The sequence below is a fragment of the Anabaena sp. CA = ATCC 33047 genome (assembly GCF_963870205.1).
In the GTDB taxonomy this organism is placed as follows: Bacteria; Cyanobacteriota; Cyanobacteriia; order Cyanobacteriales; family Nostocaceae; genus Trichormus.
Genome location: NZ_CAWMSA010000044.1, coordinates 328,453 through 381,267 on the forward strand (window position 1 = coordinate 328,453; position 52,815 = coordinate 381,267).

Consider the following 52,815-nt stretch of genomic DNA (forward strand, 5'->3'; position numbering starts at 1 on the left):
CATTATGGTGATTACAAAAAGTAGGCTTGTTTTGGGTGCTACGGCAGTGACACTCTCCACGATCGCAGTTACTAGCCTTGGCATTCACTCGCGCGGTCAGGCTTTGTTTAAAGCTAGTCCCAAGGAATTAGTAGATGAAGTTTGGCAAATCGTGCAGCGTCAATATGTTGACGGGACTTTTAATCAGGTTGACTGGGTAGCTGTGCGTAAGGAGTACCTCAACAAGTCTTACAGTAGTCAGGAAGATGCTTACAAGGCAATCCGGGAAATGCTCAAAAGGCTAGATGATCCTTATACCCGGTTTATGAACCCTGAAGAATTCAAAAATATGCAGGTGGATACTTCTGGGGAACTGACGGGTATTGGTATCACTATCAGCCAGGATGAAAAAACTAAGCAACTGGTAGTTATTGCGCCTATTGAAGATACGCCAGCTTTTAAGGCGGGAATTCTTTCTAAAGATGTCATCGTCAAGATAGATGGCAAAAGTACCAAGGGCATGGATACTAATGAAGCGGTATCTTTAATCCGAGGTGAACCTGGTTCTCAAGTAGTTTTGACTATTGAGCGTAACGGTCAACAAAAAGTATTTAACATCAAACGGGCGCGGATTGAAATCCATCCTGTGCGTTTCTCTCAACAGCAAACTCCTGTAGGCAAGGTTGGCTACATCCGTTTAAATCAATTTAGTGCCAATGCTGCTAAAGAAATGCAGCAAGCTATTAGAAATTTAGAAAAACAACAGGTAGATGGCTATGTGATGGATTTGCGCGGTAATCCTGGCGGTTTGTTATACGCTAGTGTGGAAATTGCGCGAATGTGGCTAGATAAAGGTACAATTGTTTCTACTATTGACCGTCAAGGCGAACAAGAGCGAGAAGTAGCTAGAGGGCGGGCTTTGACGAATAAACCATTAGTTGTCTTGGTAGATAAAGGTTCAGCGAGTGCTAGTGAAATTCTCTCTGGGGCATTGCAAGATAATAAGCGGGCTGTTTTAGTCGGGACTCAAACCTTTGGTAAGGGCTTGGTGCAGTCTGTACGCCCACTAGAAGACGGTTCAGGTTTGGCTGTGACAATTGCTAAGTATCATACCCCCAGTGGTAAAGATATTAATAAGCATGGCATTAACCCAGATATCAAGGTAGAGTTGACTGATGCCCAGCGTCAAGATTTGTGGCTACGTGAACGCGACAAAATCGGCACATTAGCAGACTTGCAATATGCAAAAGCCTTGGAAATCTTGGGTAAAGAAATTGCTGCCAAGAGAACACCAACGGCAGAAAGAAGCCAAAATAATCAATTGTAAATTTATTGGGGTTGGCACTTGCCAGCCCGAATTAATCCCACACGGCGAGCGATCGCTTCCTCTGGTGAATTAAAAGGCCCCCACTTTTCTGTAATATCTCCACTATTGTCCTCAACTTGCTGGCTGGGGACAATTTCACAATTTCCGGTATTGCGCTTGACAATATACCAATTTTGTGCATTAGTCATACAATCAACAGATTGCTAGGATGAGCCTTAAGCACTCTATCATAAGTAGTCATTAGTCATTAGTCATTAGTTATTAGTTATTAGTTATTAGTTATTAGTCATTGGTCATTAGTTTTTCTCCTTCGCTCCTCTGCTATACTGCTAAGTTTCAAAATCAAAGCAGATCAGAATTGTTGTACATTGCCATCAAGAGCAGTTAATGACTAATGGCAATATATGAACTTTCGTGAAGAGTTTAAACTACTGCTACGCGCTCGCTACCCATTGATTTATATTCCCACATACGAAGAGGAACGGGTAGAAGCAGCAATTCGAGAAGAAGCAGCAAATCAAGGGAATCGCCCTGTATATACTTGGGATTTTGTGGATGGTTATCAGGGAAACCCGAATGATCAGGGTTTTGGGCGGCGCAACCCTCTGCAAGCTTTGGAATTTGTGGAAAAATTACCAGCCTCAGCCCCAGCCGTGTTAATTTTACGAGATTATCATCGGTTTTTAGAGGATGTGGCGATCGCTCGCAAACTCCGCAACTTAGCCAGACTCCTCAAGTCACAACCGAAAAATATTGTCTTGTTATCGCCACGGATTGCGATTCCTGATGATTTAACCGAAGTCTTAACGGTTGTGGAGTTTCCTTTACCCGCCGCTAATGAAATTAAAACCGAGGTAGAACGCTTACTGCAAGCCACTGGTAACTCCCTGTCTGGGAAAGTTTTAGATGATTTGGTGCGGTCTTGTCAAGGGCTATCAATGGAAAGGATACGCCGAGTTTTAGCGAGAGCGATCGCTACCCACGGCGAATTACAACCAGAAGACGTAGATTTAGTCTTAGAAGAAAAACGCCAAACTATCCGCCAAACCCAAATCCTCGACTTTTACCCTGCGACTGAGCAAATTTCTGATATTGGCGGACTAGATAACCTCAAAGATTGGCTATTGCGCCGGGGTGGTTCATTTACTGAACGGGCGCGTCAGTATGGTTTACCCCATCCCAGAGGCTTATTGTTAGTAGGGATTCAGGGAACAGGTAAATCATTAACCGCCAAAGCGATCGCCCATCATTGGCATTTACCACTACTGCGTCTAGATGTGGGACGATTATTTGGGGGGTTAGTTGGTGAATCAGAATCCCGTACTCGCCAAATGATTCAAGTAGCAGAAGCCCTAGCCCCTTGTGTATTGTGGATTGATGAAATCGATAAAGCCTTTTCGGGACTTGGTAGCAAAGGCGATGCAGGAACAACTAGCCGAGTATTTGGGACATTTATCACCTGGTTAGCCGAAAAAACCTCACCTGTATTTGTGGTGGCTACCGCTAATGATATCCAAGCCTTACCCCCCGAAATGCTTCGCAAAGGTAGGTTTGATGAAATTTTCTTCGTCGGCTTACCCACCCAAGAAGAAAGAAAAGCAATTTTTAATGTCCATTTATCCCGACTGCGCCCCCACAATTTGAAAAATTATGACATTGATCGGTTAGCTTATGAAACACCAGATTTTTCAGGAGCCGAAATTGAGCAAACGCTAATTGAAGCAATGCACCTGGGATTTAGTCAAAACCGAGATTTTACCACTGACGATATTCTCGAATCTGCCAGTCAGATTATACCCTTAGCCAGAACTGCCGTTGAGCAAATTCAAAAACTGCAAGAATGGGCTGCTGCGGGGAGAGCGCGTTTAGCGTCTAAACAAAGCTCTTTAAGTGACACCTTCGGTAAATTACGCTAATAAGACTTAAGCAAGTGTCACACTAAATATCTATCTGTAGGGTGCGTCAGCCGGTATAAATTCTGCAAGTAAACTGATGTTTGGCATCTGAAGCACCCTACCAATGTACTACCAATGTACCAGTTGCGTAAGTTCTGGCGAAAACATCGTTAGCCAGTTGGTGAATTAACAGTCAATAGTCCATAATTCAAAGTTAATCATGAATTAATATGGACTATTGGCTATTAAGGGAGCGGAGGAAGCGGAGGAAGCGGAGGAGAGAAACTAAACTAAGGACGAATGACTAATGACTAATGACTAATGACTAATGACTAATGACTATTAACAAGGAATTAACTATGTTTTCTGGATTACTTAAATTTATATTGGGATTTTTATTAGCGATCGCTGTTTTAGTAGGTAGCGGTGTTGCTGTCGCCCTCTATTTTATTAATAGAACAGCTATACCCCCTGCTAGACCGATTTTTGCCAATGATAGCCCCTCCGTAAAAAACTCAGACTCTCCCAACTCTGATGTAAAAAATACACCCACCTCTACACCTACAACTTCACCTACTCCCACCGCTTCCCCTTCCCCTTCTCCCTCTCCCACATCAGAAGAATTACCACCAGGAGCTTACCGAGGAACTGTCACTTGGGCTGAAGGTGTCAGATTGCGGGGTGAAGCAAACCAAGATGCCCAAACTGTTGGCGGTGTCGGTTTTAACGAAAAAATTATTGTTTTAGAAGAAAGCCAAGATAAAAACTGGGTAAAAATTCGCTCTGAAGCTAGCCAACAAGAAGGTTGGATCAAAGTAGGTAATATTAAACGCGATGAATAACTGTCTCTACTCAGCACTTATCAAGTTAATAACATTACTTGGGAACCCTGTTGAGTTTTATTTACCTCGATTCTCGCTTGAAAGGCTTCTTTGAGGTGGGGTATATGGGTAACAGTCAGGATACAAGCGAAATCATGGGCGATCGCATTAATCGCCGCAATCAGGCGATCGCATCCTTCCGTGTCCTGCGTCCCAAACCCTTCATCTACAATCAATAATTGTAAAGCTGCTCCGGCTCTTTGCGCTAATAATTTTGCCAAAGCTAACCGAATTGCAAAGTTAATTCTAAACGCCTCTCCCCCAGAATAAGTTTCATAGGCGCGTGTACCTCTGGCATCGGCGATTAAAATATCTAAGGTGTCAATTAATTTAGCATTTTTCCGCGTTGATTTACCAGACCGCCCAGATTTCTGTGTAATAAATTGTACGTGTAGCTGATTGGCACTCAACCGTGATAATAATTGATTTGTCTCAGCTTCTAATTGCGGTAACACATTCTCAATCATCAAAGCTTGGATACCATTTTTACCAAACGCTTGCGTTAATTCCTGATATACCCGTTGTTGTTGCTTGCATGATTGCAGTTGTTGCTGTTGTTCCTTATACTGAGTTTGCAGAGTTTCCAATTGCATCGCCAACTGTTCTAAACGTCCCAACTGAGTGATACATTCATCAAGCTGCCGTCTGCGGCTGGTTATTTGCTGCTCTAAAGCTTGAATCTGTTGCATGGGATTGGCAGATTCGGTTAACTGCTGCTCAATGCTAGTGATTTGAGTAGCTAATTGCTGTCTCTCCTCCAATCTAGCTGTGATAGACGCTTCTAAATCTTGTAACCTTGTCTGAAGTTGGGGATATTGTTGTTGTGCTGCTAACAACTGCTGATAGCATAAATGCCAAGATTGGGCTTGACGTAGACTAGCGCGCAGGTTGTGGTGCTGTTCGGCACTATAGGCAATTTCTTTAATTTGCTGCTCTAAAGCAGCAATTTGTTTAGCACAATCCGAATTTATCTGCTCTTGCTGGATTCTCGTTTGTAAATCGGCAATTTGGGCTTGTAATTCTGGTTTCCGGGCTGCTAGCTGGGCTTGACGTTTCGTAGCGTCTTTGATTTGTCCTTGCCTAATTTCTGCCCACCGCCAGCGTTCTACTTCGCTCCGTGCCAAAGCATGGTCTTGCTCATTATAATTGAGTTGTTGCAGATATTGGTCTAATTGTTGCAACTCCGCTTGTTGCACAGAAGCATAATCACCAACTTGCAGCGATCGCTCTAAATGTTCCTTTTCCGCCGCTAGTTGCTGTAACTGTTGTTCTGCATCGCTGGTAGATTGTAACTGAGCGGCTAATTGTCCTCTTTGCTCCCGTAAAGCGTCATAAGCTTGCAACTTCTGGTTTATTTCCCGGTATTCCTGCCTTAATAATTGAATTTCTCTATCTGACACCGCCATTTGTTCCCGGAACACCCACAATTGTCCTTCCGTCTCTTGGTACTCCTCTCTAGTTTTATCAACCACCCGATTCCAATGATGTTCATCTAAAGGACGTTCACATAATGGACAAATAGCATCGGGATGACGCAACATTTGTAACTTCTGCTCTAATTCTCCCAATAATCTCTCATATTCTCGATGTTGCGTTTGCAGACGTTCAATAAAATGCCTTCTTTCGTGGCCTTTTTCCTGAACTCGTTGCAGATAAACCCGATCTTTCTCCATTTGCTCAATCTGTGTTCCCACCTCCATCACCGCTTGTTGCAGTTGGGGTTGGCGTTGCGAAGCGCGTTTGAGTTGGTTTTCTGTCGCGTGTAGCTGTTCTAGCCGTGCTACCAAACCAGCCTGAACCCGATCTAAATGACTTTGTAAATTTTGACGCTGCTGTAATAAAGGCGCGACTTGCATCTGTAATTCATCTAAATGAGTTAGATGACGACGGGCGGCGGCAAGTTGAGCTAATGCAGCTTCAATTTCCCCGGATTTTGACAGAGTTTGCTGAATTTCTTGCTCTTGTTGTTGTAAAGCTGCTAATTGTCCTTGGGCTTGTTGTAATTGTCTTTCTAATTCGTGAATTTGTTGTGTTAATTGTTGCTGTTTTTGTTGACGCAGTGTAGTAGCTTGAGTGTGTTGAGCAAATTTATGGGCGTAGGCTTCTTCTTGAGTTTGCAGAGTTTGATAATGAGCGTAACCGTTTTTAATCTCTGTTTCTTGACTCAGCAGGGCTGTTAACTGAGCCATTTGACTTTCTACTGCTGCTTGCTCTTGTTGTAGGCGATCGCCATCTTGAGTTAAATTCTGATATTGTTGCCTGACAAAATGCAGTTGTTGTTCCCAATTACTGCGTTGATGTTGGACAACTTGCAAACTTTGTAATTGAATATTTTCAAAAGCTTGTACTTGTTGTAATTGATTAATTTTAGCTTCTAATTCTGCCCGTTGCTCTGCCGTTGTCTGACGCTGTTGTAACTGCGTTTTAATCGACTCCAAAGAACGCTCTAGTTCTTCGGCTCTACCTTTAAAATGCCGAGATAATTCTTTAGCTCTATCCTCTAATTCATCATATTGATTCAGCTTGAGTAACTCCGCCAAAATCTCTTTACGTTCACTCGGACGTTTGAGCATGAATTCATCTGCACGCCCTTGACGCAGATAGGCAGAATTAATAAAAGTATCATAATCAAGCTTAATATATTCTAGAATTAACTCCTGTGTAGCCCGGATGCCTTTCCCACTCAAAGGACGAAACCCAGACGGTGTTTCAATTTGAAATTCTAGAATCCCAGCCTCACCCCTAACTCTACTGCGGATGATACGATAGGTTTCTTGATTATTGAGAAAAGTGAAATCAACCCTCACTTCCTTAGCACCAGCATGAATCACATCATCTTCAGCAGCAGCCCGGCTTTCACCCCAAACCGCCCACGTAATCGCTTCCAGAAGTGAAGATTTACCTGCTCCATTAGCACCACAAATACAAGCCGTATGCAAACCCCGAAAATCTAAAGTTGCATCACGGTAACTAAGAAAATTTTTCAGAATAAGTTGTACTGGGATCATTGAGGCTATAGTGCCACATCTACATTTAATTAACTAGCAGTACAGATGCACTCTTTGATAGTTTAGCTAGCTGTGGATCAGGTTTCTAGTCTTCAAGTCCCCAGCTTTACAAAAATTTACACTACGATGAGTGAACTTTTATTGTCTAATCAATCATGATAATAAATGATTTATTAGTCATTAGTCATTCATTGGTCATTAGTCATTAGTCATTAGTCATTAGTTTCTCTCCTCCCCTTCCTCCGCTTCCTCCCCTTCCTCCGCTACCCTGCTTCTTCCCACTCCCCACTCTCTAGTTTCGTGAATATGCCGAAGCACAGGTTTGAAAGCTTTCAGAAACAATCTCAGTAAGTCCTCGTCATCAGAAATATCACAGTCAACATCCCATCACTATTAATGAACTTATGAACTACCAGAATTATTGTAAATCTGGAGCCTTAGCACTCATGGCGATTACAGTGACTACAGGTGTTGTAACTCCCATGATTTCCTTTGCTCCTGCTGCTCATGCTCAATACAATATTGGACAAAGTAGAACAATTGCCATACCTGCGGGCGTGAATTTTCCTGTGAGATATGAGAAAGACAAAGTAATTGTTAGTCGTGGAGAAACAATACCACTCACGTTGGAAATTGCTAACGATATAATTGACAGAAATAGAAATGTGTTAATTCCTGCTGGTACTGAAGTCGTAGGACAAATAGAACCAGTCTATTTTGACGGACGTTTCTCTACAGACAGAAACGATAGAAATAATGTCAGAGGTGCGCGGTTTGTTGCTAGAGAATTAGTTTATGCTTCTGGCAGACGGCAAACAATTAACGCTAATTCTCAGACAGTCACTAAAATTGAGAAAATTAGCAAAAATGATTCCAGCCAAATATTAACAGATGCCGCAATTGGTGCTGGTGCTGCCACTGCAATCTCATTAATTACAGGTAATCGCCGAGTTGAGATTTTAGAACCTTTAGGTGGTGCGGCTGCTGGTGCTTTAACTAGCATTCTCCTGCGGAAGAAAGAAGCTGAAGTCTTCGTCATTAGACCAGAACAGGACTTAAGGCTAACACTCAGTTCTAATTTGAATGTAGAATTACTTCGCTATTAAGCATTACTAAATTTTAGCCGTGACATTCATTGAACGCTTAATCTTTGCTAAATCCAGCATTGCTCACACATAAATCCCCGATTTCCGCAAGAAGTTGGGGGTTTTAATATTATAGCCTTATGGGAATTAATCGTAAGAATATCTATGACTTATTAGGAACTTTGAATGATATTAATATTCATTTTATTTACACAAGCAAGCTCAAAAAAATTTCTAAAAATAGCGTCGAACAAGAAACTTTTTATTTTACAATTTGGTCTAGTGATTTAACAATAAAACAAATAAATGTGTGGAGCAATAAAGTATATGTTTAATTTAAATCGTTGGCAATCTGGCACAGCTGCACTCATGGCTTTAAGTATTACTACAGGTACTGTAGCACCTTTTGTTGTAGCGGCTCCATCTTTTGCTCAAACTACTTTTACTGATGTTTCATCTAACTATTGGGCGACACCGTTTATTAGAGAATTATCACAAAGGGGTGTGATTGCTGGTTTTCCTGACGGTAGCTTCCGCCCAGAAGAGCCAGTTACTCGCGCTCAATTCGCCGCCATGGTAAATAAAGCTTTCCAAAAAGCACCACAACGGCAAGCCATTAGATTTGTAGACGTACCTAGCAACTATTGGGCATCTAACGCGATTCAGCAAGCCTATACCATCGGGTTCTTATCTGGATATCCCGGCAACCGTTTTGAGCCAAATCAAGCCATTCCCCGCCAGCAAGTTTTAGTTGCCCTCGCTAACGGACTTGATTATGCTCCCACTGGTAACTTTGAAAACACTCTGCAATATTTCAACGATGCTTTTAACATAGCTGGCTATGCCCGTAGCCCTATTGCTGCCGCCACAGAGCAAAATATTGTAGTTAACTATCCCAATGTCAGGTTTTTAAATCCCACCGCCACCTCTACCCGCGCCCAAGTTGCAGCTTTTATCTACCAAGCATTAGTTAGTAACAATCAAGCCTCAGCTATTAATTCGCCTTATATTGTGTCTCTTCAACCGACAACTCCCACACCTGTAGCGGTGACAATTCCTCAAGGAACGGTTATCCCTGTGAAGTACGATAAAGCCGAAAAAATCCTAGTAACTAAGGATGAAACAGTACCATTGACACTGACAATCGGACAAAATGTAGTTACCCAAGAAGGTACTGTAGTAGTTCCGGCTGGTAGTCAGGTAGTTGGTGAACTCAAACCTGCTCAGGGTGGTTCTCAATTCGTTGCCGAAAAACTGGTTTTAACCACAGGTCAAGAGTACAATATTAGCGCGGCTTCTGAAGTGATTACCAAAACAGAAACCGTCAAAAAGGGTACTAGCACCGGCACAATTCTCAAGAATACTGTTTTAGGTGCTGGTGCGGCGGCGGCGGTATCTGCGGTAACAGGCGATCGCGCCATTGCCACAGAAGAAGTCTTAGGCGGTGCTGCCATTGGTGGCTTGATTGGTTTATTCTTCGGTAGAAACAGTGTTGACTTAATCGCCATTGATCCAGACACTGATTTACAAATGACTATTAATCAAAATTTCCAAGTTTCTCTGAGATAGTTAAACATCTGTGCGCTATTAATTCAAAATTCCAACTTCAAGACAATCAGTAGCGGATTCAATCCCCTACTGAAGTCTGTTGTTTGTTGATTAATAACTAATGACTAATAACTAATGACTAATAACTAATAACTAATTGGCAACCAAATTATAAATGTAGTTCCCGGTGCATCGGGGGAAGCGATCGCCCGATGAATCGCCGGGCTGAAAACTTCGATTTTCCCTTGCATTTGCTCAATTAATTGTTTGGCGATCGCCAGTCCTAAACCAGTGCCGGGAATTTCTGTTTTTGCTTGTACTCCCCGGTAATGTCTTTCGCCTAGATGGGCTAAATCTTCAGGGGGAATACCGGGGCCAGTATCACTAATCGCAATGCCTTGTAAATTTTCTTTTTCTAGCCCTAATTCCATATAAATCTTACCACCTGAAGGAGTGTATTTGAGGGCGTTATCAATAATGTTACTCAATACTTCTTGTAAGGCTTTAATATTCGCTTTTACTAACGGTAAATTGGGGGGAATGTCTGCAAGTAATTGCAAATTTCTTTCCTGGGCGATTGCTTGAGCAGACACTAATAATGGTGTTAATAAATCCGCCAAAGAGCAATCTATTTCTTGCTCTCCCGTGCCGGGTAATAATAATGCTGGTTGCGCTGATTTGTGGACAGTTGCTTCCACAAATATTTCTGATTCTGGCAGTGACAGTAGTTCTAAATCTGCATCTGTCCAGTCGATGACTTGATCAAATTTTTGGAGCAATTCTGTGAGGCGATCGCTTTCCCTGACAATATTGTCGCCCACATCGCGATTCGGATCTCCGGGGCGCAATCGCTTTAATAATAGCTTGCCAAAGGTGCGTAAGGCCGTTAACGGGTTACGAAACTGATGTAATAAGTTATCTAATAAATCTCGCTGCTGTGCTTGCAAAATTTGTTGTTGACGTAGTTGATGCTGTAACCAGGCACGACGTTGATCTAAAATACAAGCGATCGCCAGAGTTTGCCCAACTTTTTGAATTTGGCTTTGTTCCTGCTCATTCCACGGGCGATCGTCTCTACCTGTCACCAATAGTCCCAACATCACATCCTCATGCAGCAAAGGACAGACAAATTGGTGTCCATTGAGTAAAAATTCTGCTTGCAACTCCGGTTGTTCTGGTTGTGGTGTCTCCGTTGTTGGTGCTGGTGTCAATAACCTTCCTTGCTGCTGAGGTAACATCAACACATTCCCTAAGTGTAGTTGCTTTTGCGCTGTCGCCTCAAGCATCTCATCCCCAGGCATGATTACTGCTGCCTCTGGGTAAACCACCACGGGAACCAACTTGGACTCACCCGTGGGAGAATCCACCAATTCTTCAGTTAAATAAACCACACTTAAAGATGCTCCCAGCCCTTGGGTGAGTAGCGCGATTTGCTCGCGACACAGAGCAACAAAATCTGAACTAGCAGACATTAACATTTTTTGGCTCTTGCTCAGGATCACGGAATTGGAGAAAAGATTCCAAAAGTTACTGTATTTTCCCCACTTATTGAATAAAGTTTAACTAAATCTATTTAATAATGCTTTTCACCAACGAATTATTTATTGCTTCACTTTTGATTCATCTACTGTCAATTTTAGTATTTTCGTTGTATCAAAAGTTAAAAAACTATTGATTTTTTGAACTAGAACTTATATAATGACGACGGATTTTGTAGCCATAACTACAATCTATAGCTTGAAAGAGGAGGAAAATAGGTTGGCAAGGAGACGTAAAAGGAAAAGTCGTCGTCGCCAAGAAGGACGACGGATTTTAGAACATGTGCCTCAATATAGCATCGAAAGCGGCGAAGAAAAACCTGTGACAGCAGCCAGAAAATTCATTCAAGCTGAAGGTATTTTGCCACCAGCGTTGCTACTCGTAAAGCGCAACGAACACACCACAGACCGTTATTTCTGGGCAGAGAAAGGGCTGTTTGGTGCTCAGTACGTGGAAGAAAACCATTTCTTGTTTCCGAGCCTGCGGACACTCGAATCTCCCGCAGGTTCGGAACCAGTGGCTGTAGGCAGTCGCTGAGTCACAAGTGGATATCTTACCGTGTTGAGTGCAACTTCTGACAACCATTTAACTGGCAAAAATGCTCAGTCGATGCAAAGTTTCCATTTTTTTTAAGTTTGTCACTGATTTGCCAGTAGAGGTAGCGCGAGTAATGAGACAATCAACTTCCAGCCAGCGACATGTAGTTTGTCTGGGTTGATTTTAGTCTGAATCATGCACAAGGGAGTCAGGATACAGCTAAAAGCGTCCAGAAACGAGAGTTACGTTGTGCTTTCATCCTATGGATTGCTCAGCAAGCTCTCTCAACACATCAAGCTTTTCCCTACGGCACACAGTCGTAGGGAAAAGAAATATTGAATCACCTAATCTCTCTTTACGCAGCTTCCATCAAAAATCCGCATATTTGTCAACGAGATTCTCAAAATCATCAAAAATCAATCACTCAGTTTGAGTTGGAGTGCGTTCTGTAACTCAATAATTTCATCCCGATGGGCAGTCACAGTAATTTTACTAGATGGCTGCTTTTGACTGAAGTTGGGTTCTAGCTTCAGCAGAACCTTTTCCAGCCTGCCAGCTTTCTGCCAATAAAAAAAACCACTCAAAGGCGACAGTAGCAACAGCCCCCAAACAAAAATGTTTAACTGAGGCACAAGCAACGATAAAACTAAAGATAGACAAACCAAGCCAACAGCAGCCAATAACGATAAAAACACAGCTAGAAATCTGCTAGGTTTGACAAACCCTTCAAAGGTTACTTGGTTGCTTTCTTTGTCTATCCCTACCACGCGGTAAGACCGAGAGCGAAAATAATCTTGCAATTTAGGCATAAAGACAGCTTCATCTTGCTCGGATATCAGTTGTGCTGTTTGTGTGCGGTCTTTAGTCGAGGCACGAATAAAGAAAAACAGCCCAACCGATAGCAACAAGGTTAGCAGTAGGGTGGATGGCAAAATCGCGGTATCCATAGCTAATTGTTACAGGTTAACTGGAGGTGATTTATTCATTCTTAATTATTGGTTACTTTGTCCTCCGATTGATGTAGTTTTGCCAAAGCCTGGCTAAATCCTGGGCTTGAGCTTGCCATTCGGGAGAAATTTGATACATCCGCCTAGGACGACCCCGCCCTTCGAGTTTCTTCCAATACCCAGTGATGGCATTGTGGTCTTCGAGAAATTTGATGGCACTGTAAAGTACAGTATCTGAAAGGCGATAGGTGGGATATTCGGTGTCTAGTTGCTGAATTAACTCAGTGCCGTAGGATTCACCTTGGAGCAAAACATCCAGGATATAACAAATTGCTAGCTCCTGGCAGAGATAAGTTGGCGGAGGATTCTCAAAGAATTGATATATATCCTCAAGTTTCATAGTAAGTGATGGCTAAAATGATCCCTTATCGTGAAATCTACATTTTTGTAGCTAGTATATAATGCTACTCCAATTTGATTATGTGGCAACTGTTACTTAAGCACATTCACTTAAGTAACAGATGAGCAAATTTCCCAAGGTTTTAAGTCGTGAGAAAAGTGTAAAAGTCTTAGGAACGCCAAATACTACGCCCCTAACCTAGATTTAATGAGTGTGGTGAGGAGCAATCAAGACAGTAGTTTTGCCACTCTCTTGGTGTCAAGTAATGCCAAGCTGTTTATAACTGCTTAAACGTAAGATGCCATCGAAAAAATTTTACAAGTAAAATGCCATTTTGTCTGTAAATCTGTAAAAGTTAATCAAGACTTTGTTTAATCGTGAATATCCTTGTCAAATCCTCAAAAATTCAGACACGTAAGATGTTAGTGTCATAACCTGTAGATAAATTTGGCGGAACTTACGCAAGAATATTTTTTATGGAGGTAGGATTGAGAAATATCAAGTAATCAGGCTTTTGCTTGGTAACACTTCTCACCCCACCCTGAATTGCCCTTACCCATCTCTAAATTTTGATAAAACTAGCAAGTGCCTAGCACGTTGGTGATCAGTATGTCACAAAACCGTGATGCTCCCTCGTCTTCCTCGAATCTTCGGACAATTGCCGAAACCTTTCGCCTCACAGGCTGGATTAGCTTTTGGATTCAGTTAGTGCTAGGTGTAGTTTCTGGAATTATTGTGCTGCTATTCGCCATTTTTAGCCAAAGAACAGGTAGTCCTAGTAATAATCCTGGGACTGGGTTTGGTGTGTTTTTAGCAGTTTGTGGACTGCTAATTTTAGGCGGGGGTATTTATCTGGGGTTTAGATACACCCGAATTGGCAATCAACTCATGTCATCCAACCCCAGTAACCGCCCTCGCAAAGCCGAGACATTACAGGTATTACGTTTGGGGCTGTGGGTAAACTTAATCGGGACGTTAGTTACACTTTTGGGAGCGCAGGCGATCGTTGGTACACTGGTAGCTAGGTCAATATCTCCTCAAGCTGTCACTACCCAATTATTCGACCCTAACCGGATTATTAGCGGTTTGGATATGTTGGTAGTTCAAGCCAACATCAACACTGTTTCAGCACACTTTGCTGGGCTAGTAAGCTCACTCTGGTTGCTTGCTCGCATCAATCGTTCATCATAGCCTACAGAAGTCAGGCTATTTTTCTCCTGCTCCCCACTCCCTTGGCTAATATTTGCTTTTCCTGTCATCGCAAGTCAAAATCAGTATTGTAAAACTTCGCCCAATTTATCAACACATATAGTCAGATACAGTCATTGCTCACAGAGAAGTCAGCGAAAATTACCTATACAGGCTTTCTCTAGTAAAGGGAACTGAGCGAGAATGTTGTTGGATACGAGTAGGAACATAAGTTAGTATATACTAACTAACATCCACAGAAAGTAGCTAGTGTATGCAAGTAGTCGAGCGGCATATCATTCAAAGAAATCATCCCCATCATCAGGAGATTGAGCAATTATGTTTTGCTGCTAAAAACCTCTACAATTATGCTAACTTTCACATTCGCCAAAGCTTTATTTTTGCTCAAAAGTATCTCGATTACAATTGTTTAGCAAAACAATTAAAATCAACCGAACCATACCAAGCCTTACCAGCTAAAGTTGCCCAACAAGTATTATTAGGACTACATCGCAACTGGTTAAGTTTTTTTGCAGCAATTAAAGCTTATGGAGCAGATAAATCCAAATTTTTAGGTAGACCCAAATTACCGAAATATAAACATAAAGAAAAAGGCAGACACTTATTAGTTTACACAGCCCAGGCAGTGAGTAAACCGAAAATGAAAGTCGGTTTGATTCATCTGTCACAAACACAGATTCATCTGACTACAAAAGTAGACTATGTACATCTGAATCAAGTGAGGATTGTCCCAAAAATAGACCATTATGTCGTAGAAGTTGTGTATGAAAAGTCGGAAATAGATTATGGTTTAGACAGTAATGCCATAGCAGCGATTGATTTAGGAATAGATAACCTAGCAACCTTAACATCAAACCAGCCGGGATTTATACCAGTTCTGGTTTCGGGGCGGATTATTAAATCAATTAATCGTTACTACAATCAAAAAAAAGCCAATTTACAATCTTTACTACCTGGACATCAAAAGACATCTAAACAACTACAAAGTTTAACGAAAAAACGCAATTTTCGCGTAGATGATTATCTGCATAAAGCCAGTCGTTTAATTATTGACCATTTAGTGAACTGTGGCATTGGCACTTTAGTAATAGGTCAAAATTCCTTGTGGAAACAGAATGCTAATTTAGGCAGCATCAATAATCAAAACTTTGTTTGTATTCCTCATAACCGATTTGTACAGCAGTTGAGTTATAAAGCGAAATTAGTGGGGATAAATGTATTGGTTTCGGAAGAATCTTATACCAGTGTAGCTTCTTTTTTAGACCAAGATACTCTTCCCACTTACGGAGAAAGTGACTTCAAAGAAGTTAAATTTAGTGGTCGCCGAATCAAAACTAAACTCTATAGAGCGGGTAATGGTTTATTGATTCATGCTGATGTCAATGGTAGTTTAAATATTTTACGTAAAGTAGTCCCGACAGCGTTTAGTCTAGGGATAGGGGGCGTTGTAGTTCGCCCCGTCGGGGTTATTCCCGGCAAACGAAAGCCATGAGATATTTGTCTATGTTTTTTGGAACTATATGCTCATCTGTTGACAGGACGTAGGCAAGAAACTGAGAAAAATCTGTGCTGGATATTAAGCAAATACGGGAAAATCCCCAACTAATTCAGGAACGGTTGAATAGTCGTAGTGGTAAATACGACATAGAACCGATATTACAGTTAGATCGGCAGCAACGAGACATAGAAGTAACTCGTAGTCAACTGCAAGCTAGAAGTAATGAAATTGGTAAACTTGTCGGGCAGAAGATTAAATCTGGTGTCAACCCTCAAGACCCAGAAATTCAAGGTCTGCGGGATGAGGGGAACGCCATTAAAGCCCAATTGAGTGAACTAGAACCCAAAGAAAAGGAACTCAAGGCGGAAATAGAACAACTAATCTTAGCAATTCCCAACTTACCCAGTGATGCTACGCCTGTGGGTAAAAGTGAGGAAGATAATGTAGAAGTTCGCCGTTGGGGTGATGAGTATATACCTCAGAATCCCAATATTCTGCCGCATTGGGAAATTGGCGAAAAGCTAGGTATTCTCAATGTAGAGCGAGCTGTGAAAGTTGCCCAAAGTCGCTTTATCAACTTAATTGGGGCTGGTGCTGCCCTAGAACGGGCATTAATTCAATTTATGCTGACTATGCAAACCCAAGCTGGGTATGTAGAAGTCAGTCCGCCGCTTTTAGTAAATACTGATTCTTTGACGGCGACAGGTCAATTACCCAAGTTTGCGGAAGAAAGCTTTAAATGTGCTGATGATGATTTATGGCTAATTCCCACGGCGGAAGTACCTGTGACTAACCTCTACCGGGGTGAGATTCTCCCGGCGGAAAGTTTACCTATTTACCACTGTGCTTATACGCCTTGTTTTCGTCGGGAAGCGGGAAGCTATGGGCGTGATATGCGGGGGTTAATTCGCTTGCACCAATTCAATAAAGTGGAGTTGGTGAAATTTGTGCATCCTGGCACCTCTTTTGATGAGTTGGAAAAATTGGTGGGAAATGCAGAAGCAATTCTACAGGCGTTAAAGTTGCCTTATCGAGTCATCAATTTATGTAGTGGAGATTTGGGCTTTTCTTCGACTAAAACCTATGATTTAGAAGTTTGGCTACCTTCTTCTGGGAAGTATCGGGAGATTTCTAGCTGTTCTAATTTTGTAGACTTCCAGGCGCGACGGGCTGATATTCGGTTTAAGGAAGCCGGGAAGAAGGGGACTCAGTTTGTGCATACGCTGAACGGTTCTGGTTTGGCTGTGGGGCGGACAATGGCGGCTATTTTGGAAAATTATCAGCAGCCGGATGGGACGGTGTTGATACCAGAAGTGTTGCGTCCGTATCTTGGCAACCAAGAAACGTTGACATCCTCCATACCGAAAAATTCATGAGTTCTGACCAAAGCTTGAGTTAAACACAGAGTAACCCAACATGGAAGAGATTGTTGGGTTTCCTCAGTTCAATTCAATCTACACTTGAAAAGGATGGCTGATGATGATTCCAATTAATGAAGCTCACTTGGTACCAGAAGATCAACCAATCCGTGGTAGTGTACAAACTTCTGTCCAAAATGCTCAGGCTCTTGTCAGAAAATATATTCCTGCTAGTAGAGAACTTTCACAAGAGTTGATGCAGGAGCGAAGATTGGAGGCTTTGAGCGAGTATTGCAGGTTGGGTTGAGCGACGGCGCAACCCAACAAATTCCTGATGTTGAGCCAAGCATTACCTGATATTGCCAGAGGGTTTAAGTCTTTGCGCCCTTTCACCAACTACTACAATAAAAGTATATATCCGAGTATTTTGATTAATTTGCTTTATGTCAGTTTTAGCAGCGATCGCAGTCTTGGCGGTATTAATCTTGGTACATGAACTGGGGCATTTTATTGCAGCCCGTTCTCAAGGTATCCATGTCAACCGTTTTTCTTTAGGATTTGGCCCTGTTCTGTGGAAGTACCAAGGCCCAGAAACCGAATATGCTATCCGGGCGTTTCCTTTAGGTGGCTTCGTCGGGTTTCCTGATGATGATCCAGATAGTGATATTCCTCCCAATGACCCGAATTTGCTGCGTAATCGCCCAATTTTAGACCGGGCGATCGTCATTAGTGCTGGCGTGATTGCCAATTTAATTTTTGCCTATATGCTATTGGTAGCCCAAGTCAGTTTTATTGGCATTGGGCAGACTACCCAACCAGGGGTACTCATTCAACAGCTAGCACCAGAAGTCAGTGATGTCGCCAGCAAAGCTGGACTACAAGCCGGAGATGTCATCATCGCAGCTGGTGGACAAAAATTTGGCACTTCGCTGCAATCTATCGATAGTTTAAGAGACATCATTAAAAGTAGCCCCAATCAGCCAATTACACTAGAAATTGCCCGTGGCGACCAACAGCTATCTGTGAATGTCATTCCTGAAGCTAAACCTACAGGCGGTAGTATTGGTATTGGGCTTGCACCTAACGGCAAAGTTGAACGCCGTCCTGTGTCTAATCCAGTCACAGCTTTTAGCGTTGGTGCGGCTGAATTTCAGCGCATCGTCACCATGACATTTAAAGGATTTGGACAGCTAATTACTAACTTTGGTGAAACTGCTGGACAAGTCGCTGGCCCTATCAAAATTGTGGAAATCGGCGCGAACATCGCCCAAAACGATACAGGTAGTTTATTCTTTTTTGCGGCTTTAATTAGCATCAACTTGGCAGTAATTAATATTTTGCCTCTCCCAGCTTTAGATGGTGGACAATTAGCATTTTTACTGATTGAAGGTTTGCGTGGTAAGCCCTTGCCGAATCGGATTCAAGAAGGTGTCATGCAAACAGGTTTAATGCTACTCTTAGGTTTGGGCATTTTTCTGATTGTGAAAGAAACTACCCAGTTAACTACACAGTTGGAGTGGGTACAAAAATTATTCCAGTGAGTACCAAGCGCAAATCATTATCTAAGAAGCAACGAGCAGTAGAAATACTGACTCGATTGCATCAAATGTATCCAGATGCGACCTGCTCTTTAACTTATTCAACTCCAGTGCAACTGCTGGTGGCGACTATTCTCTCTGCTCAGTGTACTGATGAGCGCGTGAATCAAGTTACACCAGCTTTATTTAGTCGCTTTCCTGATGCTGCTAGTTTGGCGAATGCTGACTTGGCAGAGTTAGAAACTTTGGTGCGTTCGACAGGGTTTTATCGCAATAAGGCGAAAAATATTCAAGCCGCTTGTCGGATGATTGTTACTGAGTTTAATTCTGTAGTTCCTAATACAATGGAACAGTTGTTAAAACTGCCTGGGGTAGCCCGCAAGACGGCAAATGTGGTTTTAGCTCATGCTTACGGAATTAATGCAGGGGTAACAGTTGATACCCACGTAAAGCGGTTAAGTCAGCGTTTGGGTTTAACTAAGTATGCCGATCCGATTCACATTGAAAAAGATTTGATGCAGTTATTACCGCAGCCAGATTGGGAAAATTGGTCAATTCGGCTGATTTATCACGGTCGGGCTGTGTGTAAAGCCCGTTCTCCAGCTTGTGAGGCTTGTAACCTGGCTGATTTATGTCCTGCTGCTCATCAACAAATTTCCGTAGGCTAAATAAAAGAAAATAGAGGCAATCAGCCTTTCCTAAAGGTAGAATGGAAAATGCTGTCTTTACATCTGTAAGATAATTCATGGCAAAGAAGAGTATGATTGAGCGCGAGAAAAAACGCGCTAAGTTGGCTGAAAAATACGCTGCAAAACGCGAAGCTTTGTTAGAAGAGTTCAGAACAACTGAGTCTCCCCTAGATAAGCTAGAAATTCACCGCAAAATTCAACAGTTACCCCGTAACAGTGCGCCCTCTCGTCGTCGTAACCGTTGCTGGTTAACTGGTCGTCCCAGAGGTGTGTACCGTGATTTTGGTCTGTCTCGGAACGTTTTACGGGAATGGGCGCACCAAGGTCTTTTACCTGGAGTCGTTAAGTCTAGCTGGTAGTCATTAGTCATTAGTCATTAGTCATTAGTCATTAGTCATTAGTCATTAGTCATTGGGTATGGCTGTGAACTTTAGACTTTCGACTGTGGACTTTTGACTATAGACTTGATTTTATTGACCACAACAACGCTCGATACCCAGACTTTCTAAGAGTAGATCGCTGACGGCGTTAGCGATCGCAAACTCTCCATAAAAACTTTTGGAAAAATCAAACGCTTGCATTTCGGTGACAATGGCAATGACTAGAGAACCTAAATCGTTCTCTCCTTCCATTCGTTGGCGGACAAAAATTTGTGTTGCTCGTTGAGCAATCTTCTGATTAATTGCTTCGGGGATAAATTCTGCATCCAGCCACCGCAGCAAACGCTCTTGTAACCATTCACCTTCGAGTTGGGGATTTTCAGATGTTGGGAGAGTGATAGGTGGTATTGCTTGTGTCATACTGTGTTAACCGCAGAGGAATTACCAGGAAGATGTAGAGGAGCGCAGAGGATAATAGATTCTCATAGCGTTCCTCTGATATTTTTTATTTTTAGTTTGATCTATGCAATATGATATTGCCGCTATTATACAGGGTTATGCTCAAGGCTATTTTCTCATGGCTGATGAAGATGACGGCCTGGGATGGTACAGTAGTCGCGATCGCACTTTGATTCCTTTAGATGAGCGATTCCGTTACCCCAAGTCTTTACAGCGTATTTTGAACCAAGAACGCTTTAGTGTGGCGGTTAACCGTGATTTTGCGGCTGTAGTTGCAGGTTGCGCTAACCGAGAATCTACATGGATTTCTGAAGAATTAAAACAGATTTACTGGCAATTATACCAAGCAGGTTTCGCTTATAGTTTTGAAACTTGGCAAGATGACAAACTAGCTGGGGGAATTTTAGGACTTGTCATCGGTGGTGCTTTCATTGGTGAATCGATGTTTTACCACATTCCTGAAGGTTCTAAAGTAGCGATGGTTAAGTTGGTAGAAAGGTTGCGTCAGCAAAAATTTGTCCTGTTTGACGCTCAAATGATGAATCCCCATTTAGAACGATTTGGTGCTTATCGCGTTCATGATGAAGAATATCACACTCTACTTCACCAGGCATTAATGACACGTTGCACTCTTGTCTAGTTTAGTTGGAATTAGGGAGTGGGGATTTTCGGATTAAGGACTAAAGTCCTTACTACCAACCTTTAATTATTTATGCTGTTCTAGTTAGCCAAGATTCAACAGATAGATTTCTTACTTGTTGCATTCGTTGAAAGTCGCTATCAGCCGATACTATGGTGAGATGATTTTGAATGGCAATAGCTGCTATCCACAGGTCATTTTCGCCAAAACCTAAATCAGTAATTTTGGTTTTTCTTCGCTTGTTTTTTTCTTTTGATGCAAATTGATTAAATCAAGCTGCTTTTAATTCACCGTAGATGATAGCAGTCTCTTCCGTTACTAAATAAATACGAATATCCTCTAAAAATTCTGTCAAGTGACCAAGATTAACATCCTTTCGTTGGGATTTTTCCATCATGTATCTTAGTTCACCCTGGACAATTACACAAGTGGAAATATTATTTTCTCCAACTTCAATAATATGACGGATAATATTTAGCTCACCTAAAATAATGGCACTACAATGATTTGTATCCAATAAATACATTATTCAAATGGGTTGTATTCATAATCAAATTTAGCTTTTTCACGGTTATCATATACTGATTGTAAGCATTCCTCAAAATCATCACCTTCCCACGTACCAGCGTGTCTCAGAATGGAATGTCCAGAAGTAGGGCGGTATGTTAATTGCTTTGTATCATCAGAAGTTTTTGTAGCTTCTGATAAGACGCTAGGTTGTTGCTGATCTGTTTCTAAATCCTTGTTTGTGTGAGTAAGTTTAATAGAACGAATTAATAACAATGCTTCTGTAAGTAATTCTGGTGGTAGAGTTTCTATTTCTTGAAGCAATAGTTCTTTGGTAGTCATATTTAATATCTAATTATTTTACTTTCTTTGTATCGCTAATTCAGATATTGCTACGACAAGTTTATCCATCATAATTGTTTCTAATGGAAAACCCAGTCATTATAGAACTGGGTTGTAAAAATGAAAGATGATTTATAGCAATTCCCATTCAAGTGAGGTGCAGTCAGTCATAATTAAACGCAGATAAACACAGAGAAACACAGATAAATATGTAACTTATTAGACTAGAAATCGCTATCTTAATGTTATTTATAACTAAACATCTCCACAATATTTAGTAGCAATCAAGCGATTATTTTTATAAACTAAAACTCTGCCGTAACCTTCATCTTTAACCGCAGCATAGAGATAATTACCGTTTCTAAATCTGTAAACTAAATCTCCATTTTTATCACGTCTGACTGTACCATTGTTCAGCAGGAGATCAGGACGTTGTAGGGTAGTTGGTATATTGTAGGCTGCATAGCGTAGTTTACCATTGCTGAGGCGGGAAACTTCTACATATACACCTTCTGCGCTACAGCTAAATTCTGTTGTCGAAGCTAGTGCTGATGTAGGTATTGCTAAGGTAGCGGTTAATACGGAAGCTGCACCTGTAAATGTAGCTAAAATTTTCCAGAGAGATTTTGTAGACATATTATTAATTCCTAAAGGCTTGTATGATTCAGCTACAAAGTCAGCTTGCTACTTTTCGGATTTTTCTGCCAATAAAGTTAATCAGTTTTGACTCGCTGTTCTGTAACTAAAGTTAAACTTACCCATTCACCTTTATCGTTATAACTGCGTAGTATGCGTTGGCGCAAGTTTGGTTGAATTAACCAACCCATCTCTAAGATAAAAGCTTGACGTAGCTGAACTTTCAGAGTAAAAGTAGCAGACGCACCGTTAGGTAATAACAAAACTTGTATTTGCTTTTGAGGATTTTGATCAAAGATGATGCGAGAACCGTTGATGCTAGCAGTGGATGTAATTGTGCATCCAGGATAATTGATAGTTTGAGTTAATTGTTGACTATTATTAAGTTGTATTTTGAGATTTGTAGAGATAGTTTCAGGGGAACTCCAGTCAGGATATATGGTTGTAGCTTCACCTTGCCATTCTCCCAGCAAGTCATCTATTTGTAAGGGTGGGTTTTCTACTGGTTCAGTACCCGCTAAATGTTCACGAATCAGAGTGAGTTTATCTATTTGACCATTTTTATCGAATAATTGAACTAGGCGTAAGCGGCGATTTTCGTGAATTAATCCTAATTCTGCACCAAACTCAGTAAAAGGTGCTAGCTGAATAGAACCTTGGGAAAATGCACCATTAGGGAAAAATAGTGTATTCCGGGACAAGGAACTGTATTCTAAAACTAAATCGGCTTGTCCTTGACGGCGAACAACCTGATGTATAGTTTGGTTATTGTTCAATCCTTCTAAAGAGACTACACTGTTGATATCTTCTAACAGTTCACCTTGGGGTGAAAAACGTGTGAATGAACCTCGCCATTCACCGAGATTTTTTAGTAAATATTGCCATTGAGAAGTCATATTTTAGTTATTAGTCATTAGTCATTAGTTATTAGTTATTAGTCATTTTCCGCAGTAGCTCTTAACTTTTAGCAAAACGTCTGACAGCAAATAAGCTTCCTATTAATCCTACAGCTGCACCAAAGCTTAAAAGAATGATGGGTAAGAGTAGAATTTGTATAGGAGTGAGTTGGATACCATTGCTAAGAAATTGCAAAAATTCTGGTTGATTGCTGAGTAACTTACTGATGAACTGCTGAATGACTGAAATAAAACTCCAGGCGATCGCACCACCCAATAAACCAAAGGCAACTCCTTGTAAAATGAACGGTAGATAAATCCACGCCTTTGTTGCGCCGACTAGCTGCATAATTTCAATTTCCTGACGACGGGCTAAAACTATCAGCCTAATGGTAGTCGTAGTAACTGCGATCGCAGTTAATGTCAAAATAATTGTAATCGTTAAAGTCACCCAGTTAAGACCTCTGTGCAACTGGGCAATGCGTTTTACCGCCTCATCAATATATTGAACCGTTTCCACACCCTGCAACTTAGCTAGTTGAGTAGCTAAATTCGGCACAACTTGAGGGTTACGAGCTTTCACCTTAATTTCATCAACCAAAGGATTTTCGCCTAACTGTTGCGTCGCACCCTCAATATCAGAAATTCCCATTTCCTTAACTAACTTACTCCAAGCTTCCTCTTTAGGAATAGTCTGCACACTGACAACATCTGGAAATTGTACCACCAATGTTTCTATAGTCTGGGCGCGCGTACCAGAATCAAGATAAACTGATAACTCTAACTGACTACCAAATTGATTAACAAGTTTTTCCACCTGCCAAGAAGTTTGCAAACTCAAACCAAATAAAAACAGTAACACCGTCACCGTACTCACAGCTGCCCAATTCATCCAACCACCACGCAGCAAACCCAGAAAAGTTTCCTTCAGCAAGTAGTCAAGTTTCGTCAGAAATTTCAACACACATCACCCCAAGAGAAAATTCAAAATAGCCTACGGAAACCACTACCTTTATACACCCAAGCCAAATCTTTCGGTAAACTCTGCGTACCTCCGCGTTGACTCCGCGTGCCTCCGCGTTTAATAATCACCACGAACGACAAACGACATTGATAGAATGAGGGTAGTAGGAATTTTCACAAATTAGCCATCGAGAGTCATGCCTTCTGAAATTGCTGTTGAGAAGAAAAAGTTAAAAAATCCGCCATTACAACTACACTATCTAGGCGATCGCGCTTTGCGTCAACCAGCCAAACGCATCACCAAAGTAGACGATGAAATTCGTCAACTCATACGCGAGATGCTACAAACTATGTACAGCAATGATGGCATAGGTTTGGCTGCACCCCAAGTTGGAATTCATAAACAACTAATTGTGATTGACTGCGAACCCGATAACCCTGCTAACCCACCACTGGTATTAATTAACCCCACCATTAAACAAGTTAGCCGTGACATTTGTGTGGCGCAAGAAGGATGTTTGAGTATTCCTGGCGTATATATGGATGTGAAGCGTCCCACAGTTGTGGAAGTATCTTATAAAGATGAAAATGGCCGTCCCCAAACGCTGAAAGCGACTGACTTACTCGCACGCTGCATACAGCATGAAATGGATCACCTGAATGGTGTTGTGTTTGTAGATCGTGTAGACAACTCCTTGACTTTGGCGCAGGAGTTATCTAAAAATGGCTTCTCGTATCAAGCAGTTAAACCAGTAGCATAGGGTGGCTAGTAGTGTATTTAACTCCAAAAAGCGGTTTTTTTCTGGGAAGTTCTTGTATAACAGCGATCGCTGCTGTTGGTTCTGTGTTTGAATTAACTTCAGGACAGCCAGATTTAGGTGTGCAGTTAACTTCTATTATCTTAGGGTTGAGTATTCCTCTGACGGGTTTATTTTTTATTGCCGCAGTTAGGGACGCAAGGGCTAACATTAAATAAGCATCAGGTACATAAAAAGGGGAAGGGATGAAGTCCACACGTTAGATTCATTCTTTTCCCTTTTCTCATGGAGGGTGGGGATTTAAACGCAGAGGCGCGCGGAGGTAACGCGGAGGTACGCAGAGTTGTGGATTTTAGGGTGATCGCTTCTACAATGGGAGTATGCTGATATCTTCTACGCCTGTATTACGATTGTCTCAAGGACATCTCAATTTATTAGAGAGTTGTCCCCGCAAATTCCAGCACACTTATTTAGAACAGCTTAATTCACCTGTAGAACAGCTTAATTCACCCGCAAATCGTGAATATGAGGAGGAATCACAAAAATATGAGGAGAAATCACAAAGTTTAGGTAGTCACTTTCACTTGCTCATGCAGCAACGGGAAATGGGTTTACCAATTGATAGTCTTCTAGCAGCAAATACCAAGTTGCAAAGTTTGATGTCAGCTTTTGCTGAAGCTGCTCCAGAGGTTTTGAACAATAAAACAGATAATGCAATTTTCCGGGAAAGTGAACATTACCGCACTCTGCAAGTTCAAGACTATTTGCTGACTGTTATTTATGATTTATTAATTGCTGATGCTCAACAGGCTCAAATTCTCGACTGGAAAACAACAAAGAAACGACCCAATAAACGCACATTAGCGCAAAACTGGCAAACTCTCCTTTATATGTATGTTTTAGCTGAAACTAGCTCATACTTGCCAGAAAATATTTCTATGACTTACTGGTTTGTCCAATCTGAAGGCGCACCGCAAAATATCACATTTACTTATAGCCAGAGACAACATCAACAAACAGCAAAAAAACTTAATCAATTGTTAAGTCAATTAACTACTTGGTTAGCAGATTATCAACAAAATAAACCTTTTCCGCAAGTAGGGACGGGTAGCAAAGCCTGTGATTATTGTCATTTTACCAGACGGTGCGATCGCATTCCCGCCACTGAACCTGTAAAAGCTCAAAATTCTTTACCAGATATCGCTAATATTCAAGAAGTCACAATTTAATCGAGAATGGGGACAAATCAATTCAAAATTCAAAAACTCTTAGGTAAACATTTCCTCATATCTCCTACACCCCTAAAGATTTATGACAAACTTTGAGCAAATTGACGCTATATATGTGCGTGAATTAGGAATTGATGATATTGCTCCCGTTTATCATTTGGGAGAAGAATTATTTACTAGCGATTTATACCCTTACCTTTACCGTACTTGGGACGAATGGGAAGTAATTGGACTTTATAATACAGACCCAGAATATTGTTTAGTTGCTGAAACAGATGGAGACTTAGCCGGATTTATTTTAGGGACTATCATTACCAAAGCATCATGGACTTATGGTTACATTTTATGGTTAGGAGTAAGTCCTAAATTTCAACGTCAGGGAGTAGCAGACAAATTAGTTGATAAAGTCGTCGCTCGGATGATTGAAGATGGAGCAAGATTTATGTTAGTAGATACTGATCCGACTAATATACCAGCCGTGAAGTTTTTCAACCGCAAAGGTTTTGGTAATATTCGTCAGCATATTTTCTTGTCAATGAATTTAAGCAAGCATCCACATTATGGCAGATTAATTGACTATGAACATCAAAAAGCAGAAAGAGCAGGTTATAGACGTTCTCGCCCTGCTATTCGCGCCCGCAAACCTGAAGGTTTAGCTGGTGAATTAGCTTTAAATCCTCTAGTTAATGAATCTACAAATAATGAGTAATACTAAATTAATAGTAACTTGCTTAGAATCAAATTTTAAGCATTATTGAACGCAGATGGACGCAGAGAGAAGTCTGAGCGGCGGCTTCCGCCGTAGACGCGCAAGCGGCTTGTCGTAGACATCAGAACTTCTCCTAACGGAGACGCTGCGCGAACGGTGTAAACGCAGATAAAGACAGATAAATCAATGGATTTTATCGCTCTGTGCAACTTTACATAAAATTGGTATAAGCTTTTAATTTTGAATTTTGAATTTTGAATTTTGAATTGATTAAATGCAGTGGATTTTAACAGTTAGCGAACAACCCCCAGAGTGGTTTACCCAATTAGTAAAACAGTACACTCCTGCATCAACAGGATTATTTGCAGCCCAATTATTATGGCAAAGGGGAATTAAAGATAAATCACAATTAGCAGCTTTTATTAATCATAAATCTTATCAACCAGCTAGCCCCTTTGAGTTTGGGGAAGAAATGCACTTGGCAATGAAACGCTTGCAACAGGCAAGAAATGCAGGTGAAAAAATAACTATTTGGGGTGATTTTGATGCGGATGGTATTACTTCTACATCTGTACTTTGGGATGGTTTAGGACAATTTTTTAAACAAAATCAACAGTTAAATTATTACATTCCTAATCGCTTGAAAGAATCTCACGGATTGAATATAGCAGGAATTGATAATTTAGCTCAACAAGGTTGTAAATTAATAGTTACTTGCGACACGGGCAGCACAAATATTGATGAAATTATCTATGCTAAAAATTTAGGTATAGATGTCATAGTTACAGACCATCATACTTTACCTGCCGAACGTCCACCAGTTACAGCTATTATTAATCCGCGTTATTTATCACCAGAACATCCTTTATTTCATTTGTCGGGTGTGGCGGTAGCTTATAAGTTAGTAGAAGCCCTTTATCAAACTTTGCCTGATGTTCCTCAAGAACCGTTAGAGAATTTATTAGATTTAGTAGCAGTCGGGTTAATTGCTGATTTAGTGCAGCTAAGTGGCGACTGTCGGTATTTAGCACAGTTGGGTATTCAAATACTGCAAGCTGATTTTAAACAACCACCAGCAGCACGACGCAGGCCGGGAGTAGGAAGATTATTAGAATTGTGCCAGAAAAATGGCGATCGCCCCACAGATATCTCTTTCGGTTTAGGCCCCCGCATCAACGCAGTTAGTCGCATCCAAGGCGATGCTAGTTTTTGCGTTGAGTTACTCACTAGCCGAGATATCAAACGTTGCCATGAACTCGCGGAAATCACTGAACTAGCCAACACCCGCCGTAAATCTTTACAAAAAGATGTACAAAACCAAGTAACCCAAAAACTCTCACAATTAGACCTTTCAACCACCAGCGTCATTGTTTTAGAAGATACCCAATGGCCAGCAGGTGTTTTAGGTTTAGTCGCCGGACAAGTCGCCCAAGAAACCGGCCGCCCAACAATTTTGTTAAGTACGGAAGGGACTGGGGATAATTCCTTGGCTACTCCCCTCGCCAGAGGTTCAGCCCGTTCTATCAATTCTGTCGATTTATACCAATTGGTGAAAGACCAAGCCCATCTGTTACATCGCTTTGGCGGACATCCCTATGCAGCAGGTTTGAGTTTACCTGTAGAGAATATTCCCTTATTTAGAGATGCAATTAATCAGCAATTGCGGCAATCTTTGGGTAGTATAAATCTCAGCCCTACGGTACAAGCAGATATAACTGTAACAGTAGCCGACTTAGGTAAAGAATTATTTTTTGAATTGAAATTATTAGAACCTTGTGGTATGGGTAATCCTGTACCAAAATTACTGATTCAAAACTGCTGGTTTGAAAATACTTGGCATCGCAATCAACAAGATTCCCAGGGGAAAAAGGTACAGTACATTAAGACCGATTTTGATATCCGCGACGACTCCACTAAAAACGCCTTTCCTGGGATTTGGTGGGGACATTATAAAGAAGAATTACCTCTAGGTAGGTGTGATTGCATTGCAGAATTAGACTACAACACCTACAAAAAACGCTATGAAGTTAGATTAATTGCTGTCCGTCCTAGTGCTGAATCAGGACTCAAAACTCACAACTCTGCACAGATTTTAGACTGGCGTAACTTCCCCAGTCAAGAGTCCCCAGCCCCCAGTCAAGAGTCCCTCATCATTGACGAATGTCCGACTCATTGGGATGAATTACGGGCATGGTGGCGGCGATCGCTCTACAATAATCAACAATTAGCCCTTGCTTGGTCTAAACCCCACCATCAACCACCGATGGAAATTTGGCTGACTTTGGTTGGTATTGCTAAATATCTCAGTCGCACAAATCAACCTGTTACCCGTGTACAGCTTGTCAAGAAACTGGGGATAAGTAACCAAACCTTACTTTTAGGAATTCAAGCATTAAAATATTACGGATTTACTGTTACAAGACAAGACCGTGATTTACATATTAGTTGGAATGCTAGCACTGTCTCTGAAAGTAAGGGCGATGTAGCTGTTGCACAGTTTTTAGCCGCTATCAGTGAAGAACAATTCCAGCAGAATTATTTTACTGATGTACCGCTATCTACAATTATGGCGATGGTTAATAGTCATTAGTCATTAGTCATTAGTCATTAGTCATTGGTTTTTCTACCCTACACCCTTAAATCTCCTAACTACCAGTTGCTAACTCTAGCAACCCAGCAGGTGGAGTAATTTCCAGGCGACGGGCTGGTAAATTGACGACAGGGACAATTTCTCTCACAAAGGGAATTAAGACAGTCTTTTGTTTTTGTTTGCTATCCAGTGATACTGGTAACTTTACTTCTAGTAAATCATTTCCTGCGGCAATCACATCCACCACAGTACCCACCAGTTCCCCGGATGCTTGTAGGAAAACTTCCAAGCCGATTAAATCGATGACATGATATTCATCATCGCCTAATTCGGGGCGATCGCTCACTGGTACAAATAATCGACAGTCGCGTAATTCTTCCGCTTGGTTGCGATTATCCACACCAGCCAATTGAATCACATATAAGTTTTTACCTTCTATGTAACGCCCTGCTAACAATTCAATCGGTTCTGGTTCAGTTTTTCCCGGATACAATAACCAACGTTGTCCAGGTTCTTCAAAGCGTTCAGGAAAGTCAGTGTTAGGGTAAACTCTCACCTCACCAGACAAACCCTGTGGTGCTACAATTTTACCTATTTCTATCCAATTATCAAGCTTAGGGATTGGGGACTGGGTTTTTTGAGTTTTTGCCTTCCCCCCTGCTGTCTTTTTCCCCTTACGTTCTTTTAATTCTTCGCTATTCATTGTTTTCTATTGAGCATCGATGCACAGGGTATAAACAAGTCAAAAGTCAAAAGTCAAAAGTCAAAAGTAATGAATTATGGGCAAAAATTATTTAATTTTGAATTTTGAATTTTGAATTTTGAATTGATTTGTTCCCCTACTTCACGCACTGACAACCGCACTTTGATAAACTTGCTCTACAGCTTTAGCTAAAAGCTGCATTCCCAGTTTAATTTCCTCATTACTACCTGTAAGGCTAATGCGTAAACATTGGTGCTTGTGTTGCCATTCTTCTTTCAAACCAGGGAAGAATGTACTACCAGGTACGACAATTACACCGACTTTCTTTAATTCTTGGTAAAATTCCCAATCAGTGATGGGTAGATCCTTTAACCATAACCAAGCGAAGATAGCCCCCTCACCACGATGTAAAAACCAAGGTAAATCTTGGGGCATGGTAGCGTTTAAGGTATCTTCTAAGACAGTAAACTTGTTTTGGTAGAAAGGACGAATCACGGTTTCGGCAATTTGTGCCAAGCTACCGGATTGAATAGCACGAGCTGCGATCGCCTGTCCATAGCGTGAGGGATGAATACATAAATTTGTCTGGAAGCATTCCAAAACTTGTATCCATTTTTCATCCCCAATCGCAATTCCGATCCGTTCCCCTGGTAATCCAGCTTTAGATAAACTCATACAGTGGATGATGTTATTACCAAATACTGGTCGCATTTCTGTAAAGTTTAACGCCGGGAATGGGGGAGCATACGCAGAGTCAATTAACACCGGCACATCATAGGAAGCGGCTAAGGCGGCGATTTTCTGCACCTCATCCTCAGTCATCACATTACCTGTAGGGTTGCAGGGACGGGAGAAGATAATACAGCCTGTGTTCTCACTGACAGATAATTGGCTAAAATCGGGGCGATATTTGAATTTATGATTAGATGCGTCAATATCTAAAGTGGGTTTGTAAGCCAGTAAAGCCTCTGGGTACAAGCACACACCACCATAACCAGTGTAGTCAGGGCTGAGGGGTAAAACGATTTGTTTGAGTTCCCCATTGCTAGTGTAGCCACCGAAAGCATTAGCGGCGTAGAAGTAGAGACTTTGACTACCGGGAGTAATTAAAATATTGCGGTCAGTTAAGTTTAACCCGTAACGTTGATTAAAATCTTGAGCGATCGCTTCAATTAACGGCGCGTAACCCTGACTAGAACCATAACGACAAACTACCTCACCATATTCTGAGCTAGCCAACAGTTCTGCGGTGTAATCCCGCCACAACTGTTCAACCTCCGGTAAAATCAAAGGATTACCCGCACTCAGATTAATTAATTCCTGCCCCCCACTGGCTTTTAACGTTTCGATAATATCCTTCATAATCGCTCGTACACCAGTCAGGTTAGACATTTGCGCGCCAATTTTTGTTAGGGCAGGGTTCATAAGCTTTGCAAAAGTAGAGATAAATCAGGGGTTGACAAAAATCTAAATTTATGCGTCAGAGCGATAACATTGTTAAACTCTGTCGCCTGTAACTAATGTACCAATCTCTCAAAAAAATGCAATTTCATTGTTAATTAGGGAACATACCATTAAAAATCTTTGCCACCACCCTACGATATGAATCAAACCATATTAAGTAATGTCAAAAATCTTGAGATTGGCTCGTAAGAAGGGCTAAAGCCCTTACTACAAACGTAGAATTATTTACGCGGACTGACTGACAAGCTAATTTTGAATTTTGAATTTTGAATTTTGAATTTTTTGAGGAGGGCTAACTCGTGGAAGTTAAAGCAGCAGTAGCTTACGGTGCGGGTAAGCCGTTGACTATTGAAACGGTTGAACTAGAGGGGCCAAAAGCTGGAGAAGTTTTAATTGAAATTAAAGCTAGCGGAGTTTGTCACACAGATGCTTACACCCTTTCTGGTGCTGATCCTGAAGGTTTATTTCCCGCCGTTTTAGGACATGAAGGCGCGGGTGTGGTGGTAGAAGTGGGTGCAGGTGTCACTAGCGTCAAGCCAGGAGATCATGTTATACCCCTGTACACGCCAGAATGTCGGCAATGTGCATATTGTTTGAGTTTTAAAACAAATCTTTGCCAAGCTATTCGCGCTACCCAAGGACGTGGTGTTATGCCTGATGGTACTAGCCGTTTTAGTATCGATGGGCAGATGATTCATCATTATATGGGGACATCGACATTTTCTAACTACACCGTCTTACCAGAAATTGCCGTGGCGAAAATTCGCGAAGATGCGCCATTTGATAAAGTTTGTTACATCGGTTGCGGCGTAACCACAGGTATTGGTGCAGTCATCAACACAGCCAAAGTTGAACCCGGCGCAAATGTAGTAGTATTCGGCTTAGGTGGTATTGGCTTAAATGTCATCCAAGGGGCGCGGATGGTAGGGGCTAATATGATTGTGGGGGTAGATATTAACCCCAACAAGCAAGCCTTGGCTGAAAAATTCGGGATGACGCACTTTGTTAACCCCAATGAAGTAGAAGGTGATTTAGTTGCATACTTAGTTGATTTAACTAAAGGTGGTGCTGACTACAGTTTTGAATGTATCGGCAACGTTAAAGTCATGCGTCAAGCTTTAGAATGTTGTCACAAAGGTTGGGGTGTGAGTGTAATTATTGGTGTTGCTGGTGCAGGTGAAGAAATTAGCACCCGTCCCTTTCAACTTGTAACCGGGCGTGTGTGGAAAGGTTCAGCATTTGGTGGCGCAAGAGGGCGGACGGATGTCCCCAAAATTGTCGATTGGTATATGGACGGCAAGATAAACATTGACGATTTAATTACTCATGTCATGCCCATTGAACAGATTAATGATGCTTTTGATTTAATGCACAAAGGCGAATCAATTCGCAGCGTAGTAACATTTTAAACTTTCCCCAAGGTGGGATATTAACCCACCTTAATTATTGTTTGTAGTGAGGACTTTAGTCCTCTATTTTTAATAACACACTATGCTGTGTTTCATAGTGCATTACGCGCTGCTTTAACGCCCCCTAACTTTTACTTTTCCTTTTCCAACTCATCCATAACCCGCTTGATAGCTGGTGTCCATTCTACGTGTTGTTGACCTTTTTTAGAAGCTTCTTCTTTTGTTTTTTCAGCTTCCTGTTTTTCTGCATCACTTAGCCTATCCCAAACTTCTTTAGGTAGATAACGCTGTGTTACTTCACCTTCACGGGCGCGGGTTTCACCTTCTTCAGTTTGCCATTCTTGCTCAGACCATTCTTCTAGAGATTTTGCAGATTCATCTTTTTCAGATTGTTTATAGCCTCCACCCTGCTTTTCATATTCTCGCACTAACATCTGGCTTTTACGTGCCGACCATTGACCAGGTTTACCGCCTTTATCTGATTTTTTAATTTCTTCTTTGATTTCTTCCCGTAATTCAGGCTCAGTATATTTCTCTTCGTAGTTTTTATTAGCCATCTTGACTTTCCCTCTCAATTTTTTGATGCGTAAATATGCTAAAATACTGAAAAGCTTTTACTAAGTTATAAATTTTTATTCAATCTTCCGTCTGTCAATTGGAGTAATTATTTACAGTAGCATCAGATAATATTGCTTGAGAAATTATCAAATTCTGATATTTAAAAATTTACATCGTAACTGTTGCAATCATGAATAATATCCAACTGATTTCAGAATATAAATGCTTTGATGGCAAACTCGGCTTTTACTCTCATGACTCATCAACTTGTCATGGTGTAATGCGTTTTGCTGTTTATCAACCACCGCAAGCTACCCAAAAATCAGTACCAGTTCTGTATTTTCTCTCTGGTTTGACTTGTACTGAAGAAAATTTTATGGTCAAAGCTGGGGCGCAACGTTATGCTGCTGAGTATGGGTTAATGTTAGTTGCACCAGATACTAGCCCCCGGAATACAGGTATTCCCGGCGAGGATGATGACTGGGATTTTGGAACAGGTGCGGGTTTTTATGTTGATGCTACTCAAGCACCTTGGCATCAGCACTATCAAATGTATAGTTATATTGTGCAAGAATTACCTGCTGTAATTGCGGCAAATTTCCCAGTACAAACTGATAATCAAGGGATTTTTGGTCATTCAATGGGGGGACATGGGGCGTTAGTTTGTGCGCTGCGAAATCCCAATTTATATAAATCAGTTTCGGCTTTTGCGCCAATTGTTGCACCTATACGTTGTCCTTGGGGACAAAAGGCTTTTAGTGGTTATTTGGGTAGTAATCAAGAAAGTTGGCTTGCTTATGATGCTAGTGAATTAGTTCAAAAGTTGGGTTATCACAGTTCAATTTTGATTGATCAAGGTACGGCTGATAAATTTTTAGAGAAACAACTTTTAACAGAAGTATTTGAACAGGCTTGTCAAGCTGTTAATCAACCTTTAAATTTACGGTATCAAGTAGGATATGACCACAGTTATTATTTTATTGCCAGTTTTATAGAAGACCATATCCGTCATCATGCGATCGCTTTCGGATTACTGGAAAAATAACACAAGCCTGAAGCCTTGACTACAAACTATGGTAATAGTTAAATGAGGCATCAAATAGGCTGTAAGGAACAGGGCAATTCATGAGTCTGGTTTGGCAAGCTGATTTTTATCGTAGTCCCCAACAAGATGCAGCAGGACAGGTATTATGGGAGTTGTTGATTTGTGACGCAAATCGCAGTTTTGAGTATGTCGCTACCTGTCCCCAGTCAGAAGCTAATTCTAGTTGGGTTACTGCTCAAATTCAACAAGCGGCTGGTGAAACCCTACCAGATGTTATCCAGGTGTTTCGTCCTCAGTCTTTGAGTTTAATGGAAGTAGCCGGGCGAAATTTAGGTATTACTGTTCAACCTCAGCGTCGTACTTCAGCTTTAAAGCAATGGTTACGGGAAAAACAATATCCTCTAGCCCTAGATAAACCACCCCCTGCACCATTACCGGACAATTTATGGGGGGAAGAATGGCGATTTGCAACTATTGCGGCTGGTGATTTGGTAGATTTATTTAGCGATCGCCCGATTCCCATATTATCTGTACCAGAATCTCTACAACCGATTAATCTGGGGTTAGCCTCAACCGTTGCTGTTCCTGGCGTGGTAATTTATGGAGGTAGGCGATCGCTACGTCTAGCCCAATGGATACAACAAACCCATCCTGTAGCATTAAATTACATAGCTGGTGCGCCGGATGGCTTGATACTAGAAGCAGGTTTAGTAGATAGATGGATTGTTGTTACTTTTGAAAATGCAGAAGTAGCAACTGCGGCGAAAGCTTATGAACAACGTAAACAACAAAGCCGAGGACTACACTTTTTAATCGTACAACCTGACGATTCTGGTATGACTTACAGTGGTGTTTGGTTATTGCAATCTGAAGATTAATTGAGCAATTAACAACAATCAAACACCATAATTTTAAATAGTAAACAATTATTGAGTTTGCTGATTAACCCTAGCTTGCTTCACCATTGCAATCAGAGTATGATGAGCATCTTCGGCATCTACCAAAACATGATCAAAGGGAACACGGACGGGTACAGTTTCCCCATTAACTTGTGCGGTTAACTCCATACCCTGAGCATCAATGGATAGCATTTGTGCTGCTGTCGCCTGAGTGATTTCACCGAAAAACTGTGCATAAAGAAGCACGGCATTGGCATGATCCTCGTTCATGTGCTTACAGATGCGTGTGCTAATTTCAGGAGAAAACTGATCAGACATCGTAGTTTTGGCAGTTCCGCAATCAAATAAATACCTAAATTTTATCAAATTTCTCAAATAGAAACTACAATAAATTTACATTATTCAAGTAGTTTTACATTTATTTGCGGAATTCCGACAGCTTACACTGTAGCAAACGTATTAAGCTATTGATTTCAGCTAAGAGCCGATGAGCGAAAATAGGCAACGTCAAATAGTTATTGGGGATGTGCATGGTTACTACGAAGGATTGATGACTTTGTTAGAAGCGATCGCTCCCGCTTTTGATGATCAAGTTTATTTTTTAGGAGACTTAATTGATCGCGGGCCTCAGAGCTATCATGTGATTGATTTGGTCATACAACATAATTATCAATGTCTCTTGGGCAACCACGAGCAGATGTTATTAAATATTCTCAGTAATGAAAATGTTCCCATGCCATTAGTGCAAGCATGGCTACACAGTGGCGGACAAGCAACAATAGACAGCTACCCAAATCAAACCATTCCCCAAGAACATATAGATTGGTTGGAGACTTTGCCCACCTATATTGATTTAGGAAATGTGTGGTTAACTCATGCTGGTTTAGACCCAAAAATACCGCTAGCCAAACAAACGGCGGAACAATTCTGCTGGATACGTGAACCATTTCACACTATCGAAGAAGCATATTTTCCTGATAAACTGGTTATTATTGGTCATACCATTACCTTTACTTTCCCTGGTGTGAATCCTGGGCAATTAGCACAGGGAAGGGGATGGCTAGATATAGATACTGGTGCATACCATCCTCGTAGCGGCTGGTTGACTGGATTTGATCTTACAAATAACTTAATTTATCAAGCTAACGTTTTTACAAACAGTTTACGTACCCTTTCCTTAGCTGAAGCTGTAGTTGAAGTGCAGCCAGAGCAAATAATTGCTCGCCGCAATAAGCAACGAGCGTGATAGAAAACCTAAAATTCTATAACAATGGTCGGATTTTAGCGCGATAGGCAGCATTATCCAATCCGTCACGGCCATTACTAGGTAGATTATTGATAGCACGTTGCAAGGCATCAATGCGGTCGTTTGTTGCCGGGTGAGTGCTTAAAAATGTGGGGACAGAACCCCTAGTTTTCAATAACTTCTCCATAAATGTCACCATAGCCGAGGGAGCATAACCAGCCCTTGTCAAAGTTCTTAACCCTCTTCTATCAGCATCATATTCATCTTGACGACTGCGGGGACGGTTAAGTGCGAGTTCTACACCAATATTCACGGCTGTATTGCGATCTAAACCTGTGACTGAGGCTACACCACTAGCGAGTGCTTTCTGGCGCATCTGTTTGATTAAATGTTTACCGCTAATATGCCCCCATTCATGAGCAATCACGCTGGCTAGTTCCGCTTCATTTTCTGCGGTTTCTATTAAACCTGTATAAACATAAATGAATCCGCCCAAAGTGGCAAAAGCATTGATCTGATTACCTTGGACTACCTGAAATGTCGCTGGTAGATTGGGGCGATCGCTATTAGCTACAATGCGCCGGCCAATTTCTACCACATAACGATTAATTTCCGCATTATTGTAAAGCTTGATTTCACTAGCTCGCAATTCCTGATTCATTTGCTGGCCAAGTTCCACTTCCTGGCGATCAGATATATTTGATAGTTGGAGTATTTGCGCTCCCCTTAATAATAGCGGCAATAAATCTATAGCCCGTCCAGGTAAAGGTGTAGTCAAGCACAAACTCACAGCAACTATCACGGAAATTAACGGATAAAACCAACGTCGCCGCCAAATATGGTAGTTTGCCAGCCAGGTTCTTCTGTTAGCCATAATCTAATGAGTGCAGAACAACATCAAAACTACAAGTAATATGACGTATTTATGTTTACTTAGTTGCATTCTGGAATTAAGTATTAAATAGTAGAAATTGAGCAGAGTCTATCCCATTCCGAATATTCCAACTTGTGATAGACTGTCGCATAACTCGGACTGCCAGTTAATTGTAATTTTCATCCTAGGGGAAGAGTTGCTACTTACCTCAGAAAACTTATTGCTAAAATCAATTACTCTGCTTTGATTTGGAAAAATTATTTATGGCTATTTTAGATTCCAAAGGTCGCTTATTCGGCAAAATCAACATCCTTGACTTATTTGCTGGGCTAGTGATTTTGTTAGTTATAGTGGGAATTTTTGTCTTTCCTGGTACTACTGGTTCTGTGGCTCAGGTAGGTACAAAAACAGTTCCTATAGAAGTAGATTTAGTAGTTCGCGGTTTGAATGTGCGCGATACTCAACGGTTATTTGATCAAGGTTTTGAGAAAGGCGGTAAAACTAATGTAATTATCCGTAATCAGCCCTATGGTCAAATTGGCATCAAATCTGTCCAAATTCTACCCAGAATGCTAACAGTAGGCCAACCAGATGGAACTGTCAAAGAGTTACCAGATCCCAGAAGTAATAACTTTAGTACCGATATGCTTTTGACTTTAGAAGGTAAGGCACAAGTAACTGACAATGGCCCAGTTTTAGGTAACAGTAAAGTAAAAATTGGGATGCCTTTTGAGTTGGAAGGTTTCAATTATAACTTCAATGCTTCTGTTATTGATATCAGATTAGACAATAAAAAATAGGGATTGGGGATTGGGGATTGGGCATTAGTCATTAGCTTTTCTCCTCTGCTCCCTCTGCTCTCTCTCCGCTCCCCTGCCCACTGCCGCCTCGGATTAGAATAAAAATACCAGTAATTCGGGTAATTACGCTGAGGAATTTGAAATATGAAGGAAGCAGGGAACGATGGCACCTTACTCAGTCATGAAGCTCCGCCAGTAGTGGAACGCATGGGGCTAAGTTGGCTAGTGGGAGCCGCGATCGCTACGGCTATACTCTGGCAATTCCCAGGAGGAGATTATATTTTATACCCCTTTAGCATCCTAGCAACATGGTTTCACGAAATGGGTCATGGTTTGATGGCTTTATTATTAGGGGGGCAGTTTAAACAACTACAGATTTTTAGCAATGGTTCAGGAGTCGCCACCTACGCCATTCGGTTATCACTAGGCCCGATCGCCCCGGCTTTAGTGGCAGCAGCAGGCCCTATGGGGCCACCAATTGCCGGTGCAATATTGATTTTGGCTTCCCGTAGTTTTAAAACCGCCTCCCTAAGTCTGAAAATTTTGGGGGGTTTTTTATTAGTTTCTACATTAATTTGGGTACGTTCCTGGTTTGGATTAGTGGCAATTCCCCTGTTAGGTTTGATGATTCTAGGTATCGCCCTCAAAGCTTCCCGATGGATACAAGGATTTGCTGTTCAATTTTTAGGCGTGCAAGCTTGTATCAGTACCTACCACCAACTAAATTATTTATTTAGTGCCTCTGCTGGCTCGTTAGGACTTTCTGATACAGCACAGATGCAAAAATATTTGCTGTTACCTTATTGGTTTTGGGGTGGATTAATGGCGATCGCATCCTTGATGATTCTGGTGCAAAGTCTCCGTCTTGCCTATCGATCAGTATAAGTGTTTAAAAATCTCACAAATTAATTGCTGATTTGTACACAGGAGAGAAACTAGAACCCATTGCATAATTATTGAGAAGGTGGCAACCTCTACCTGAGAGGAACTGTCTGATCTTGAGTTGTGGATGTCATACCAATTCTGCCAACATCAAGCATTTGAATTGGTATGACAATCCAGAGCTACAATACTTGTGATCAAATAATCAGCATGAAATTCCAACTGTTGTTAGGCTCTTTATTATCCCAGATTAAAATACGTCATTGGTGGTTAGGTATCCTATTGTGGCTAGTTTTAATTGCTCCTGCTCAAGCTGCTGTAATTTTGCGTGTAGCCATTGAGAGGGGAGTCAATCAAGTCAAAGTTGGCAGTAATACCACCGCAATTGTCAAAGATAGTGGTGGGCGCACTCTGGGCAATTTGCCGGGGATGAGTGCTTTTTATGCCCAAGCTGTTCCAGGCGGCGTGGCTTTAGATAAATGGCAGTCTGGTTTATTTTGGATTGAACCCACAGGAAAAGAAGGATTAGTTTATATAGGCGATCGCTGGTATCGGGGCAGAACTTTAGTTGTCCCCACAGACAAAGGTTTAGATGTGGTTAACTGGGTAGATTTAGAAGAATATCTCTACAGCGTCATTGGTGGCGAAATGAGTTCTAATTGGCCGCAAGAAGCCCTAAAAGCTCAAGCGATCGCCGCCCGTACCTATGCCCTCTACAAGCGTGAACAACAGCGTAAAAACCCAGTTTACGATTTAGGTGACACTCCAGATCGTTGGCAAATTTATAAAGGGGTAAGCAGTGAATCTCCCGCAGTTTACAGCGCAGTTGATGCCACGGCTGGGCAAGTCCTCACCTATAACAATAATCTCATTCTCTCAGTCTTCCACGCTTGTTCAGGAGGACACACCGAAAACGTCGAAGATGTTTGGGGTAATCCTCTGCCTTACCTGCGAGCCGTTCAAGATTACGATCAAAATATTAAAGAATGTTCTTGGGAAAGAAACTTTACCCCTGCGGAAATTAGTGCCAGAATTTCTGGTGTAGGCAATGTTAAAGATGTCATTCCAGAAGCTTTCTCACCTTTCCGCAGCGTCAAAGCTTTAAGAATTGTTGGCGACAAAGGCACAAAAGTCATTAAGGGCGAAGATGTACGTACCGCCCTCAGACTCAGAAGTACCCGTTTTAATGTCATCAGGAGAGAAGATGGTAGTTTTGTACTCCAAGGTTTAGGCTTTGGGCATGGTTTAGGCATGAGCCAATGGGGAGCCTATAATTTAGCTTTACGTGGTGCTAACCACCTGCAAATCTTAGGACATTATTATCGCGGTGTCGCTTTAACGCCAATTAAAGCCAAGTAATTGGGCATGGGGCATGGGGCATTGGGCATCACATTTTGCTCCCCCTACTCCCCCTACTCCCCACTCCCTCGCTCTAATCGCCTTTGCCATTCAGCATCAATCTGTGCTGAACGCTCAACTTCCTGTTCTAGTAAGTCTGTTTCGGTGGAATACACCAAGTCTTCATTACTAATGACTGTTTCTGCTGCAAACTGATGGGCGTAATCAATTTTTTGCTGTAAAGCTGGATTGGGACTTGTTAATAATCTTGCCCTAGACAGGCGATCGCTATTACGAGCAGCAATTTTACTATTGCGCCGTTGAATCCAAAAATAACGCACTAAAGGTATACCTAAAAAACCTATACCATAAGCTAACAGCAACCAATAAATTCCTTGCACAAAACCGACTAACCCACCTAACTCAGCCGCAACTACACCACCTGCTAATAAACTACCAAGTACCAAAGCACCAACCAAATTTGCCACACCTAACCCAGCACTCAGCATAATTTGCCCAGAACTAGCAGCACTGAAACGCCAAGGTAACTCTTCTAAATATACTGGCACTGACTGATGATGTTTGCTGCTGGCTCTTACCTGCAACTCTGGGAAATAATAGACAATTTGTCCTTCAGGACTAACTTTTGGTTGTCCATTAAATCTTAATAGCACAGGCAACATATAATCTTCGTATTCTTGTTGATATGCTGCACCAATGTCATCCAGATAAGGAGAAATTTGTTCAGCTACTACTGCACCCCGATTTGAGCTAATCACTGCGGCGATTTCCTGCCAACGGCGTTCTTCTAAGTGAGCATTAGGATTGCCATCACCAAACAAAAATGAAAATACAGCCTCAAAGAAATTCATCTGGCTGTTGTCTTGTCTACCTCGCCGCCGTTGTTGCGGGTAATTTTGATAATTTGGGTTGAAATACCAAAACAAATCGGGAACATAAAAGAAGCCCCAACCAAAACTACTATTACTACTGCGATCGTCATTATCACTACTAGAGTTCATCGCCGTAATAATTACGATGATGGTTATCGTAATCAGAACAATAGAAGCAATTAACAAAATCCCAAAGGAAATGCGAATCAAGTAAAACAGAATTCCCCATATCTTCTGCCACCATTCCTGCAATCGCAACTGTAAATATTTATTACGTAAAACATCTCTAAAATTGCGGGGAAACAGGTAAACCACATCTCCGGATTCCGCTACCTGCAAATGTCCGCCAGCATCAGTAGCTAAAGCCAATAAACCTTGGTTAGCCTCAGCTACATTCAATCCAGCCTGAGTTGCCACATCACCAACAGTGACTCGGTAGCCCAGTTTCTCCACAGCTTGCATGATAATTGGATTGGGAGCCATTGCTTGCCCCTCCTATCGAAATTTATTCGCCTTTCCTTAAGTATAAAGTTTGGTTTTGGGCTAGTTCTAAATCTGATTTGATAAATCATCGCCAAACCCGATATTTTCCGTATTTTTACTACTGTTTCATGCTATAATAGGTTGTTTAAGCTTGCTTAATTAACAAAATTAATGCCTTAAATATGTATGGTTCAGTACACTCTCCCTCAAAGTCCAGACATCATCCTGACTGTTTCTGGTAGAGATTCAGCCAAAGCCCGTGAGAAAGCAATGGATCAGTTGATAGAACTGATGAATGCTGGTAAACTGCCTACAGAATTAGAAGAAGGATTTGGGCCTCAACAATTAATAGAAGTGAAAGAACCCTCATCTGATTCCACCAGTGGTGAGGATAGTGTTACACAAGCTGTGCAAGTTCTCAGCAATCTCGCCACACTAAAATTAAAGGTACAAGAAACACGCGCCGAAGCTTTAGAAATTCGCAAGGCTGTTGATGTTCTATTTTCCGATCAATCAGTCACAGAAGAAGAAATTAACCGCCTCAAAGAAGGTTTTAAAGTTCTCAAAAACTTTGCTCAAGCTAACCTACGTTACCAAGAAGCACGCACTAAAGCCGAACAAGCCCGGCAAATATTAGATCAAGCTTTAAAATCACCTGAAAAGTAGCTTCTAGCTCTTGACAGCCATCATGTAAATACAAACATTTAACTGTTGCTTGATTACACGATAAATTAATCAAGCAACAATAATCAAGCAACAAATTTATATTTACCATGAATAAATGACACTCTCAGGCTAAGAGTTAACCGGTGCTATGTTTTAATCAGCAACCCAAAATGGTAATTAACTAATTTTTCGACTGGACAAATACATCAGTAACATTGATAATATAATTAGCTGATTATCTGTTGTTTAAAACTGGGGCGCTAGGATTCGAACCTAGGGATGGCGGGACCAAAACCCGCTGCCTTACCGCTTGGCGACGCCCCAAAGCATCGACATCATTAATATAGCAGATTGTACCTGGGTAGTGTCAAGTAGTTTAAGAGTAAATTTTGGAAATAAATTATTGATTGGCATGTTTGGACTTTAGACTCAAGAAGCGCGATGCCTGTGGTGGGTTGCGTCAACGCGCCCTGGAGTAGCTGGGCAAAAAATGAAATGATGCCTATCATCACAAGCACTCCAGTAACGGCAGATGAAATCAGCACAAGCAACTTTCATCTGCCGTTATGGATGTTTTTGCGCTAGTTAGGGAGTTCCTTCAAGTAGCCTACCAATGTTTGAGTCGGGTAAAGGATGCAACATTCAGTAATGGCTATTTCATCACCAATACTTCATCTACCTTTTTTCTGGCAGATTGAGCAACATTTAATTTTTCAGGTATATGCCCAACTGCAATCATCATGATTATTGATTCTGAATCTTTAATGCCTGTAGTTTGCTTAAGTGCTTGGTCTACTTTATACTCAACACTCCAATTTAGACAACAAGTACCCAAACCCAAGGAATGAAGAGCATAGACAAGAGACATAGCATACATTCCTCCGTCAATCCAGCACTGATTTCGCTCTCCTATGGAGGTAAAATTTTCTAAGTCTGATACAACGACTAAAATTTTGTTGGCTTGATCACCAAAACCACGATTGCCATTTTGGTAGCTCAGAACTTTTATTTTATCTTCATAGCTACTGAAAACGTACACCTTACATGATTGTCGATTACAAACTGATGGAGTTTTCTGAGCCATAGTCACTGCTTTTTCTATGAGGCTCATATCCACATCTTCTGAATCAAACTGTCGAATACTATGCCGAGATTTAAAAAAAGCTTGAAGATCCATCTGGGCTGCTTCAACAATAGTTTTTCTGCTTATCTCAAGGATGCCTCCTTGATTTGTAGTATTTTGGGAATCATGAATATAGTTTTTGAGCTTCGTAATCTTTTGAAAAAGGTCTTCATCTACTAGCCCATGCTCTAAATTAAATTGATAATAAGCAGACAGAGTATTAAGTGCTATTTGTCCAATAGTATCGATACCATACTTATTCTGAAGTTCCTCTAAATTAGATACAAGTCTTTTAATGGTATCTTTGCCAAAGCCTACTTTTGGCTGTCGTAAAGCTAGTCCCTTTTCAATACTATGATAATTCTTCGTGATTGATGCGTGAAGTTTACTCTTGGTGTTAAATCCACTGGTAGCTGATGACCATTTTATCAACCGATTATAATCATAATAGTAATTGTATATTAACAACACATTTTGGATAATTCTCCAGATGAAAACACTACTTTTATAAAGAATACTTTGATGTGAAACCTTGCTCAGTTTTTGTTTTGCGAAAGACCGTAAACTGTTCGAGGAATAGTCAGAATAAGACTGTAAAGTTTGCATATTTATTGCCGACTAAATTTCCGAATATTTGGTTGAGATGATTTTACGCAGTGCTTGATGAGTCATACACTCTATCTTTAGAAATAGATTTACATTTACTATACGTTGTTATATAGTGTTATCTTGGTTATCTCTTGTTCGCTTTACTACCTATAAACTTTAATATTCCATGCCGCAAAAGTGATGCTTTGTCTGCTTAATCCCTAAAGTTTTTGGTGTTTTACAATTACCCGATATCAGGGGAGGAAATTAATTAGTCGGTTAAAATAAATGTGTAAATAATAACTAATAATTAATACTTAATATTTATACAGATTTACATGAAAACTTCATGAAAGTTCATAAATAAAGCTGACGATAAGATTTGTGTTCGCGTAGTATTTTACGCATACCTATCAAACAACATAAAAAAACAGGGAAGAAAAAATCTTCCCTGTTTTTACTATTTCGTTGACTGTCCTGATTGTTAGTCTCTTTCAGTTTTTTACGTAACATCTGACGTTGTTTTTTGAGTTGTCGCTGTCTGGCAGAACCGCCTCTACCTTTATCGTTTCTCCCTTCACGACGGGGAGACTCCCATCTTTTTAGTCTCATTGTCTGACTTGTTTTTAGTTTATTAACAGTGGGCAGGAGGAGAATCGAACTCCTATGACCGCAAGGTCGCCACATTTTGAGTGTGGTGCGTCTACCAGTTTCGCCACCCGCCCTCGGAGGCAACTACATTAATATAGCGCATCCCAAGAGTTTCATGCAAGTAATTAATCAAAATTTTTTCTTGCTACTTAGATTGTAGCGTGACAGAAAATTATCGACCAAAAGAAAAGCTGTTGATTAACTAGAACCTGAGTAGACTGGAGTCAATATCTTGTAGCTGGCTACAGCCACTCAGAGCCATAGCCAAGTTTAATTCATTTTGCAGCAACGAAAGGACATGAGATACACCTGATTGTCCTGCTACGGCTAATCCCCATAGTATAGGTCTGCCAATCAAAACGGCGTTTGCGCCTATGGCTAAAGCTTTGAGAATGTCTGTACCTCGGCGGATACCTCCATCAACTAAGATTTCTACTCTACCATTGACGGCTGTGACTATTTCAGGTAAGGCATCTAAGGAGGCGATCGCACCATCCAATTGTCTGCCTCCATGATTAGACACTACAATTGCTTTAGCTCCATACTCGACAGCACGCACCGCATCATCTCCTCGCAAAATGCCTTTAAGTACCAAAGGTAGAGGTGATAACGACTGTAACCATTCTAAATCCTGCCAAGTCAAAGCCGGGTTGAGTTGTTGGGCAAAATAACTAAACAAGCCTGACTCCCCTGGTTGATAGGGAATTTCTAGCCCTGACATGGTGGCAAGATTAGCTAGATGTAACCCTGATGGTAAGACAAACTCGTTGCGTCTATCTCTTTCTCTTTGTCCTAATACGGGTGCATCTACGGTCAGACACAAAGCTTTGTAACCTGCTGCATAAGCTCTTTCCACTAAGGCGCGAGTTAATCCTCTATCTTTGTGAATGTATAACTGAAACCATTGCTGGGAATCAGGAAATTGACTCCCAACCTCGGCGACTGCTTCTAAGCTGGTGGTGGATAGGGTACTCAATACCATACCCACACCTGCTGATGCGGCAGCTTTGGCTGTGGCTGTTTCGCCTTCTGGGTGCGCCAGACATTGAAACGCCATTGGGGCAATTAATAGGGGAAATTCTAGGGGTTGTCCTAAAATGGTGGTCTTGAGGTTGATGTGGCTGACATCTACTAGCATCTTCGGCCGCAGTTTGATGCGCTCAAAGGCGGTGCGGTTCTCTTGCAGGGTGATTTCATCCCATGCGCCACTGCTGTAGTAGTCAAATGCCATTTTTGACAGATGCGTTTTTGCTAGTTGTTCGTATTCAAAGAGGTTGATGGGATGGGGGGCATCTGTCATACTGGCGATTTGAGTTATTGGGTTTTTTTATCTCACGCAGAGGCGCAGAGGCGCAGAGGAGGACACTTGCGTGGGCGGCTTTGCCGACTTGTAGCAACTGGCGTGCAAAGAGAATTTTGGAGTTTACCAGTTGCGCCAGCCGCCTTTGGGGGGGGTTTGAGTGGGGTGTTTGTGTTGGTGGTTTTGTAATAATGATTGATATTGTTGACTACTTGCCCAACGGTCGATTTCTCTGGCTCGTAGGACTGGTACGGGGTGGGTGAGTTGGGCTGTCCGGGCTGATTTTACCATTTCGCCGAGTTCGGTTTTACTGATGTCGTCGTAAGCACGGGCTTGGGCAATGAAGGCATCCAGGTTAAGTTGTGGTGCTAGGGTGGGTGAACCACCTGCTAGTTTCATTAATACGGACATGACAACTTTGGGGTCTTGGGTGGCTAGTAAGGCGGCGCGATCGCAGGTAAACTCAGCACAGCGTACCCATTCTAAAAGTTGTGTCTGTATGGTTTGGGCAAGAAAAGCACCTATGTTTGGTACTACTGCGGCTGCTAATACTAATAAATTTACTGGTGTTAAATAAACGCTATGGTCACATTTAAGATGCCCTAATTCATGGGCAATTACCGCTTGGGTTTCCTCTGGGGTGAGCATATCAATGAGGGAGGTGTGCAACACGATGAAAGGTTGCTTACCCCGCATGGCAAAGGTGTAGGCGTTAGGCGCAGGATGTTGCCTCACGTATAATTGGGGAGGCTCCATATCTAGAACTTTACAGGCTTCTAATAACAGCTTGTGTAAATTCGGTAGTTGTGTTTCACCTACTAAAACACTAGAAGCTATGTTTTCCACATAAAAAATCTGCTCTGCCATTGGGCCGAGCAAATTTCGCACTATCATATCTAAGCCTGGGAGCTGCTTCAGAGCTTGGGTAGCTTCCAGGTCTAAGGGATGACGAAACGAGTCAGCTTTTAAACCGATGAGTGAGGATTTTAACAATGACATGACGCAGACAACTGTCACAAACAATAATCAACAGCCTCCCATCGTTAGTATAACGATTTAGGGATTGGGGACTGGGGACTGGGCATATAAATTCAAAATACCCTACGGGTTCGCGTAGCGTCTCTGTACCCCTACGGGGAAGCAAGCTACGCGGAGCGTCCCGTAGGGAAAGAGAAGCAAGCTACAAAATTCAAAATTTAAAATTAAAGGATTTTGGGGAGATTTTCTCCCCTGCTTCCTCTGCTTCCTCTGCTTCCTCTGCTCCCCTGTTACCTATGTTTAGGTGGAAATTGAGGCTGTTTAATTGTTAGTGGGGGCTACTTCCGTATCTGCTGGTGCTTCGCCTAGCCGCAGGATGCGCGCGCCTAATTTTTGCAGTTTCATGTCTATTTGATCGTAGCCCCGATCTAGGTGATGCAAACCTTGGATTGTGGTTTTACCTTGGGCTGCTAGTCCTGCGATGACTAATGCTGCTGATGCTCTTAAGTCAGTACCAATGACTGGCGCACCGGACAGCATCGATACCCCCCGCACAAAGGCTGTGTTACCTTTAACGCGAATGTCTGCTCCCAAACGATTTAGTTCGGACGCATGGCGCAAGCGATTTTCAAACACAGATTCGTTGATAATGCTGTCGCCTTCCGCTAAGGTGAGCAAGGCCATAAATGGAGCTTGCATATCTGTGGGAAAGCCGGGATGGGGTAAGGTTTTGATATCGGTTGCTTTGAGGACTTCGGCTGGTAGAATGCGTAAGCAATCTGCGCCTTCTTCAATGATTGTCACACCCATATCCCGGAGTTTGGCAATCACTGGGATTAAATGGTCTGATAGGACTGGGGATAGTGTCAGTTCGGAACGGGTGATAGCTGCGGCTACTAAAAATGTACCTGCTTCTATGCGATCGGGAATAATGCTGTAATCCACAGAATGCAGTTTGGGTACACCAACAATGGTAATTGTGCTGCTACCAGCACCTTGAATTTTTGCCCCCATTGCGTTACAGAAGTTAGCTAAATCTACTACTTCTGGTTCTCGTGCGGCGTTTTCAATGATGGTTTCGCCATCTGCTAAAGTGGCAGCCATCATCAAGGTTTCCGTCGCTCCGACGCTGGGAGTATCTAGGTAAATTTTCGCTCCTTTTAATCTGCCATTGCTACCAGGAACATAGGCGTTACAAATGCCATGCTCTATCTGCACTTCTGCCCCCATTGCTTGCAGTCCTCTCACGTGCAGATCAACTGGTCTAGCTCCAATGGCACACCCTCCGGGTAATGGCATTTGCGCTACTCCTAGTCTAGCCAAAATTGACCCTATGGCAAAAAAGCTAGCACGCAATTGAGTAACTAATTCATAGGGAGCTTTTGAGGTGGCAATCTCGCTGGCATTGATATCTAAAATATCGCCTTCTCTTTTTAATCGTACACCTAATGCTGATATAACTTCACCCATCCGTTCTACGTCCGCTAATAGGGGAACGTTACGAATACGGCAATCGCCAGAACATAGCAAAGCTCCAGCCATGATCACCAAGGCTGAATTTTTCGCGCCGCTAATTTTTACATGACCTTGCAACGGATGCCCACCGCATATCTGCAAGACTGAGGAGTCTACTGCAACAGCCGGTTTGGCATCTGGTAAGCTGCTAGAAGGATTAATAAGCCTACCTCCAAATTAAATACGTAATTTTATCAGTTAGAAGTTGGTTTTGATTCTACAGTAAAGAATTGATTTGTCTACATTTTGTTGCTATGTCTTGTGTTGTTATCTTACCTCTGAATTCTCTTTGGCTCTTGCAAAACAAGTATAGGTAAGGTTTTGTAGATTTTAAAGTATTATTTTTTGTCTGGAAAATAATATTTATGAAAGTCAAAGTATATACTCAGTAAAATAATACGATATTAGCTTGATAGCTAAGATTAGTCATTTTAGATGAGTAATTGCCGAGTTTTGTTGGTTTATGGCGGTGAGAATAAAATAATTTTTGATGAGACTTGACAGATTAAAAGTTTTCGGTAATAATAAGAAATTGGCGATATGCTAGCGGAACTGGCGGAATTGGCAGACGCGCTAGATTCAGGTTCTAGTGCCGCAAGGCTTCCGGGTTCAAGTCCCGGGTTCCGCATATCTCAGGGCGAAAAAACATTTAACTGTTGATTGTCAGCCGGCGTAGTGTTAACAAGTTTACAAAATTCTTTAGTTAAGCAAATTCGCAAGTTGCACTCTACCAAGGAACGACATAAGCAAGAGTTGTTCTTATTGGAAGGAACGCACTTGTTAGAAGAAGCTTGTGCGGTGAATTATCCTTTAGTAGCGGTGTGTTGTACGCCAGAATGGCAAGCAAATCATCCAGCGTTATGGGAGTTAGCTTGTAGTCGATGCGATCGCGCGGAAATTGTCAGCGAGGAAGTTTTAGGTGCGATCGCTACTACTGTACAACCAGATGGGGTAGTAGCCACAGCAAAACGTAGTCAACAGCAGCATCAAGTCCCCTATACTGGGATTGTGTTAGCTTTGGAAACCATCCAAGACCCTGGTAATTTAGGGACGATGATTCGCACTGCGGCGGCGGCGGGTGCGTCGGGGTTATGGTTAAATCAAGATAGTGTAGATTTAGATAATCCTAAAGTGTTGCGTGCTTCGGCTGGACAATGGTTCCGGCTAGCAACGGCGGTGAGTGAAGATTTAACAGCGACGGTGCGGAATTGTCAGCAAGCAGGAATGCAGGTAATAGCTACGTTACCAACTGCCAAGTTAACGTACTGGGAAGTAGACTGGCGAAAACCAAGTTTAATTTTACTGGGAAATGAAGGTGCTGGTTTGTCGGCGGATTTAGCAGCAATGGCAGATACACAAGTGAAAATTCCCCTGAGTCCGGGTGTAGAATCTTTAAATGTGGCGATCGCCTCAGCTTTAATGTTATACGAAGCCCAACGACAATTGATTTATGAGGGGCTTAAAGGCTAAGTTTAATCAACAGCACCAGGAAAGCTAAGAATTAGTTACGTTTTCTCAATTTTGTTCTCTCTTCTAAATAATGTTCAATATCAGCAACCGCGTCTTCCCAAGCGGCTAAATTAGTGTCGGTAGCATCCTGACTCTGTGCAACTGTATTGGTATTTTCAGTAGGGATATCTGGTATTTCCTGATTATCAGTCGAATTTTCCTGTAAGATATCCTCTAACTGTTCGAGAGATGCTTGAAACTCTTGTTCAGCCTCACGGCGTTGTTCTCGCTGATTCTGCTCCATAATTTTGACTGAAAAATTTGGATTGACAAATTAAACATTCATTGTATTGCTTATCAATCTAAATGTTTCCCATCTTCAATGGTATTTGCAGCTATTTGCTGTATAATCTTTACAAATTCCTCAGCTAAACAAGTAATCTGGGGTTCTCAATGAGAGTGAGAAGAAAAATAATTGAACGCAGATGGACGCAGATGAACGCAGATAAGGATTACACTACACACACAAATGTGATAGTTGCGGGAATTGACAAACAATAAGAGACGTTGCATGGCAACGTCTCTTATTGTTTGAAGTTCGTAGTAAGGACTTTAGTCCTTCAGTCTTTAGTAATGAGTACCTGTTTTGCGGTGGTTGATAGCGGTTATATCATCTGGTTTGACGAGTTTACCGTCGTCAACTGTGGCATAGACTACCCAGTGGTCGCCACATTCCAGACGTTGGTTAACTGAACATTCTACATAAGCTAAAGCATCGTTGAGAACGGCACAACCGTTTTGTGTTTGTGTGGTGCTGAAGTTAGTAAAACGGTCTTCTCCGGGTTGGAAATTCTTGCGGAAGTGCTTCATGTATTCGGAATGCTCGCCTTCTGGTAGAATGTTGAGGACGAATTTACCACCGGGATACATCAGGGATTCGATAGCTCGTTCTTTAGCGATCGCTACTGTCAAACCTGGAGGATTAAAGGTAGCTTGAGAAACCCAAGTTCCCAGCATTCCTGTAGATACTTCGCCGTGCTTGGCTGTAATTACACAAACTGAGCCGACAATTCTACCTACAGCTTGTTCTACAGGTGTAGCTGCTTGTTGAGGTACGCGGACTTTCTTGGCTTTCTTTAAGGTTTGAGCAAAGTCTGTCCCCAGTTCTTCGCAATACTTGAGGGTAACGTCGTCGGGTTTAAATTTGACTTTCAGGGTTTCAAAGCCAAAGCGGTATCCTGCGTCTCTGAGTTTACCTTCAATCATTTCTACCGCTTCACCACTCCAGCCATAAGAACCAAACACCCCAGCGAGTTTGTTGTTGTCACCAACTTTGAGGACAATACCCAAAGCTGTGTGAATGGGGGTAGGTGCATGACCACCAATTGTAGGTGAACCGATGAGGAAACCGTCTGCTTGTTCGATTGTAGATTGGATTTCTTCCGGGGTGGCGAATTCGCAGTTAATCGATTTGACCGCTACACCACCTTTAGTTAATCCGAGGGCGATCGCCTGTGCTAAAGTAGCAGTGTTACCATAAGCTGACGCATAAAGTAAAGCCACAGAAATTTCTCGGTTTTTCTGGGCTAAACTCCACTCAGCATAGAATTGGGTGAGTTCGATTAATCTGGTACGTACCAAAGGCCCGTGACCTACAGCATACATTCTCACCTGTAAGTCGGAGATTTTTTCCAATGCTGCTTCTACATGGACAGCATGGGGAGCCATCAAACAATTGTAGTAGTAACGTTGGTCTTCTTTGAATGATTCCCAATGATCATCAAATACTTCCGCACCGCAGATATGTGCGCCAAATAGCTTATCTGTGTAGAGAATTTGGGTTTCTTGGTCGTAGGTACAAAGTGCTTCCGGCCAACGGGGACTAGGAATAGGTAGGAACTTCAACAAATGACCCTTACCTAAATCTAAGGTTTCTTTCCCCCGCATCACCAAGATATTTAAATTGTCATCTGGGAAAGCTTGGCGTAAATTCGCCGCACTTAGAACGGAACAAATAAAGGTAATTTGTGGACAAAGTTCTAGTAACGCCTTCAGGGTAGCTACACGGTTAGGGCTAAAATGACCCAGGATGACATAATCCAAGTTTTTCAAATTGACCGTCTGCTGCAACGCTTGCAGATAAATAGCAGCGAAGGTTTCACCAGGTGGGTCAATAATTGCCGTTTTATCACCTGTGATTACATAGGAGTTAGCGGTAGTACCTCTTTCTAAAGCATATTCAATTTCAAACCGCAAACGTGACCAACTACGCGCTCTGAGAACTTTGGTATTTGTACCAATGGGAAGAATTTGTACGTCACGGGGCTTGGAATCGCTCATAATATGTTTTTTCAGGTTTGTAAAAAAATTGCCGGAATGGGGACTGGGGAATGGGGACTGGGGA

General features: G+C 41.7%; 51 protein-coding genes, 3 tRNA genes and 1 pseudogene. 29 read left to right on the forward strand and 26 right to left on the reverse strand.

What is annotated here, in order from left to right; all coding sequences use genetic code 11:
* The first annotated feature begins 4 nt into the window (after positions 1–4).
* The gene (gene ctpC, locus AACS98_RS13340; RefSeq protein WP_066380555.1) at positions 5–1,306 is read left to right on the forward strand and encodes a carboxyl-terminal processing protease CtpC; all 1,302 of its coding nucleotides are present in this window, start codon (positions 5–7) and stop codon (positions 1,304–1,306) included.
* Positions 1,307–1,308: 2 nt separating this feature from the next.
* Here ctpC and AACS98_RS13345 read toward each other — a convergent pair whose 3' ends face one another.
* Entirely contained in the window at positions 1,309–1,494 is a 186-nt protein-coding gene (locus AACS98_RS13345) for a DDE transposase family protein (RefSeq protein ID WP_066380557.1), read from the reverse strand.
* A gap of 216 nt (positions 1,495–1,710) precedes the next feature.
* On the opposite strand from AACS98_RS13345, the gene AACS98_RS13350 reads away from it, so the two are divergent.
* The gene (locus AACS98_RS13350; protein WP_066380558.1) at positions 1,711–3,222 is read left to right on the forward strand and encodes an AAA family ATPase; all 1,512 of its coding nucleotides are present in this window, start codon (positions 1,711–1,713) and stop codon (positions 3,220–3,222) included.
* Positions 3,223–3,560: 338 nt separating this feature from the next.
* Complete coding sequence (locus AACS98_RS13355) at positions 3,561–4,043, forward strand: SH3 domain-containing protein (RefSeq protein WP_066380999.1); 483 nt, start codon at positions 3,561–3,563, stop codon at positions 4,041–4,043.
* A 20-nt stretch (positions 4,044–4,063) separates the two neighbouring features.
* Here the strand turns inward: AACS98_RS13355 and sbcC are convergent, their stop codons facing one another.
* Positions 4,064–7,090, reverse strand: coding sequence for an exonuclease subunit SbcC (sbcC, locus tag AACS98_RS13360; protein ID WP_066380559.1), 3,027 nt, complete (start codon positions 7,088–7,090; stop codon positions 4,064–4,066).
* Between the two features lie 404 nt (positions 7,091–7,494).
* On the opposite strand from sbcC, the gene AACS98_RS13365 reads away from it, so the two are divergent.
* Both AACS98_RS13365 and AACS98_RS13370 read left to right on the forward strand, forming a co-directional pair.
* Positions 7,495–8,196 (forward strand): conjugal transfer protein TrbI, encoded by a 702-nt coding sequence (locus AACS98_RS13365; protein ID WP_066380561.1) that lies wholly within the window; start codon positions 7,495–7,497, stop codon positions 8,194–8,196.
* 306 nt (positions 8,197–8,502) lie between these two features.
* Entirely contained in the window at positions 8,503–9,744 is a 1,242-nt protein-coding gene (locus tag AACS98_RS13370) for an S-layer homology domain-containing protein (RefSeq protein ID WP_066380565.1), read from the forward strand.
* 125 nt (positions 9,745–9,869) lie between these two features.
* Here the strand turns inward: AACS98_RS13370 and AACS98_RS13375 are convergent, their stop codons facing one another.
* Entirely contained in the window at positions 9,870–11,201 is a 1,332-nt protein-coding gene (locus AACS98_RS13375; protein ID WP_066380567.1) for a sensor histidine kinase, read from the reverse strand.
* Between the two features lie 280 nt (positions 11,202–11,481).
* Here AACS98_RS13375 and AACS98_RS13380 point away from each other — a divergent pair, with 280 nt between their 5' ends.
* On the forward strand, positions 11,482–11,799 hold the full coding sequence (locus AACS98_RS13380) for a DUF3155 domain-containing protein (protein ID WP_066381006.1): 318 nt from the start codon (positions 11,482–11,484) through the stop codon (positions 11,797–11,799).
* 416 nt (positions 11,800–12,215) lie between these two features.
* Here AACS98_RS13380 and AACS98_RS13385 read toward each other — a convergent pair whose 3' ends face one another.
* Positions 12,216–12,746, reverse strand: coding sequence for a cofactor assembly of complex C subunit B (locus AACS98_RS13385; RefSeq protein WP_066380569.1), 531 nt, complete (start codon positions 12,744–12,746; stop codon positions 12,216–12,218).
* A gap of 52 nt (positions 12,747–12,798) precedes the next feature.
* Complete coding sequence (locus AACS98_RS13390; protein WP_066380571.1) at positions 12,799–13,146, reverse strand: PadR family transcriptional regulator; 348 nt, start codon at positions 13,144–13,146, stop codon at positions 12,799–12,801.
* Between the two features lie 609 nt (positions 13,147–13,755).
* Between AACS98_RS13390 and AACS98_RS13395 the strand changes: the two genes are divergently transcribed.
* The 7 genes from AACS98_RS13395 (at position 13,756) to rpsN (ending at position 19,797) form a co-directional block, all read left to right on the forward strand.
* On the forward strand, positions 13,756–14,337 hold the full coding sequence (locus tag AACS98_RS13395; protein ID WP_066380573.1) for a DUF3611 family protein: 582 nt from the start codon (positions 13,756–13,758) through the stop codon (positions 14,335–14,337).
* 271 nt (positions 14,338–14,608) lie between these two features.
* A complete protein-coding gene (locus tag AACS98_RS13400; RefSeq protein WP_066380575.1) occupies positions 14,609–15,847 on the forward strand; it encodes an RNA-guided endonuclease InsQ/TnpB family protein in 1,239 nt (412 codons plus the stop codon).
* 74 nt (positions 15,848–15,921) lie between these two features.
* Entirely contained in the window at positions 15,922–17,229 is a 1,308-nt protein-coding gene (serS, locus tag AACS98_RS13405; RefSeq protein WP_066380577.1) for a serine--tRNA ligase, read from the forward strand.
* 100 nt (positions 17,230–17,329) lie between these two features.
* Positions 17,330–17,518 carry a hypothetical protein gene (locus AACS98_RS13410; RefSeq protein WP_066380579.1) on the forward strand — a complete coding sequence of 63 codons (189 nt, stop codon included), beginning with the start codon at positions 17,330–17,332 and terminating at the stop codon, positions 17,516–17,518.
* Positions 17,519–17,654: 136 nt separating this feature from the next.
* The gene (gene rseP / locus AACS98_RS13415; RefSeq protein WP_066380580.1) at positions 17,655–18,752 is read left to right on the forward strand and encodes an RIP metalloprotease RseP; all 1,098 of its coding nucleotides are present in this window, start codon (positions 17,655–17,657) and stop codon (positions 18,750–18,752) included.
* Complete coding sequence (nth, locus tag AACS98_RS13420; RefSeq protein ID WP_066380582.1) at positions 18,728–19,417, forward strand: endonuclease III; 690 nt, start codon at positions 18,728–18,730, stop codon at positions 19,415–19,417. Before rseP ends, nth begins: the two co-directional genes overlap by 25 nt.
* Positions 19,418–19,494: 77 nt before the next feature.
* Positions 19,495–19,797, forward strand: coding sequence for a 30S ribosomal protein S14 (gene rpsN, locus AACS98_RS13425; protein WP_066380584.1), 303 nt, complete (start codon positions 19,495–19,497; stop codon positions 19,795–19,797).
* Positions 19,798–19,908: 111 nt separating this feature from the next.
* On the opposite strand, the gene AACS98_RS13430 is transcribed toward rpsN, so the two are convergent.
* Positions 19,909–20,238, reverse strand: a complete 330-nt coding sequence (locus AACS98_RS13430; protein ID WP_066380586.1) for a hypothetical protein — start codon at positions 20,236–20,238, stop codon at positions 19,909–19,911.
* Positions 20,239–20,341: 103 nt separating this feature from the next.
* Here AACS98_RS13430 and aat point away from each other — a divergent pair, with 103 nt between their 5' ends.
* The gene (gene aat, locus AACS98_RS13435) at positions 20,342–20,917 is read left to right on the forward strand and encodes a leucyl/phenylalanyl-tRNA--protein transferase (RefSeq protein WP_066380589.1); all 576 of its coding nucleotides are present in this window, start codon (positions 20,342–20,344) and stop codon (positions 20,915–20,917) included.
* Positions 20,918–20,987: 70 nt separating this feature from the next.
* Here the strand turns inward: aat and AACS98_RS13440 are convergent.
* The 5 genes and pseudogenes from AACS98_RS13440 to AACS98_RS13460 all read right to left on the reverse strand — a co-directional run bounded on the left by AACS98_RS13440 (position 20,988) and on the right by AACS98_RS13460 (position 24,262).
* Positions 20,988–21,443, reverse strand: a pseudogene (locus AACS98_RS13440) (type II toxin-antitoxin system VapC family toxin).
* Positions 21,443–21,766 (reverse strand): hypothetical protein, encoded by a 324-nt coding sequence (locus tag AACS98_RS13445; protein WP_066380591.1) that lies wholly within the window; start codon positions 21,764–21,766, stop codon positions 21,443–21,445. Before AACS98_RS13445 ends, AACS98_RS13440 begins: the two are co-directional and overlap by 1 nt.
* A 255-nt stretch (positions 21,767–22,021) precedes the next feature.
* Positions 22,022–22,402 (reverse strand): hypothetical protein, encoded by a 381-nt coding sequence (locus tag AACS98_RS13450; protein ID WP_066380593.1) that lies wholly within the window; start codon positions 22,400–22,402, stop codon positions 22,022–22,024.
* 77 nt (positions 22,403–22,479) lie between these two features.
* A complete protein-coding gene (locus tag AACS98_RS13455) occupies positions 22,480–23,298 on the reverse strand; it encodes a DUF3598 family protein (RefSeq protein ID WP_066380595.1) in 819 nt (272 codons plus the stop codon).
* Between the two features lie 61 nt (positions 23,299–23,359).
* On the reverse strand, positions 23,360–24,262 hold the full coding sequence (locus tag AACS98_RS13460) for a cell division protein FtsX (RefSeq protein WP_066380597.1): 903 nt from the start codon (positions 24,260–24,262) through the stop codon (positions 23,360–23,362).
* A 196-nt stretch (positions 24,263–24,458) separates the two neighbouring features.
* Here AACS98_RS13460 and def point away from each other — a divergent pair, with 196 nt between their 5' ends.
* From def to recJ, 5 genes are all read left to right on the forward strand, one after another.
* Positions 24,459–25,022: a peptide deformylase gene (def, locus tag AACS98_RS13465; protein ID WP_066380599.1), complete on the forward strand. Its 564-nt coding sequence runs from the start codon at positions 24,459–24,461 to the stop codon at positions 25,020–25,022.
* A gap of 11 nt (positions 25,023–25,033) precedes the next feature.
* Positions 25,034–25,237 (forward strand): hypothetical protein, encoded by a 204-nt coding sequence (locus AACS98_RS13470; RefSeq protein ID WP_066380600.1) that lies wholly within the window; start codon positions 25,034–25,036, stop codon positions 25,235–25,237.
* Positions 25,238–25,399: 162 nt separating this feature from the next.
* The gene (locus AACS98_RS13475; RefSeq protein WP_066380601.1) at positions 25,400–26,248 is read left to right on the forward strand and encodes a PD-(D/E)XK nuclease family protein; all 849 of its coding nucleotides are present in this window, start codon (positions 25,400–25,402) and stop codon (positions 26,246–26,248) included.
* A gap of 82 nt (positions 26,249–26,330) precedes the next feature.
* Complete coding sequence (locus AACS98_RS13480; RefSeq protein ID WP_066380602.1) at positions 26,331–26,957, forward strand: GNAT family N-acetyltransferase; 627 nt, start codon at positions 26,331–26,333, stop codon at positions 26,955–26,957.
* A gap of 274 nt (positions 26,958–27,231) precedes the next feature.
* Entirely contained in the window at positions 27,232–29,547 is a 2,316-nt protein-coding gene (gene recJ / locus AACS98_RS13485) for a single-stranded-DNA-specific exonuclease RecJ (protein WP_066380604.1), read from the forward strand.
* Positions 29,548–29,602: 55 nt separating this feature from the next.
* Here the strand turns inward: recJ and rimM are convergent, their stop codons facing one another.
* Both rimM and AACS98_RS13495 read right to left on the reverse strand, forming a co-directional pair.
* Positions 29,603–30,250 (reverse strand): ribosome maturation factor RimM, encoded by a 648-nt coding sequence (gene rimM, locus AACS98_RS13490; protein ID WP_066380606.1) that lies wholly within the window; start codon positions 30,248–30,250, stop codon positions 29,603–29,605.
* A gap of 141 nt (positions 30,251–30,391) precedes the next feature.
* Positions 30,392–31,675, reverse strand: a complete 1,284-nt coding sequence (locus tag AACS98_RS13495) for a valine--pyruvate transaminase (protein ID WP_066380607.1) — start codon at positions 31,673–31,675, stop codon at positions 30,392–30,394.
* A 338-nt stretch (positions 31,676–32,013) separates the two neighbouring features.
* Between AACS98_RS13495 and AACS98_RS13500 the strand changes: the two genes are divergently transcribed.
* Complete coding sequence (locus AACS98_RS13500) at positions 32,014–33,123, forward strand: S-(hydroxymethyl)glutathione dehydrogenase/class III alcohol dehydrogenase (protein WP_066380608.1); 1,110 nt, start codon at positions 32,014–32,016, stop codon at positions 33,121–33,123.
* A gap of 131 nt (positions 33,124–33,254) precedes the next feature.
* Here the strand turns inward: AACS98_RS13500 and AACS98_RS13505 are convergent, their stop codons facing one another.
* Positions 33,255–33,680 (reverse strand): hypothetical protein, encoded by a 426-nt coding sequence (locus tag AACS98_RS13505; protein ID WP_066380609.1) that lies wholly within the window; start codon positions 33,678–33,680, stop codon positions 33,255–33,257.
* A gap of 191 nt (positions 33,681–33,871) precedes the next feature.
* Here AACS98_RS13505 and fghA point away from each other — a divergent pair, with 191 nt between their 5' ends.
* Positions 33,872–34,726, forward strand: coding sequence for an S-formylglutathione hydrolase (fghA, locus tag AACS98_RS13510; RefSeq protein ID WP_066380610.1), 855 nt, complete (start codon positions 33,872–33,874; stop codon positions 34,724–34,726).
* An 80-nt stretch (positions 34,727–34,806) separates the two neighbouring features.
* Positions 34,807–35,604: a Tab2/Atab2 family RNA-binding protein gene (locus AACS98_RS13515; protein WP_066380612.1), complete on the forward strand. Its 798-nt coding sequence runs from the start codon at positions 34,807–34,809 to the stop codon at positions 35,602–35,604.
* A 48-nt stretch (positions 35,605–35,652) separates the two neighbouring features.
* Here AACS98_RS13515 and AACS98_RS13520 read toward each other — a convergent pair whose 3' ends face one another.
* Positions 35,653–35,943 carry a DUF2470 domain-containing protein gene (locus AACS98_RS13520; RefSeq protein ID WP_066380615.1) on the reverse strand — a complete coding sequence of 97 codons (291 nt, stop codon included), beginning with the start codon at positions 35,941–35,943 and terminating at the stop codon, positions 35,653–35,655.
* Between the two features lie 169 nt (positions 35,944–36,112).
* Between AACS98_RS13520 and AACS98_RS13525 the strand changes: the two genes are divergently transcribed.
* Positions 36,113–36,871 carry a metallophosphoesterase family protein gene (locus AACS98_RS13525; RefSeq protein WP_066380617.1) on the forward strand — a complete coding sequence of 253 codons (759 nt, stop codon included), beginning with the start codon at positions 36,113–36,115 and terminating at the stop codon, positions 36,869–36,871.
* A gap of 16 nt (positions 36,872–36,887) precedes the next feature.
* Here the strand turns inward: AACS98_RS13525 and AACS98_RS13530 are convergent, their stop codons facing one another.
* On the reverse strand, positions 36,888–37,745 hold the full coding sequence (locus AACS98_RS13530; protein WP_066380619.1) for a M48 family metallopeptidase: 858 nt from the start codon (positions 37,743–37,745) through the stop codon (positions 36,888–36,890).
* Positions 37,746–38,008: 263 nt separating this feature from the next.
* Between AACS98_RS13530 and AACS98_RS13535 the strand changes: the two genes are divergently transcribed.
* From AACS98_RS13535 to AACS98_RS13545, 3 genes are all read left to right on the forward strand, one after another.
* On the forward strand, positions 38,009–38,545 hold the full coding sequence (locus AACS98_RS13535) for a DUF4330 domain-containing protein (protein ID WP_066380622.1): 537 nt from the start codon (positions 38,009–38,011) through the stop codon (positions 38,543–38,545).
* Positions 38,546–38,689: 144 nt separating this feature from the next.
* On the forward strand, positions 38,690–39,430 hold the full coding sequence (locus AACS98_RS13540) for a M50 family metallopeptidase (protein WP_066380624.1): 741 nt from the start codon (positions 38,690–38,692) through the stop codon (positions 39,428–39,430).
* Between the two features lie 207 nt (positions 39,431–39,637).
* The gene (locus AACS98_RS13545) at positions 39,638–40,786 is read left to right on the forward strand and encodes a SpoIID/LytB domain-containing protein (RefSeq protein WP_066380626.1); all 1,149 of its coding nucleotides are present in this window, start codon (positions 39,638–39,640) and stop codon (positions 40,784–40,786) included.
* A 53-nt stretch (positions 40,787–40,839) separates the two neighbouring features.
* Here the strand turns inward: AACS98_RS13545 and AACS98_RS13550 are convergent, their stop codons facing one another.
* A complete protein-coding gene (locus AACS98_RS13550) occupies positions 40,840–42,141 on the reverse strand; it encodes a hypothetical protein (RefSeq protein WP_066380628.1) in 1,302 nt (433 codons plus the stop codon).
* A 186-nt stretch (positions 42,142–42,327) separates the two neighbouring features.
* On the opposite strand from AACS98_RS13550, the gene AACS98_RS13555 reads away from it, so the two are divergent.
* Positions 42,328–42,807, forward strand: coding sequence for a hypothetical protein (locus AACS98_RS13555; RefSeq protein ID WP_066380629.1), 480 nt, complete (start codon positions 42,328–42,330; stop codon positions 42,805–42,807).
* A 252-nt stretch (positions 42,808–43,059) separates the two neighbouring features.
* Here the strand turns inward: AACS98_RS13555 and AACS98_RS13560 are convergent.
* The 7 genes from AACS98_RS13560 to murA form a co-directional block, all read right to left on the reverse strand.
* Positions 43,060–43,131: transfer RNA gene (locus AACS98_RS13560), tRNA-Gln, on the reverse strand.
* A 328-nt stretch (positions 43,132–43,459) separates the two neighbouring features.
* Complete coding sequence (locus AACS98_RS13565) at positions 43,460–44,536, reverse strand: nitroreductase family protein (RefSeq protein WP_198161139.1); 1,077 nt, start codon at positions 44,534–44,536, stop codon at positions 43,460–43,462.
* A gap of 339 nt (positions 44,537–44,875) precedes the next feature.
* Complete coding sequence (locus AACS98_RS13570) at positions 44,876–45,130, reverse strand: hypothetical protein (RefSeq protein ID WP_066381010.1); 255 nt, start codon at positions 45,128–45,130, stop codon at positions 44,876–44,878.
* Positions 45,131–45,159: 29 nt separating this feature from the next.
* Positions 45,160–45,243: transfer RNA gene (locus tag AACS98_RS13575), tRNA-Leu, on the reverse strand.
* 128 nt (positions 45,244–45,371) lie between these two features.
* Positions 45,372–46,469, reverse strand: a complete 1,098-nt coding sequence (locus AACS98_RS13580) for an alpha-hydroxy acid oxidase (RefSeq protein ID WP_066380632.1) — start codon at positions 46,467–46,469, stop codon at positions 45,372–45,374.
* 123 nt (positions 46,470–46,592) lie between these two features.
* A complete protein-coding gene (locus tag AACS98_RS13585; RefSeq protein WP_066380636.1) occupies positions 46,593–47,468 on the reverse strand; it encodes a M48 family metallopeptidase in 876 nt (291 codons plus the stop codon).
* 300 nt (positions 47,469–47,768) lie between these two features.
* Positions 47,769–49,124 (reverse strand): UDP-N-acetylglucosamine 1-carboxyvinyltransferase, encoded by a 1,356-nt coding sequence (gene murA / locus AACS98_RS13590; protein ID WP_082803666.1) that lies wholly within the window; start codon positions 49,122–49,124, stop codon positions 47,769–47,771.
* Between the two features lie 384 nt (positions 49,125–49,508).
* Here murA and AACS98_RS13595 point away from each other — a divergent pair.
* Together AACS98_RS13595 and AACS98_RS13600 are read left to right on the forward strand one after the other, a co-directional pair.
* Positions 49,509–49,590 (forward strand) — tRNA-Leu (locus tag AACS98_RS13595).
* A gap of 47 nt (positions 49,591–49,637) precedes the next feature.
* Entirely contained in the window at positions 49,638–50,432 is a 795-nt protein-coding gene (locus tag AACS98_RS13600) for a TrmH family RNA methyltransferase (protein ID WP_066380644.1), read from the forward strand.
* Between the two features lie 31 nt (positions 50,433–50,463).
* On the opposite strand, the gene AACS98_RS13605 is transcribed toward AACS98_RS13600, so the two are convergent.
* On the reverse strand, positions 50,464–50,715 hold the full coding sequence (locus tag AACS98_RS13605) for a hypothetical protein (RefSeq protein WP_066380645.1): 252 nt from the start codon (positions 50,713–50,715) through the stop codon (positions 50,464–50,466).
* A gap of 323 nt (positions 50,716–51,038) precedes the next feature.
* Positions 51,039–52,751, reverse strand: a complete 1,713-nt coding sequence (locus AACS98_RS13610) for a diflavin flavoprotein (RefSeq protein ID WP_066380647.1) — start codon at positions 52,749–52,751, stop codon at positions 51,039–51,041.
* Between the last annotated feature and the right edge of the window lie 64 nt (positions 52,752–52,815).

Excerpts from the sequence above, each read along its gene's own strand:
- AACS98_RS13495 (WP_066380607.1), bottom strand. The coding sequence starts at position 31,675 with ATGAACCCTGCCCTAACAAAAATTGGCGCGCAAATGTCTAACCTGACT.
- AACS98_RS13540 (WP_066380624.1), top strand. The coding sequence starts at position 38,690 with ATGAAGGAAGCAGGGAACGATGGCACCTTACTCAGTCATGAAGCTCCG.
- AACS98_RS13570 (WP_066381010.1), bottom strand. The coding sequence starts at position 45,130 with ATGAGACTAAAAAGATGGGAGTCTCCCCGTCGTGAAGGGAGAAACGAT.
- ctpC (WP_066380555.1), top strand. The coding sequence starts at position 5 with ATGGTGATTACAAAAAGTAGGCTTGTTTTGGGTGCTACGGCAGTGACA.
- fghA (WP_066380610.1), top strand. The coding sequence starts at position 33,872 with ATGAATAATATCCAACTGATTTCAGAATATAAATGCTTTGATGGCAAA.
- sbcC (WP_066380559.1), bottom strand. The coding sequence starts at position 7,090 with ATGATCCCAGTACAACTTATTCTGAAAAATTTTCTTAGTTACCGTGAT.
- AACS98_RS13505 (WP_066380609.1), bottom strand. The coding sequence starts at position 33,680 with ATGGCTAATAAAAACTACGAAGAGAAATATACTGAGCCTGAATTACGG.
- AACS98_RS13445 (WP_066380591.1), bottom strand. The coding sequence starts at position 21,766 with ATGACTACCAAAGAACTATTGCTTCAAGAAATAGAAACTCTACCACCA.
- AACS98_RS13395 (WP_066380573.1), top strand. The coding sequence starts at position 13,756 with ATGTCACAAAACCGTGATGCTCCCTCGTCTTCCTCGAATCTTCGGACA.
- rseP (WP_066380580.1), top strand. The coding sequence starts at position 17,655 with ATGTCAGTTTTAGCAGCGATCGCAGTCTTGGCGGTATTAATCTTGGTA.
- AACS98_RS13520 (WP_066380615.1), bottom strand. The coding sequence starts at position 35,943 with ATGTCTGATCAGTTTTCTCCTGAAATTAGCACACGCATCTGTAAGCAC.
- AACS98_RS13480 (WP_066380602.1), top strand. The coding sequence starts at position 26,331 with ATGACAAACTTTGAGCAAATTGACGCTATATATGTGCGTGAATTAGGA.
- AACS98_RS13450 (WP_066380593.1), bottom strand. The coding sequence starts at position 22,402 with ATGTCTACAAAATCTCTCTGGAAAATTTTAGCTACATTTACAGGTGCA.
- AACS98_RS13350 (WP_066380558.1), top strand. The coding sequence starts at position 1,711 with ATGAACTTTCGTGAAGAGTTTAAACTACTGCTACGCGCTCGCTACCCA.
- AACS98_RS13410 (WP_066380579.1), top strand. The coding sequence starts at position 17,330 with ATGATGATTCCAATTAATGAAGCTCACTTGGTACCAGAAGATCAACCA.
- rimM (WP_066380606.1), bottom strand. The coding sequence starts at position 30,250 with ATGAATAGCGAAGAATTAAAAGAACGTAAGGGGAAAAAGACAGCAGGG.
- aat (WP_066380589.1), top strand. The coding sequence starts at position 20,342 with ATGCAATATGATATTGCCGCTATTATACAGGGTTATGCTCAAGGCTAT.
- AACS98_RS13475 (WP_066380601.1), top strand. The coding sequence starts at position 25,400 with ATGCTGATATCTTCTACGCCTGTATTACGATTGTCTCAAGGACATCTC.
- AACS98_RS13365 (WP_066380561.1), top strand. The coding sequence starts at position 7,495 with ATGAACTACCAGAATTATTGTAAATCTGGAGCCTTAGCACTCATGGCG.
- AACS98_RS13565 (WP_198161139.1), bottom strand. The coding sequence starts at position 44,536 with ATGCAAACTTTACAGTCTTATTCTGACTATTCCTCGAACAGTTTACGG.
- recJ (WP_066380604.1), top strand. The coding sequence starts at position 27,232 with ATGCAGTGGATTTTAACAGTTAGCGAACAACCCCCAGAGTGGTTTACC.
- AACS98_RS13550 (WP_066380628.1), bottom strand. The coding sequence starts at position 42,141 with ATGGCTCCCAATCCAATTATCATGCAAGCTGTGGAGAAACTGGGCTAC.
- AACS98_RS13515 (WP_066380612.1), top strand. The coding sequence starts at position 34,807 with ATGAGTCTGGTTTGGCAAGCTGATTTTTATCGTAGTCCCCAACAAGAT.
- AACS98_RS13555 (WP_066380629.1), top strand. The coding sequence starts at position 42,328 with ATGGTTCAGTACACTCTCCCTCAAAGTCCAGACATCATCCTGACTGTT.
- AACS98_RS13430 (WP_066380586.1), bottom strand. The coding sequence starts at position 20,238 with ATGACACAAGCAATACCACCTATCACTCTCCCAACATCTGAAAATCCC.
- AACS98_RS13400 (WP_066380575.1), top strand. The coding sequence starts at position 14,609 with ATGCAAGTAGTCGAGCGGCATATCATTCAAAGAAATCATCCCCATCAT.
- AACS98_RS13610 (WP_066380647.1), bottom strand. The coding sequence starts at position 52,751 with ATGAGCGATTCCAAGCCCCGTGACGTACAAATTCTTCCCATTGGTACA.
- AACS98_RS13375 (WP_066380567.1), bottom strand. The coding sequence starts at position 11,201 with ATGTTAATGTCTGCTAGTTCAGATTTTGTTGCTCTGTGTCGCGAGCAA.
- rpsN (WP_066380584.1), top strand. The coding sequence starts at position 19,495 with ATGGCAAAGAAGAGTATGATTGAGCGCGAGAAAAAACGCGCTAAGTTG.
- AACS98_RS13535 (WP_066380622.1), top strand. The coding sequence starts at position 38,009 with ATGGCTATTTTAGATTCCAAAGGTCGCTTATTCGGCAAAATCAACATC.
- AACS98_RS13345 (WP_066380557.1), bottom strand. The coding sequence starts at position 1,494 with ATGACTAATGCACAAAATTGGTATATTGTCAAGCGCAATACCGGAAAT.
- AACS98_RS13585 (WP_066380636.1), bottom strand. The coding sequence starts at position 47,468 with ATGTCATTGTTAAAATCCTCACTCATCGGTTTAAAAGCTGACTCGTTT.
- AACS98_RS13605 (WP_066380645.1), bottom strand. The coding sequence starts at position 50,715 with ATGGAGCAGAATCAGCGAGAACAACGCCGTGAGGCTGAACAAGAGTTT.
- AACS98_RS13525 (WP_066380617.1), top strand. The coding sequence starts at position 36,113 with ATGAGCGAAAATAGGCAACGTCAAATAGTTATTGGGGATGTGCATGGT.
- def (WP_066380599.1), top strand. The coding sequence starts at position 24,459 with ATGCCTTCTGAAATTGCTGTTGAGAAGAAAAAGTTAAAAAATCCGCCA.
- AACS98_RS13580 (WP_066380632.1), bottom strand. The coding sequence starts at position 46,469 with ATGACAGATGCCCCCCATCCCATCAACCTCTTTGAATACGAACAACTA.
- AACS98_RS13385 (WP_066380569.1), bottom strand. The coding sequence starts at position 12,746 with ATGGATACCGCGATTTTGCCATCCACCCTACTGCTAACCTTGTTGCTA.
- AACS98_RS13545 (WP_066380626.1), top strand. The coding sequence starts at position 39,638 with ATGAAATTCCAACTGTTGTTAGGCTCTTTATTATCCCAGATTAAAATA.
- AACS98_RS13455 (WP_066380595.1), bottom strand. The coding sequence starts at position 23,298 with ATGACTTCTCAATGGCAATATTTACTAAAAAATCTCGGTGAATGGCGA.
- AACS98_RS13370 (WP_066380565.1), top strand. The coding sequence starts at position 8,503 with ATGTTTAATTTAAATCGTTGGCAATCTGGCACAGCTGCACTCATGGCT.
- AACS98_RS13355 (WP_066380999.1), top strand. The coding sequence starts at position 3,561 with ATGTTTTCTGGATTACTTAAATTTATATTGGGATTTTTATTAGCGATC.
- AACS98_RS13390 (WP_066380571.1), bottom strand. The coding sequence starts at position 13,146 with ATGAAACTTGAGGATATATATCAATTCTTTGAGAATCCTCCGCCAACT.
- AACS98_RS13530 (WP_066380619.1), bottom strand. The coding sequence starts at position 37,745 with ATGGCTAACAGAAGAACCTGGCTGGCAAACTACCATATTTGGCGGCGA.